General features: G+C 68.3%; 48 protein-coding genes (2 of these 48 only partly in view). 23 read left to right on the forward strand and 25 right to left on the reverse strand.

Going from position 1 to position 57,671, the window contains the following annotated elements:
• From ASE02_RS06150 to lptC, 5 genes are all read right to left on the reverse strand, one after another.
• A protein-coding gene (locus ASE02_RS06150; RefSeq protein WP_082601899.1) for an NAD(P)-dependent oxidoreductase crosses the window boundary here: on the reverse strand, positions 1-825 show its 5' portion. Its footprint begins 201 nt before the window's first position; only the first 825 of its 1,026 coding nucleotides appear in the window; it begins with the start codon at positions 823-825; its stop codon lies beyond the left edge, outside the window.
• A 2-nt stretch (positions 826-827) separates the two neighbouring features.
• The gene (locus ASE02_RS06155) at positions 828-2,537 is read right to left on the reverse strand and encodes a fatty acyl-AMP ligase (RefSeq protein WP_056732220.1); all 1,710 of its coding nucleotides are present in this window, start codon (positions 2,535-2,537) and stop codon (positions 828-830) included.
• Between the two features lie 42 nt (positions 2,538-2,579).
• Positions 2,580-3,908 (reverse strand): lipopolysaccharide biosynthesis protein, encoded by a 1,329-nt coding sequence (locus ASE02_RS06160; RefSeq protein WP_056732222.1) that lies wholly within the window; start codon positions 3,906-3,908, stop codon positions 2,580-2,582.
• Positions 3,905-5,053, reverse strand: a complete 1,149-nt coding sequence (locus tag ASE02_RS06165) for a hypothetical protein (RefSeq protein WP_056732224.1) — start codon at positions 5,051-5,053, stop codon at positions 3,905-3,907. Before ASE02_RS06165 ends, ASE02_RS06160 begins: the two co-directional genes overlap by 4 nt.
• Before the next feature lie 89 nt (positions 5,054-5,142).
• Complete coding sequence (lptC, locus tag ASE02_RS06170; RefSeq protein ID WP_056732226.1) at positions 5,143-5,751, reverse strand: LPS export ABC transporter periplasmic protein LptC; 609 nt, start codon at positions 5,749-5,751, stop codon at positions 5,143-5,145.
• A 370-nt stretch (positions 5,752-6,121) separates the two neighbouring features.
• Between lptC and ASE02_RS06175 the strand changes: the two genes are divergently transcribed.
• A complete protein-coding gene (locus ASE02_RS06175; RefSeq protein WP_056732228.1) occupies positions 6,122-6,943 on the forward strand; it encodes a class I SAM-dependent methyltransferase in 822 nt (273 codons plus the stop codon).
• 68 nt (positions 6,944-7,011) lie between these two features.
• Here ASE02_RS06175 and ASE02_RS06180 read toward each other — a convergent pair whose 3' ends face one another.
• From ASE02_RS06180 to ASE02_RS06190, 3 genes are all read right to left on the reverse strand, one after another.
• The gene (locus ASE02_RS06180; RefSeq protein WP_056732230.1) at positions 7,012-7,395 is read right to left on the reverse strand and encodes a DUF3597 family protein; all 384 of its coding nucleotides are present in this window, start codon (positions 7,393-7,395) and stop codon (positions 7,012-7,014) included.
• A gap of 83 nt (positions 7,396-7,478) precedes the next feature.
• Complete coding sequence (locus ASE02_RS06185; protein WP_056732236.1) at positions 7,479-10,196, reverse strand: TonB-dependent receptor; 2,718 nt, start codon at positions 10,194-10,196, stop codon at positions 7,479-7,481.
• Between the two features lie 176 nt (positions 10,197-10,372).
• A complete protein-coding gene (locus tag ASE02_RS06190) occupies positions 10,373-11,569 on the reverse strand; it encodes a Xaa-Pro peptidase family protein (protein ID WP_056732237.1) in 1,197 nt (398 codons plus the stop codon).
• A 67-nt stretch (positions 11,570-11,636) separates the two neighbouring features.
• Between ASE02_RS06190 and ASE02_RS06195 the strand changes: the two genes are divergently transcribed.
• The 7 genes from ASE02_RS06195 to ASE02_RS06225 all read left to right on the forward strand — a co-directional run bounded on the left by ASE02_RS06195 (position 11,637) and on the right by ASE02_RS06225 (position 19,341).
• A complete protein-coding gene (locus tag ASE02_RS06195) occupies positions 11,637-12,134 on the forward strand; it encodes a GAF domain-containing protein (RefSeq protein ID WP_056732239.1) in 498 nt (165 codons plus the stop codon).
• Positions 12,135-12,190: 56 nt separating this feature from the next.
• Positions 12,191-13,333 carry a GNAT family N-acetyltransferase gene (locus tag ASE02_RS06200; RefSeq protein WP_056732753.1) on the forward strand — a complete coding sequence of 381 codons (1,143 nt, stop codon included), beginning with the start codon at positions 12,191-12,193 and terminating at the stop codon, positions 13,331-13,333.
• 3 nt (positions 13,334-13,336) lie between these two features.
• Positions 13,337-14,269, forward strand: a complete 933-nt coding sequence (locus tag ASE02_RS06205) for a glycosyltransferase family 2 protein (RefSeq protein WP_056732240.1) — start codon at positions 13,337-13,339, stop codon at positions 14,267-14,269.
• The gene (locus tag ASE02_RS06210; RefSeq protein WP_056732241.1) at positions 14,266-15,177 is read left to right on the forward strand and encodes a hypothetical protein; all 912 of its coding nucleotides are present in this window, start codon (positions 14,266-14,268) and stop codon (positions 15,175-15,177) included. The genes ASE02_RS06205 and ASE02_RS06210 overlap by 4 nt, the downstream gene beginning before the upstream one ends.
• Before the next feature lie 140 nt (positions 15,178-15,317).
• Positions 15,318-16,490, forward strand: a complete 1,173-nt coding sequence (locus tag ASE02_RS06215; protein ID WP_056732243.1) for an acetyl-CoA C-acetyltransferase — start codon at positions 15,318-15,320, stop codon at positions 16,488-16,490.
• A gap of 13 nt (positions 16,491-16,503) precedes the next feature.
• A complete protein-coding gene (locus tag ASE02_RS06220; RefSeq protein ID WP_056732245.1) occupies positions 16,504-17,196 on the forward strand; it encodes an SDR family NAD(P)-dependent oxidoreductase in 693 nt (230 codons plus the stop codon).
• 117 nt (positions 17,197-17,313) lie between these two features.
• Entirely contained in the window at positions 17,314-19,341 is a 2,028-nt protein-coding gene (locus ASE02_RS06225) for a TonB-dependent siderophore receptor (protein WP_056732249.1), read from the forward strand.
• Between the two features lie 7 nt (positions 19,342-19,348).
• Here the strand turns inward: ASE02_RS06225 and ASE02_RS06230 are convergent, their stop codons facing one another.
• From ASE02_RS06230 to ASE02_RS06240, 3 genes are all read right to left on the reverse strand, one after another.
• A complete protein-coding gene (locus tag ASE02_RS06230; protein ID WP_056732251.1) occupies positions 19,349-20,650 on the reverse strand; it encodes a sorbosone dehydrogenase family protein in 1,302 nt (433 codons plus the stop codon).
• A gap of 59 nt (positions 20,651-20,709) precedes the next feature.
• Complete coding sequence (locus ASE02_RS06235; RefSeq protein ID WP_056732253.1) at positions 20,710-22,290, reverse strand: FAD-dependent oxidoreductase; 1,581 nt, start codon at positions 22,288-22,290, stop codon at positions 20,710-20,712.
• A gap of 217 nt (positions 22,291-22,507) precedes the next feature.
• Positions 22,508-23,434: a homoserine O-succinyltransferase gene (locus ASE02_RS06240; RefSeq protein ID WP_056732255.1), complete on the reverse strand. Its 927-nt coding sequence runs from the start codon at positions 23,432-23,434 to the stop codon at positions 22,508-22,510.
• A gap of 289 nt (positions 23,435-23,723) precedes the next feature.
• Between ASE02_RS06240 and ASE02_RS06245 the strand changes: the two genes are divergently transcribed.
• The 4 genes from ASE02_RS06245 (at position 23,724) to ASE02_RS06260 (ending at position 28,976) form a co-directional block, all read left to right on the forward strand.
• Positions 23,724-24,575 (forward strand): TauD/TfdA family dioxygenase, encoded by an 852-nt coding sequence (locus ASE02_RS06245; RefSeq protein WP_056732257.1) that lies wholly within the window; start codon positions 23,724-23,726, stop codon positions 24,573-24,575.
• Positions 24,576-24,705: 130 nt separating this feature from the next.
• Positions 24,706-27,240 carry a TonB-dependent siderophore receptor gene (locus tag ASE02_RS06250; RefSeq protein WP_056732259.1) on the forward strand — a complete coding sequence of 845 codons (2,535 nt, stop codon included), beginning with the start codon at positions 24,706-24,708 and terminating at the stop codon, positions 27,238-27,240.
• Positions 27,241-27,252: 12 nt separating this feature from the next.
• Positions 27,253-28,215, forward strand: a complete 963-nt coding sequence (locus ASE02_RS06255; RefSeq protein ID WP_056732261.1) for an ABC transporter substrate-binding protein — start codon at positions 27,253-27,255, stop codon at positions 28,213-28,215.
• A 92-nt stretch (positions 28,216-28,307) separates the two neighbouring features.
• Entirely contained in the window at positions 28,308-28,976 is a 669-nt protein-coding gene (locus tag ASE02_RS06260) for a peroxiredoxin-like family protein (protein WP_056732263.1), read from the forward strand.
• Between the two features lie 48 nt (positions 28,977-29,024).
• Here the strand turns inward: ASE02_RS06260 and ASE02_RS06265 are convergent, their stop codons facing one another.
• From ASE02_RS06265 to ASE02_RS06325, 13 genes are all read right to left on the reverse strand, one after another.
• A complete protein-coding gene (locus ASE02_RS06265; protein WP_056732265.1) occupies positions 29,025-29,567 on the reverse strand; it encodes a flavin reductase family protein in 543 nt (180 codons plus the stop codon).
• Positions 29,568-29,578: 11 nt separating this feature from the next.
• Entirely contained in the window at positions 29,579-30,673 is a 1,095-nt protein-coding gene (locus ASE02_RS06270) for an LLM class flavin-dependent oxidoreductase (protein WP_056732267.1), read from the reverse strand.
• Positions 30,674-30,777: 104 nt separating this feature from the next.
• Positions 30,778-31,428, reverse strand: coding sequence for a glutathione S-transferase family protein (locus ASE02_RS06275; protein ID WP_056732269.1), 651 nt, complete (start codon positions 31,426-31,428; stop codon positions 30,778-30,780).
• A 10-nt stretch (positions 31,429-31,438) separates the two neighbouring features.
• A complete protein-coding gene (locus ASE02_RS06280; protein ID WP_056732271.1) occupies positions 31,439-33,013 on the reverse strand; it encodes a rhodanese-like domain-containing protein in 1,575 nt (524 codons plus the stop codon).
• Complete coding sequence (locus ASE02_RS06285) at positions 33,010-33,606, reverse strand: cysteine dioxygenase (RefSeq protein ID WP_056732272.1); 597 nt, start codon at positions 33,604-33,606, stop codon at positions 33,010-33,012. The genes ASE02_RS06280 and ASE02_RS06285 overlap by 4 nt, the downstream gene beginning before the upstream one ends.
• Positions 33,603-35,741 (reverse strand): TonB-dependent receptor, encoded by a 2,139-nt coding sequence (locus ASE02_RS06290; protein ID WP_235536626.1) that lies wholly within the window; start codon positions 35,739-35,741, stop codon positions 33,603-33,605. Before ASE02_RS06290 ends, ASE02_RS06285 begins: the two co-directional genes overlap by 4 nt.
• Before the next feature lie 185 nt (positions 35,742-35,926).
• Positions 35,927-36,925 (reverse strand): ABC transporter substrate-binding protein, encoded by a 999-nt coding sequence (locus ASE02_RS06295; RefSeq protein WP_056732274.1) that lies wholly within the window; start codon positions 36,923-36,925, stop codon positions 35,927-35,929.
• Positions 36,925-37,767 (reverse strand): class II aldolase/adducin family protein, encoded by an 843-nt coding sequence (locus ASE02_RS06300; RefSeq protein ID WP_056732276.1) that lies wholly within the window; start codon positions 37,765-37,767, stop codon positions 36,925-36,927. Before ASE02_RS06300 ends, ASE02_RS06295 begins: the two co-directional genes overlap by 1 nt.
• 16 nt (positions 37,768-37,783) lie before the next feature.
• Complete coding sequence (locus tag ASE02_RS06305; RefSeq protein ID WP_056732279.1) at positions 37,784-38,734, reverse strand: D-isomer specific 2-hydroxyacid dehydrogenase family protein; 951 nt, start codon at positions 38,732-38,734, stop codon at positions 37,784-37,786.
• Between the two features lie 8 nt (positions 38,735-38,742).
• Entirely contained in the window at positions 38,743-39,846 is a 1,104-nt protein-coding gene (locus tag ASE02_RS06310) for an LLM class flavin-dependent oxidoreductase (RefSeq protein WP_056732281.1), read from the reverse strand.
• Between the two features lie 28 nt (positions 39,847-39,874).
• A complete protein-coding gene (locus tag ASE02_RS06315) occupies positions 39,875-41,038 on the reverse strand; it encodes an acyl-CoA dehydrogenase family protein (protein WP_056732283.1) in 1,164 nt (387 codons plus the stop codon).
• Positions 41,035-41,832, reverse strand: coding sequence for an ABC transporter ATP-binding protein (locus ASE02_RS06320; protein ID WP_056732285.1), 798 nt, complete (start codon positions 41,830-41,832; stop codon positions 41,035-41,037). Before ASE02_RS06320 ends, ASE02_RS06315 begins: the two co-directional genes overlap by 4 nt.
• 15 nt (positions 41,833-41,847) lie before the next feature.
• Positions 41,848-42,600, reverse strand: coding sequence for an ABC transporter permease (locus ASE02_RS06325; RefSeq protein ID WP_235536627.1), 753 nt, complete (start codon positions 42,598-42,600; stop codon positions 41,848-41,850).
• 193 nt (positions 42,601-42,793) lie between these two features.
• Here ASE02_RS06325 and ASE02_RS06330 point away from each other — a divergent pair, with 193 nt between their 5' ends.
• From ASE02_RS06330 to ASE02_RS06340, 3 genes are all read left to right on the forward strand, one after another.
• Positions 42,794-43,630: a LysR substrate-binding domain-containing protein gene (locus ASE02_RS06330; RefSeq protein ID WP_056732289.1), complete on the forward strand. Its 837-nt coding sequence runs from the start codon at positions 42,794-42,796 to the stop codon at positions 43,628-43,630.
• Positions 43,631-43,653: 23 nt separating this feature from the next.
• Positions 43,654-44,244, forward strand: coding sequence for a malonic semialdehyde reductase (locus tag ASE02_RS06335; protein WP_056732291.1), 591 nt, complete (start codon positions 43,654-43,656; stop codon positions 44,242-44,244).
• Between the two features lie 175 nt (positions 44,245-44,419).
• Positions 44,420-46,099 (forward strand): sulfatase-like hydrolase/transferase, encoded by a 1,680-nt coding sequence (locus tag ASE02_RS06340; RefSeq protein ID WP_056732293.1) that lies wholly within the window; start codon positions 44,420-44,422, stop codon positions 46,097-46,099.
• Positions 46,100-46,109: 10 nt separating this feature from the next.
• Here the strand turns inward: ASE02_RS06340 and ASE02_RS06345 are convergent, their stop codons facing one another.
• Entirely contained in the window at positions 46,110-47,012 is a 903-nt protein-coding gene (locus ASE02_RS06345; protein ID WP_056732295.1) for a haloalkane dehalogenase, read from the reverse strand.
• A gap of 136 nt (positions 47,013-47,148) precedes the next feature.
• Between ASE02_RS06345 and ASE02_RS06350 the strand changes: the two genes are divergently transcribed.
• The 8 genes from ASE02_RS06350 to ASE02_RS06385 all read left to right on the forward strand — a co-directional run.
• Positions 47,149-48,210 (forward strand): MBL fold metallo-hydrolase, encoded by a 1,062-nt coding sequence (locus tag ASE02_RS06350; RefSeq protein ID WP_235536628.1) that lies wholly within the window; start codon positions 47,149-47,151, stop codon positions 48,208-48,210.
• Between the two features lie 68 nt (positions 48,211-48,278).
• Complete coding sequence (locus ASE02_RS06355) at positions 48,279-48,887, forward strand: TetR/AcrR family transcriptional regulator (RefSeq protein ID WP_056732300.1); 609 nt, start codon at positions 48,279-48,281, stop codon at positions 48,885-48,887.
• A 119-nt stretch (positions 48,888-49,006) separates the two neighbouring features.
• The gene (locus ASE02_RS06360) at positions 49,007-49,396 is read left to right on the forward strand and encodes a cytochrome c family protein (protein ID WP_056732302.1); all 390 of its coding nucleotides are present in this window, start codon (positions 49,007-49,009) and stop codon (positions 49,394-49,396) included.
• A gap of 116 nt (positions 49,397-49,512) precedes the next feature.
• Entirely contained in the window at positions 49,513-49,968 is a 456-nt protein-coding gene (locus tag ASE02_RS06365) for a (2Fe-2S)-binding protein (RefSeq protein WP_056732304.1), read from the forward strand.
• Positions 49,969-49,977: 9 nt separating this feature from the next.
• Positions 49,978-52,116, forward strand: coding sequence for a xanthine dehydrogenase family protein molybdopterin-binding subunit (locus ASE02_RS06370; protein WP_056732306.1), 2,139 nt, complete (start codon positions 49,978-49,980; stop codon positions 52,114-52,116).
• A 334-nt stretch (positions 52,117-52,450) separates the two neighbouring features.
• Positions 52,451-54,832 (forward strand): TonB-dependent receptor, encoded by a 2,382-nt coding sequence (locus ASE02_RS06375; protein WP_162257140.1) that lies wholly within the window; start codon positions 52,451-52,453, stop codon positions 54,830-54,832.
• Between the two features lie 143 nt (positions 54,833-54,975).
• Positions 54,976-56,259, forward strand: coding sequence for a 4-aminobutyrate--2-oxoglutarate transaminase (gabT, locus tag ASE02_RS06380; protein ID WP_056732757.1), 1,284 nt, complete (start codon positions 54,976-54,978; stop codon positions 56,257-56,259).
• Positions 56,260-56,261: 2 nt separating this feature from the next.
• On the forward strand, positions 56,262-57,671 hold the 5' portion of the coding sequence (locus ASE02_RS06385) for an NAD-dependent succinate-semialdehyde dehydrogenase (protein WP_304438353.1). Its footprint extends 72 nt past the window's final position; only the first 1,410 of its 1,482 coding nucleotides appear in the window; its start codon is at positions 56,262-56,264; the stop codon falls past the right edge of the window.

A 57,671-nucleotide genomic window follows, 5' to 3' on the forward strand; every position in this document is an offset into this window, starting at 1 on the left:
CGGCCGCACCGACCAGTCGAGATGGCTGATTTCCCGCACCTTTCCGAAACTGATCATCGGCGCGGCCCCCGAACGTGGCGCGAGCAGGCCCGCCGCGGCGACGGCCCGCAGCGCAAACCCAGGAATCCTAAGGTAGGCCGGCGATGCGCCGAAGATCTCGGCCGCCGTCTGGAAGACCTCGCGCCAGCTGTAACCCTCAGGGCGTTGGTCGCAGAGCGCGACGTTGAAACCGCCGGGCGCCTTGGCGAGAGCGGCGATCTGCCGCGCCGCGTCGGCCACGTGCATCATGGCGATTCGCGCCCTGGGGTCGAGCAGGGGCAGAACCGGGCTCGATGCGGCGAGCTTGAACAGGGGCAGGGTCTCAGGATCGTCGGGACCATAGAGGGCCGGCGGTCGCACCACGCCGAGCCGTTCGCCCAGCACCGCGCGCGCAGCATCCTCGCCGCCGCGCTTGCTGGCGCCATAGTCCGAAATGCTGGGTTCGCGCGCGGTCAGGCTCGACACCAGCAGCATCCTGCCGCTCGTGCGCTCGGCGACCCGGCGCGCGCCCTCGACATTGACCGCGGCGAAGGCCGCCGCCGTTCGGGCCTTGGTCAGGCCCGCGGCGTGGACGACGAGGCCCGCGTCGCGGCAAAGCCGATCCAGAGCGCGCTCGTCGCCAAGATCGCCCAGGACGACCTCGACCTCCAGGTCCCGCCAGAATGGGTGGATGACATCTCGCCTGGCGAGAATGCGAACGCGATACCCGGCTGTGGCGAGTTCGCGAACGAGGTGACGCCCCAGGAAGCCCGTCGCCCCCGTGACCGCCACCAAGCCGGCGGCCATCCTTAGGCGGTTTCCCTCTCGCCCTGTTCGGCGAGGTAGGCGGCTTTCGCACGCGAGCGGCTGAGCTTGCCTGACGAGGTCTGCGGTAGGGCGTGGCCGCCGACCAGTTTCACCTGGGGTTCGACGCTATGGCGCAGGCGGAGCAGGTCGGTGACGTCCTGGGTCAGGCGCTGGCGGACTTCAGGATCGCTGCTGCGGCACTGCACCAGCACGATCACCGCCTCTTCGCCGTCCATCGGGACCGAGAAGGCCGCGACGTCGCCGCTACGCAGGCCGGGAATCTCGGCCTCGGCGGTCCATTCCAGGTCCTGCGGCCAGATGTTCCGGCCGTTCAGGATGATCAGGTCCTTGCTGCGTCCGGTCAGCACGATCTGGCCATCGGACAGGTAGCCGATGTCGCCGGTGTCGAGCCAGCCGTCGGCCGACAGGACGTGACCGGTCGCTTCGGGTTGTTCGAAATAGCCGACCATCAGGCTGGGGCCGCGGGCGAACACCCGGCCGACCTGCCGTTCGTCCAAGACTTCGCCGCGGTCCCCGCGGATCTGCAATTCGTGGCCGGGCAGCGGCGGGCCGTTGCGGGCGAAGTCACGGGTGCGGGCCGAGGCGTGGGCCGTGACGGCGAGGCCGTCGTTCTCCAGCCGCGCGACGTCGAGGGTTTCGGCGACCAGGCCCTCGCCCAGCGGGGCCATGGTCAGGGCCAGCGTCGCCTCGGCCATGCCGTAGCTGGCGACGAAGGCGTTGGGGGAGAAGCCGGCGCCGGCGAAGCGTTCGGCGAAATCCTTGAGCGGCTTGGTGCGGATCATGTCGCCGCCCAGGCCCGCGACGCGCCAGCGCGAGAGATCGAGATGATCCAGCGCCGCGTTCTCGCCGCGACGCGCGCAGAGTTCATAGCCGAAGGTCGGGCTGTAGGAGATCGTCGCGCCGTTGCGGCCGATCAGGTCGAGCCAGAGCAGCGGGCGGCGAACGAAGGCTCCGGTCGGCATCAGGTCGACCGACATCTGCGCCGCCAGCGGGCTCAGCAGGAAGCCCACCAGACCCATGTCGTGATAGAGCGGCAGCCAGGAAATGGCCCGGTCCCCCGGCTCCACCTTCAGACCGTCGCGGGTGATCGCCGTCGCATTGGCCATCAGCGCGCGGTGGGTGACCAGAACGCCGGTCGGGAACCGGGTGCTGCCCGACGAAAACTGGAGGTAGCAGGGGCTGTCCGGGCCGATCTGCGGCAGGGCGGCGCCCTGCGAGGCGGGAAGTTCGCCCAGCGCGCCGGCGAAGGTCAGGCCCTGGTCCTCGGAAATCTCCTTCAGCCAGGCGTCCATCGAGGCCGGTCCCAGCAGAGCGCCGGCCTTCGCGGCCTGCAGCATCCGGCGGATCTGCTCGACATAGAGCGCCCGTCCGCCCAGCGGCGCAGGCAGGGGCAGGGGCGCGGGCACAAGGCCCGCATACTGGCAGGCGAAGAAGGCGCGCACGAAGTCGCCGTCGGTCTCGGCGATCAGCCCGACCCGGTCGCCGGGCTTGAGGCCGGCGGCGAGCAGGCGTTCGGCGATGTCGCGGGCGGTGACGCGTAACGATTTATACGGCAGGGCCTCGGCTAGTTCGCCGCGCAGGCCATAGAGATTGACCCCGGTCTCGCCCAGGGCGGCGAAGTCCAACGCCTCCACGAGGGTGGGGAAGTCGGCCAGTCGGAGGGCGCGCTCAGGGGCGGTCGGCGTAATCATGACAGTCGGCTTTCGCCCGCTTCCATCTGGTAACGCAAGAGTTTACTGCGCACCGCGCGATGGGTCTTTCGGCCGCATGACGCGCGAAAGGCTCCAGAACATGCCCAGCGCCGTGGCCAGGGCGGCCCCGACCAGGGCCATGCCCGCGCCTTGCAAACCCTGGGCGTTCACGATCGGCGCCAGGGCCGTCAGGAACACCGCCGCGACGATCAGGCGAACCTTCAGCACCGCGCCTGGCCGTCCCATGGAGACCAGCATCGGTTCCAGCGGCAGGGCCCAGACGCCGATGACCGCGGCCCCGACCTGCCAGACCATGGTCTGCGACGCCGCGCCGAAGTCCTTGCCCATCACCAGAGTCAGCAGCGGCTCGCCGGCGAAGACGGCGACCAGCAGCAGCAGGGTCGCAAAGCCGCCGCCGATCAGGCCGACCCGAACGGCCAGGCTTTGCATGTGGGCTTCGCCGCCGGCGGCGCGCAGCTTGGCGAGTTCGGGGTACATGGCGGGGATGAGCAGCCGCGCAGGCTTGGCCAGGGCGTCGGCGATCTGGCGCGCGACGCGCCAGAGGCCAGCTTCCGTCGGCCCGAGCAAGGCGCCGACCGCCAGGGTGGCGACGTGGGTGAAGGCGACTTCGACGCTGGCGCTGGCGTTGGTGGCGATGGCGAACCGCCAGGCGCCCGGCATTCCGGCGGTGAGCGGACCGGACCAGGAGAAGCTCTCCAGCAGCCCCCGGCGGCGAAGCTCGCGATAGGCGATCACGCTGACATAGATGAACCCGGCCAGCGTGCCCGCGCCCCAGACGATCAGGAAGAAGGAGACCGGCGCGCCGATGACGAAACCGACGCCCCCGCCGACCAGCCTGACCATCGAACTGATCGCAGCCTGGGCCGACAGCAGGCCGAAGCGGTCGAACAGGCGCAGCAGCCCGATCTGGGTCGCCGGAACCATGAAGGCGATGGTCAGGCCATAGAGGGCGGCCGGTCCGGCCATGTCCTGGGGCATGCCCAGCAGGGGCCCGAACAGCATGGCGCCGGCCGCTCCGATCGCGACGCCGGCCACGGCGCTGACAGCGTCGAGGATCAGGCCGAAGCGCACGACGCGCTGGAAGTCGGCGCGGCGGTTCTCGGCCAGCGGCCCTGGGCCGAACTGCAGGATGGTCTGCCAGGACTGGAACCGGGCCACGTCGCCGATGAACTGGGCGAAGGTGTTGATCAGGACCAGGACGCCGAAATTGGCGACACCCAGCGTCCGCGCGGCCAGGGCCATGTAGCCGAGGCTGATCAGCGCGTTGAGGGTGCGCCCGCCCAGCAGCATGCCGGCGTTGGCCAGCACTCGGCGCAGGAGACCGTCCTTAGCCTGCCCCCCGGCGGTCATGGCGCAGGCTGTCCGCCCAGCCGCACGGCGATCGCCTCGGCCGCCCGCAGGGAGGAGGAGCGCGCCTGCAGGTCGAAGCTGGAGGCGAAGCCGGCCTGCTGTTCGGCCAGATAGTCGCCGTGGCTGGCGAAGGCGGCGGCGGCCGCGTCGGGCAGGGCCGCGATTTGGTCGAGAACCGGGCCGTAGCGCCAATGGCGATAACTTTCATCGCCTTCCCAGGCGACGCCGTGGGCGTTGAGGAAGAGGGCGGGCTTGGGCGTGCGCAGGAACTCGTAGATCTGACTGCTGGCGTCGCCCAGATAGAGGTCGGCCAACCGGGTGTAGGTCATGTCGATCGCAGCTGGGCCGCCGAGATCGATGTGGATGCGCGGATGATCGCGGAACGGCTGGAGCAGCCCCACGTCCGGGGCGCCGGCCTGATCGAACAGCCGCACATGCGGCGCAAAGATCAGGTTGTAGCGATCGTCCGCGGCGAACTGCTCCAGCACCTGGACGCCCCAGGCCGGCCAGGAACTCAGGCGCGGGTCGAAGTGGGGGTTGTAGAGGACGACGGGACGCTTGTCGGCGAACGGGCTTTGCGGCGACGGCGCCAGGGCCTCGACGATGTCGAACTTCGGATAGCCGACCATGGCGCAGTTTTCAGGCGCGACCAGGCCGCTCTCGACCATGCGATCGCGCTGTTTTGGCCCGGCCGCCATCACCAGGTCGAACAGACCCAGCCGTGGCTCGAACGGACCGCCGCGGTCGCCGGCGCCGTGCTGGGTGTAGATGAGCTTTGGTCGCCGGACGCCCAGGCGGCGGATCAGCGCCGTCGTCCGCTCCGGGGTCACAACGGCGTCGTAGCCGGCGAAGGTTCCGAGATTGGCCACCAGCATGGCGGCCTTGGGCGGGGTCGAAGCCGCGCCGGGCCGAATGTTCCGCAGCCATTTGGGGCCGAGCAACCGGCTGGTCAGGGCCGCGCCGCCCAGGCGGCTCAGGGCCGCGTCGATATAGTCCAGGTGGGCCTGCGAGGTGGCGGCGAGCTCGACCTCGAACTGGGGCCAGTTGCGGGCCAGCTCAATGGCGATCGGCAGGCTGTGCAGGATCTGGTGCGTCTGCGCGATGTAGAGAAAGCAGATCTTTCGAGGGGGCGCGGGCGCGGTCATGGCGTCTGCGCATTGGCGCAGTCTTCGAGCGACCGCAACGGATCTTTCTGTTCGGGCGTCACGATGGCTCCAAACGCCGCGGCCGCCGGCTATCGTTCCGGCGTCAGGCGTCCGCGCACGCCGCCCTTGAGGATCAGGCGGTCGCCCTTGTCCTCGACCTGATAGTCGCCGGATTCCACCTGGCTGCCGGCGCGGTCGATTCGCAGGCCGGTTTGACCGCTGACGGCGCCGGTCTTGGTGTCGACGAGCGCCTCCTGTGAGGCGAACTGCGTGCCCGAACCATTATCCATCCGCACGTCTCCGGTCAGGACCAGGGAGTGGCGGGCCTCGTCATAGACGCCTGATTTAGCGGTTGCCCGCCGGGTCGCGCCGGATTCGGTCTTAAGGGTCAGGACCGGATCGGCGATCACGATACGTCCGCTGTCCTTGTCGTCGCGGACGCCCTCCCGTCCGGTGATGCTGAAGGCGCGGCCATCGGGGTTCGTCCCGGAAAAATGAGGCTTTAGCATCTTGGAGACCCGAACAGGCTCGGCCTGCTGGCTGGAGGCGCTCAAGGCTCCGAGGCCGACCTGAACGGCGCAGACGATCACCAGGACCGCCGCCGCCGCCGGCAGGGCCCAGCGCAGGAGACGCACGTTCGCCAGGCGTCGTTCGCGACGGTGAGCGTCAATCGGCATGCCGACGGATCGAAGCGGCATAGAACTGAATCTCCAAACCAGGCTTGGCCTGCTTGCGGCAGGNNNNTCACCACTATCTCACAAGCTCCATTGGGCACTAGGACAGATCGAGGAGGTTATTCACGCGATGACGACTTCACCTCCTCGAACGCCGTCGCACCGGCGGGAGCGGCCTGGATGCTGAACTACGTTCTCGCCCCGCTTGGGATCTTGCTGATCGGCCTCGGCGCCGCGGGCCTGTTCCTGGCGTTTCGGCCGTCGCGGCGCGCAAAAGGGCCTCAGCACGACGATCAGCAGGCCATCGGTTCCGAAGACTCCGACTGACGGACCATGTCGCCGCCCCGGCTGTCGTGTGCAAAGCTGCGCCGTAAGAGAGCCCTGGGAGGGGACGATGCCGGCCGAAACCGCGAGCATCTGGAATGACCGGGAGTATCTGCGCGAAGAGCAGTACCGCGACTCATCGAAGCTGGCGGCGCGGGCCAATCTTCACGGGAAGTACGGCCGGGGCGACTGGTTCGCCTGGGTCGCCGCGCAGCCGACCTGGCCCGTAGAGGGGCGGGTGCTGGAGCTAGGTTGCGGCGCCGGGTGGTTCTGGGCCAGCGCCGCGCCCCATGCGCCGGCCGGCCTTGAGCTCACCCTTACCGACCTCTCACCCGGCATGGTGGACGAAGCCGTCCGGCGTACGCGCGGGCTGTCCCGATGGCCGGTGGAGGAGAGCAGGGCGGTCGACGCCTCGGCCTTGCCGTTCGCCGACGCCAGCTTCGACGTCGTCCAGGCGCTGCACATGCTCTACCACCTGCCGAGCCCGGCCAAGGGCGTGGACGAGATCCTCCGCGTCCTGCGTCCCGGCGGCCTGGCGGTGATCGCCACAAACGGGCGCGACACCATGGCCGAGCTGTTCGCCCTGAACGCGGCGGTGTTCGGCGGCGCGGCGCGGGACGAGACGATCGACGCCTTCAGCCTCGAGAGCGCCGAGCCGATCCTGCGCGAGCGGTTCGCGCAGGTGGAGCTGCGCGCCTATCCGGACACCCTGCGGATCACCGACCCGGCGGACGTCTACGGCTATCACGCCTCAAGTCCGCCGGGAGACGCCGCGACGCCGGACCAGGCGGCGGCCCTGCGCCGAGTGATCGACGAGGCGTTCGCGAGAGGCGGCGGGACCTTGACGGTGACCAAGTCGGTGGGCGTGTTCCTGTGCCGCAAGGCCGGCTGACCGCCCAATAGAAAGCGCGCCGGCCTTGCGACCGGCGCGCCATAATGTTTGCGCCTGAGCGCGGTCTGCTAGTCGCGCAGGCTGGCCGGCACGACGCCGCCGTTCTTGGCCAGCGCCGCCCAGACGGCCTTTTGCAGGGCGATGTTCTGTTCGGCGCTGCCGTGCGCGCCGGCGGCGACGTCGAGTTCAGCGGCGAGTTCCTTGCGGGCGTCGAGGCTGGAATCCAGGTCCAGCATCTTCAGCAGATCGACGATCGAGGTCCGCCAATTGCCGCCGCCGCCCTTCTGGGCCGCCAATTCCACCAGCACCACTTCCACATCCACCGGTTCGGGCGGCGGCGGGGGAGCGGCGGCAGGAGCCGCTGCAGCCGGCGCGGCGGCCGGGGCTGCTGGCGCAGCCGCCGGCTTCTTGCGGTGAAGAACTTTATCCATGATCGAGCTGAAAATGCCCATGCGCCCGGCTCCCTTGTTTGCTGGTCTAGCTATAAAGCTCGACCCTGCGACCGGTTCCAAGGCTGAACCCTTGGTTGTTCAAATCAGAAACCTTTGGTGATCGAAACTCCATAGAGGCGCGGGTCCAGGAGGAAGACGCTACGCGTCGCGCCAAGATTCTCGTCGTTGATGTCGAAACCCACGATGGTGTTGTCATCCATCAGGTTCTTCACGAACACCTGCACGTTCAGATCAAGATCGGGATTGGCGAAGATCAGGCTGGCGTTGACGTTCTCCCAGGACTCGATGCGGTCGAAGAAGGCGTTGTTGTAGCGCATGAAGCTCTCGGCCTGACGGTAGTAGTCGCCGCGGATCGTGGCGTTCCAGCCGTTTGGAAGCTCCCACTTGTACTGAGCGCCCAGCGAGAGCGTCCATTCCGGGGCGTTGGGCAGTTCGTTGCCCGACAGATTCTGGACGATGCCTTCGCCGGCCCCGCTGGCGAAGCGCGAGACGTTGGTCCCGTAGCTGTAGACCCCGCCCACCAGGGCGTCGGCCGTCGCCGCTGGAACCCCCGCGGCGAGCAGTCGGCCGCGGATGGTCGAGGTTCCCGATCCCGTCCCGGCGCAGGCGAAGTTCGCCAGCAGGGTGGAGCCGCCAGGCACGCGCAGCAGATTGGCCACGCCGGCGGAGTTCAGGATGCAGCCGCCGTTGGTGGAGTTGGCGTAGATGTAGGCTGGGTCGCCCTGGGTGCGGTTGAAGGTGTCGACCACCAGGCCTTTTTCGATCTCGGTCTTCAGGTAGCCGATGTTGGCGTTGAGCCGCAGGTTGTCGATCGGCTCCCAGATCGATTCCAGTTCCGCGCCATAGATCTTGGCGTCGATGTTCTCATTGTAGACCGAGCGGTTCACGCTGCGGCCGATCTGGTAGCCCTGATATTTGTAATAGAACCCGGTGAGGTTCAGCAGCAGACGCCCGTCAGCCAGGGTGTTCTTCGTACCCACTTCGTAGGCGTTGACGAATTCCGGCTCGTAGGAGGGGTTCAGGCCCAGCGCCACGACGCCAGGCGGGTTGAAGCCGCCGCCCTTGTAGCCCTTCGAATAGGACGCATAGACCAGGGTTTGATCGGTGAAGCTGAGGTCCGGCGACCAGTCGACGTTCAGCCGGCCGGTGGTTTCCTGGAACTGGACTTCCTGTTCGGCTGTGAAGGTCGGGCCGCGGCCGGGCGTGAACAGGGTGGCGCCGCTGCCGCGGGTCCACTTCTTGTCGTCAGTGTAGCGCAGGCCCAGCGTGACCTTCAGGTCCTCGGTCGCTCGCCAGTAGACCTCGCCGAACGCCGCCTTGGACTTCAGCTTGTACTCGCTCAGGCTGACGAAATAGTTGTGCCCGGTATAGTCCGGCTCGCGCAGCGGATCGATGTAGGCGGCGGGCTGGATGAGCCGCACGGCGGCGGTGGCCGCGTTGGTCGCCACATAGGTGATGCTGCGAGCCTTGTAGTCGAGATAGATCCCGCCGACGTTGAAGTTGATCGGCCCGTCGAAATTCGACTGCAGCCGCAGTTCCTGAGTCCACTGTTCATTGTGGCCGATCCCGCCGGACTCGCTCATCAGCCGGTCGGTGATCCCGAACTGCGGGTCGTTCAGCGTTCCGGTCGGGGTGAACGGCGTGACGCCGAACGGCACCGAGGAGTAGCCGCCGGTCGAGTCGCCGCGCGCGTAGTTTTCGTTCTCATTGTAGCTGGTCAGCGAGGTCGCGGTCAGGGCCGGCGTGACGTCCCATTCCAGGTTCAGTTCGTAGAGATCGGTCCGCGGCCGATAGATCGGGCGGCCATAGACCTCGATCTCCCGCTGATCGCGCGAGATGGTCTTGCCCGCGAAGGCGTCGGTGGTCTGCAGTCCGATCTGCCGGGCGATGATGCCGGTGAAGGTCGAGAGCTGGTTGGTGGTTCCGTAGACGTCCGATCCGTAGACCGAGGCCGGCAGGCACCCTTGCGTGAAGGCGGCCTGGGCCGCCCCGGTCGGCACGCCGCCGACGCTGGTCAGGCCGATATCCTTGGCGCAGAGCTGCTTGCGCGCGCCGCGGGTGTCGTCTTCGGAGAAGTTGTCCCACAGCAGGAAGCCGCGGAAATTCTCGGCCGGATCGAACGACAGGGTCACCCGGGCCGCCCAGATCTGGCGGTCGTCGATATCCTGTCCGTTCAAGGTGTTCTTGGTGTAGCCGTCGCGCTGCAGCGCGAAGCCGGCGGCGCGCAGGGCGAACATCTCGCCCAGCGGCACATTGATGAAGCCCTGGTATTTCTTGCTGTTGAAGTTGCCGAACTCCGCCGTGATCGAGGCGTCGAAGGTGTCTGTCGGCTTGTTGGTGATGACGTTGACGACGCCGCCGGTGGCATTGCGTCCGTAGAGGGTGCCCTGCGGACCACGCAGCACCTCGACCCGTTCGACATCGTAGAATTCGGCGTCGGCCAGGCGGTTGGCGGTGAGCGGGGCGTTGTTGTGGTGAACGCCCACCCCGTCGTCGCCGCCGGTGGACACCAGCTGCGCCCCGACCCCCCGGATCTGGAAGTTGGTGCGCAGGGAGCGCCGGGTGAAGGTGAGGTTCGGCACCGACTGAACCAGGTTGCCGGCGGTGTCGATGCCCCGGGTCTTCAGCGCCTGTTCGCTGAAGGCGGAGACAGCAATGGGAACGTCTTGAACCGACTCTTCCCGCTTCTGGGCGGTGACGATCAGTTCTTCGATAAATGATCCACCGGACGACTGCGCCCAGACCGGCGTAGACCAGACAAGCGCGAGCGCAGACGCAGAAGCCAACCAGGCTTTGGTCATTTTTCCCTCCCTAACCCCAGTCATTCGCCGGGGGTTTCTTGTCGACAGCTCTCGTCTAGCGGAGCCGTTCAGAAGGAAAGCTAAGGTCGTATCTTACGCGACGTCAAACGACCCCTGATTACATTGACGCATCCAGGGGTTGCGGTTTGGGCGGTCCGGAATACCAATCCGAGCGGTCAGCCGAACGGTTTTTCCAAGCTGGGCTGCGGTTGCGTGAACCAAGCCGCCCCCTCGGCGGTGACATGGAAGTGGTCTTCCAATCGGATACCAAAGGTATCGGGAATTACGATCATCGGCTCGTTTGAGAAACACATACCGGACGCCAGAGGCGTCTTGTCGCCCCGGACCAGATAAGGGGCCTCGTGAATCGACAGGCCGATGCCGTGGCCTGTGCGATGCGGCAAGCCCGGCAGGTCGTAGTCGGGACTGAAACCGGCGGCGGCCAGGACCCGGCGTGCGACGGCGTCGATCTCCTCGCAGGGAACGCCGGGCTTCACGGCGGCGAAGGCGGCGGCCTGGGCCTGCTTTTCGACGTTCCAGACACGCTTCTGCTCGGGCGAGGCGTCGCCGAACACATAGGTGCGGGTGATGTCGGAGTTATAGCCCTGAACCCGGCAGCCGGTGTCGATCAGCACGACCTGACCGTCTTCCAGCGCCTGCTCGCCGGGCAGGCCGTGGGGATAGGCGCTGGCGACCCCGAACTGCACCGCGCAGAACGAAGACCCGTCGTCGGCCCCGAGCGCGCGGTGCGCCTGGTCGATGAAGCGGCGGACCTCGGCGGTGGTGATCCCGGCCTTGAGGATCTTCGCCGCCCGCCGGTGAACCTCCAGGGTCATCGCCTTGGCCTGGGACATCAGGGCCAGTTCGGCCGGCGATTTGATCATCCGGCAGCCGTCGACGACCGGCGCGCCGTCCAGCAGCTTCAGATCCGGCGCGGCCTTGGCGACGCCGTTGAAGACGAAGAAGGGCAGGGCGGGATCGATGGCCAGGGAACGGGCCTCGCCCAGGCCGCGCGCGGTCAGCGCATAGGGGCTCTCATCTTCTTCCCAGAGCAGGATCTCGGCGTCGACGCCCAGCGAGGCCTCCAGCGAGCCCAGCTCGAAGCGTGGGCAGATCATCCGCGGCGCGCCTTCGCGCGGCAGGATCATCGCCACCAGGCGTTCGGTGGCGCCCCAGCCGACCCCGGTGAAGTAGCGCAGGCTGGCGCCCGCGCCGATGATCAGCGCGTCGGCGCCGATCTGCGCCATCAGTTCCTGGGCCCGCGTCATCCGGGCCTGATGTTCCGGCCTGCTGATCGGCGGCGCGCGATCGGCCCAGGGCTTCAGATCCGCCAACTCGGCCTGCGCCGTGGAACCGCCGATGCCGCTGGTCATGATAGTCTCCGGGTAAAGGGCCGCCGCACGCTGGCGGCCGAACAGTCGCGCCCGTATATAGCCGGGCATGGCCGAAGCCTTCAACGAACTGACCCTGCCCGCCGCCAAGGCGGAGCGTTATGCCACAGTCGCCGAGGAGATCGCCTCGGTGCTCGACGGCGAACCCAATCTCACCGCTCGGATGGCGACGGTCGCCTCGATGCTGGCGGCCAGCTTCGACACCTTCTTCTGGACCGGGTTCTACGTCGTCGATCCGGACAAGGACCGCGAACTGGTGGTCGGCCCCTATCAGGGGACGCTCGGCTGCCTGCGGATCGCTTACGGACGGGGCGTTTGCGGCGCGGCCGCCGAGACCGGCCAGATCCAGCTGGTGCCCGACGTCCATGCTTTCCCTGGCCACATCGCCTGCGACGGTCGCTCGGCCAGCGAGGTCGTCGTGCCGGTGTTTGATGGCCAAGGACGGCTCATCGCGGTGTTCGACGTCGACTCCACCGAGCCCGCCGCCTTCGATGAAATCGACGCCAAGTGGCTGGAACTGATCCTGAAGGCGACGTTCTCGGCCTGAGATTTGCAGCATGCGGTCCATCTTTCCCTAACCGGGAGGAGGTAGACGTGTTCGACATGCTGCGATCAGAGACCCTGCACCCGGACGACCTGACCGACGCCGACATCGGCGCCTGGCGTGCTCTGTGCGCGACACGGCCCGAATTCCAAGGCCCGCTGCTGGGACCCGATTTCGCCCGCGCGGTGGGGGCCGTCCGCCCCGACGCCCGGGTCGGTGTCTGGCGGCAGGACGAGGAGCCGGTCGGCTTCCTGGCCTATCATCAGCGGCCCGGCGGCCTGGCGCGGCCCATCGGCGCGCCGCTTTCCGACTATCATGGCGTGGTCGCCCGCGAAGGGCTCGACCTGCGCCAGGGCATTGCCGATCTTGGCCTGTCCGGCTTCCGGTTTACGGGTCTGATCGACCCGTTGAGAATGGCCGAGCCCTCGATTTCCGCCGAGCACGAGGCGTTCCTGATCGAACTGACCAGCTCGGCCGAGGACTATCTGGAGGCCCTGCGGGCCGCGAGCCCCAAGCGGTTCAAGAACTACCGCCGGCTGGACAACAAGCTCGACCGCGAGGTCGGCGCGATCACCCTGCGCGCGCCGGACCATGATCCGGCCGCCTTGGCGCAACTGCTGACCTGGAAGCGCGAGCAACTGGCCCGCACCGGCGTGCATGACTACCTCGCGCCGGCCTGGACGCAGCGGCTGATAGAGGACCTGTTCGCCAGGCAAGATGGCCCGTTCCAGGGTCTGATGATCAATCTCTATGTGGGCGACCAACTGGTGGCGGGCCATTTCGGCGTGCGGCTGGGCGACGTCTACCACCCGTGGATCGCCTCGACCGATCCGACGCTGAGCGCCTGGTCGCCGGGACAGCTGTTCCTGCTGCGGGCCATCGCCGCCATGCCGGACCTCGGCCTCACCACCTACGACCTTGGTCCCGGACACGAGCACTACAAACGGCCCTACGCGCTGTCCTCCCGCATGATCGGCGAGGGGATGTTGGTCGCCTCGGGTCCGCGTGGCCGCTCGGTCGACGCATCTGAACGGGTCTGGGCCCTGGCCGAGGCCCGCAGCCCGCACATGGTCGGACGATTGCGCCGGCGGCTGGACGCCATCGCCACCACCGAACTGTCGTTCGCCGGCCGCGCCCGCGGCCTGGCCCACGCCATCGCGACCCGGACCTTCCGGCCGGGCGCCGCCTCGGAGGCGGCCTGACGCATGGCCTCGCCACGTATCAGCCTGGTGATCCCGACCCAGCGCCGGCCTGACGGCCTGTCGGTCGCGGCGCGCTCGACCTTCCGCCAGACCGGCGTCGCGCCGGGCCTGCTGGAACTGGTCGTGGTCGATAACGATCAAACCCCATCGGCCCAGGCGACGGTCGAGGCTCTGGCGGCCGAGGCGCCGTTTCCCGTCACCTATGTCCACGAGCCCAACCCCGGCGTCGCCAATGCGCGCAACGCCGCGCTGGAACAGGCCAAGGGCGAGTTCATCGCCTTCCTCGACGACGACGAAGAGGCGCCGCCCGGATGGCTCGCCGCCCTGATCGCGGCCCAGAAACGGTTCGAGGCCGACGTCGTCTTTGGGCCCGTGCGAGGCCGCGCCCCGGCGCGCGTCACGCGGCATCGCAACTATCTGGAGCGGTTCTTCTCGCGCGAAGGACCGGCCAAGGCCGAGGTGCTGGATCACTATTACGGCTGCGGCGACAGCCTGATCCGCCGGGCCGCCCTGCCAGACCCCAACCGGCCGTTCTCCGCCATCCGCAACTATATCGGCGGCGAGGACGACCTGCTGTTCGCCCAGATGAAGGACGCCGGCGCGGTGTTCGCCTGGGAGCCGGCAGCCTGGGTCTGGGAAGATCCTGTCCCGGCGCGCCTGTCGCTTCGTTACACGATCCCGCGCGCCTTCGCCTATGGCCAGGGGCCATCGGCGGCCTGCGCCGCCGCCAGTCCGCCCGACCGTCTGGGCGTCGCCTTCTGGATGGCCCAGGGCCTGGCCCAGGCCGGAGTGTTCGGCGCTCTGGCTGGTCTGAAATGGCTGATCCGCGCGCCGGACTTCGCATTCACCCTGGACCGCGCCGCGCGCGGCCTGGGCAAGACCCTCTGGTGGGGGCCTTTCAAGATCCACTTCTACGGCTTGAGGGCAGGGGCATGAGCATTGTCCGCGACTGGACCCCGGCCAAGGCCGCGGCGTTCACCAAATCCAACCTGACCTTCGAACACGGCCTGCACGAACGCCCGATGTTCGGCGACGCCGGGCTTGAGGAGCTTCTCGACCGCTATCCGCGCGAGAAGCTGGGCGTCTTCACCATGGGCGAGGACCCGGTCGCCTGGACCACCTGGCGCAAGGGCTCGGCCGGGACGATGACCGGATCCAAGCTGCTGGAGGCCGCGCAGGCCGGGCGCATCTGGCTCAATCTGCGTGAGACCAATCGCTATCTCGACGCCTACGCCGCGCTCGACGCCGAGATCTTCGCCGAGAAGCAGGCCCGCAGCGGCGTGAAGGCCTTCAAGCGCGATCTCGGCATGCTGATCTCCTCGGCCGACGCCCAGGTGTTCTACCATCTCGACGTGCCGCTGGTGTCGCTGTGGCAGCTGCGCGGCCAGAAGCGCGTCTGGGTCTATCCGGTGGCCGACCCCTATGTGGGGCAGGAGGTCCTGGAGCGGATCGTGCTCAAGGAGACCGCCGAGCAGTTCACCTTCGACCCCGCTTGGGACGCCGGCGCCGAGGTCCACGACCTGACGCCGGGCAAGATGGTGACCTGGAAACAGAACGCGCCGCACCGGATCGAGAACGGCCCGATGCTAAATGTCTCGCTATCCATCGAGTTCATGACCCCCCAGGCGCTGATGCGGGCCAATGTGATCTACGCCAACGGCGTGCTGCGTCGCCGGCTGGGCGCTCGGCCTCGGGTTCAGAACGGCTTCACGCCGACTGTGCTCGGCAAGGTGGCCGTGGCGCGCGCCGCCAAGGCCCTGAAGCTGCAGGCGACCCATGAGCGGGTCCTGCCGGTGAGCTTCCGGCTGGACAACCAGCGGCCGGGCTTGCTGCTGCCGGCCTAGGTTGCGGAGACAGGTCGGACGCCGGCCAGCCGTGGAGGGGTGGCCCTTCACGTGCGCGTAAACCCATTGGCTTACGCCGCGTCGCGCTCCTAAATGACTCCCCGACGCGCGGCGGACGCGCAAAACTCGGGAGCGGAACCATGGGCGAAGCCTATATCGTCGCAGCGACGCGTACGGCCGGCGGCCGCAAGGGCGGCAAGCTGAAGGATTGGCATCCGGTCGATCTGGGCGCGGCAGTGCTCAACGACCTGATGGACCGGACGGGCGCCGACCCGGCCCTGGTCGAGGACGTGGTCATGGGCTGCGTCGGCCAGGTGGGCGAACAGGCGATCAATGTCGCGCGCAACGCGGTGCTGGCTTCGCGCCTGCCCGAAAGCGTGCCCGGCACCAGCGTCGACCGTCAGTGCGGCTCCTCTCAGCAAGCCCTGCACTTCGCCGCCCAGGCCGTGATGAGCGGCACCATGGACGTGGTGATCGCCGCCGGCGTCGAGAGCATGACCCGCGTGCCGATGGGCCTTTCAGCGGCGCTGCCGGCCCAGAACGGCTTTGGCTCCTATATGAGCCCGGGCATCCAGAAGCAGTACCCGAACATCCAGTTCAGCCAGTTCATGGGCGCCGAAATGGTCGCCGAGAAGTACGGCCTGACCAAGGACGAGATCGACGAATACAGCTTCCAATCCCACCAGCGCGCGATCGCCGCCACGCAGGCCGGCGCCTTCAAGAACGAGATCGTCGGCCTCGAGATCACCGACGCTGAAGGCAACGTCACGATCCACACCATCGACGAAGGCATCCGCTTCGACGCCAGCCTCGACGGTATCAAGGCCGTGAAGCTGCTGCGTGAAGGCGGCCGCCTGACCGCCGCCTCGTCCAGCCAGATCTGCGACGGCGCCTCGGGCGTGATGGTGGTGTCGGAAAAGGGTCTGAAGGACCTGGGCGTCAAGCCGCTGGCCCGTATCCACCACCTGTCGCTGCTGGGCCACGACCCGGTGATCATGCTGGAGGCCCCGATCCCGGCCACCGAGCGCGCCTTGAAGAAGGCCGGCATGAGCGTGAACGACATCGACCTGTTCGAAGTCAACGAGGCCTTCGGTTCGGTCCCCGTCGCCTTCATCAAGAAGCTGGGCGCTGATCCAGCGCGCGTGAACGCCAATGGCGGCGCCATCGCGCTCGGCCACCCGCTCGGCGCCTCGGGCGCCAAGCTGATGGCGACCTTGCTCAACGGTCTGGAACAACGTGGCGGCCGCTACGGCTTGCAGACGATGTGCGAGGGCGGTGGTATGGCGAACGTCACCATCGTCGAACGACTCTAAGACAGGATCTGCCATGACCGGACGCATCTTCGCTATCACAGGTGCGTCCGGAATTCTGGGTTCGGCGGTGGCCAAGGCCGCCGCCGAACGCGGGGCGCGCGTCGCCCTCATCGACTTCGCTCAGCAGGCCGACGTGCTTGAGGCCTGTGGCCCCGACGCCCTGATGCTGGGCGGGGTCGACCTCACCGACGCGGTCGCCGCCAGCGCGGCCATCGACGCGGTCGCTGACAGGTTCGGCGGCCTGGACGCCCTGATCAATGTGGCCGGCGGCTTCCGCTGGGAAACGCTGGAAGAAGGCTCCTGGGAGACCTGGCACACCATGTTTCGCATGAATGTGCTGACCGCGACCAACGCCTCGCGCGCCGCGATCCCGCACCTGAAGCGCAGCGCCTCTGGCCGGATCGTCAATATCGGCGCTAATGGTGCGGTGAAGGCCGCCGCCGGCATGGGCGCCTATGCCGCGTCCAAGGCCGGGGTGCATAAGCTGACCGAGAGCCTGGCCGAAGAGCTGAAGCCCGACGGCGTGACCGTGAACGCCGTCCTGCCCTCGATCATCGACACCCCCACCAACCGGGCCGATATGCCCAAGGCCGACTTCGCGTCCTGGGTATCCCCGGGCGAGCTCGCCGCCGCGATCCTGTTCCTGGCCTCCGAGGAAGCCAGCGCCGTGACCGGGGCCCTGCTGCCGGTGACCGGCCGGACCTAGGCCGCTGTAGCGCCGGCGCCGCATCGCCTGTTCATTTTCGACCGGCCACGAAGCTTTCTCGCTTTCGGTATGCGATCTCGCCTAACCTTGGCCTCAAGGGGAGGGGAGCCCTGAGTGATGAAGATGGCCTTTGCCGCCGCGCTTGCGGCGACCTTCGGATCAAGCTGGGCCATCGCGCAGGAGCCGCCCGCCGCGGCCGCGGGCGGCGTGATCGCCTATCCGCCCGCCTTCTTCGCCGAGATGGGGCCGTCGACCGCTCTCGATATGGTCCAACGTCTGCCGGGCTTTTCGTTCGACAAGGGCGCGGTGGTGCGGGGCCTGGCCGGGGCCAGCGGCAATGTGCTGATCGACGGCGAGCCGCCGGTCGCCAAGAACGACACCCTGGAAGAGATCCTCAAGCGCATTCCGTACGGATCGGTCGCGCGGATCGACGTCATCCGGGGCGGGGCGCCCGGCGTCGACATGCAGGGCCGCACGGTGATCGCCAACGTGGTGCGCCGCCAGGGTGCGGGCGCCCGCGGGGCCGTGAGCTTCTCCACCCAGCCGATCTATGACGGCCGGGTGCTCAACGCCTTGCGGGCCGAGGGCCAGTGGCGGTGGGACGGCAAGCTGCTTGAGCTGTCGATGGTCAATGGCAAGGGACCTGACGACGCCCTGGGCGATGGGCCGCGTGTCCGCTACGGCCCGACCGGCGTGCCGCTGATTGTCTCGGAGGTCGACGCCGACGGTCAGGGCTTGCGCGAATGGGTGACCGGCGCCTTCGAGACGCCGGTGGCGCGGGGCCGGCTGCGGCTCAACGGCGCCTATATGAAAACCACCTCCACCTCGGAGATCTATGATCGGCTGAGCGTGCCGGGCGCGGCGCGAGAGTATGAGTACGTCACGCCCCACCGTCTCCAGGCCGAGCTTGGCGGACGGTTCGTGCGGGCGTTCGGCGCGACGTCCCTGGAGGCGCTGGCCTTCCAGCAGTGGAACAACCTCGACACCAAGGCGCGGTTCGAATCCGCCGCGGTCGACCGTCTGTTCCACAGCGACAAGAAGGTGACCGAAAGCGTCGGGCGGCTGAATCTGCGCCGGCGGATGTCGGACAGTCTCTCGCTGGAGGCCGGTGTCGAAGGCGCGTTCAACGCGCTGGACAGCAAGACGACCCTGATGGTCAACGGCCTGCGGGTCGTGGTTCCGGCCGCCGATGTGAGGGTCGAGGAGGCGCGGGCCGAGCCTTATGTCGTCGGGACTTGGCGGCCGACTTCCACGCTGACGTTCGAGGGCGCGCTGCGGCAGGAGGTGTCGAAGATCACCTCCACTGGCGACGTCAATCTCGAGAAGTCGCTCAGCTTCACTAAGCCGAGGCTCGCCGTGACCTGGGCGCCTGGCGCCGCGAACCAATGGCGGGGGCGTCTGGAGCGCGAGGTCAGCCAGCTCAACTTCGATGATTTCGTGGCCACGTCCTCGGTGGCGAGCACCGGCGTGCTGATCGCCGGCAACCCCGATCTCTCGCCCCAGCAGGCCTGGGTGATCGAGGGCGCCTATGAGCGCCGGTTCTGGACCTCGGGCGCGGCGGTGCTGACGGTGCGCCACTACGAGCTCAGCGACGTGATCGACCGCGCGCCGATCCGCGTGGGCGCGGTGGTCGCCGACGGCCCGGCCAATATCGGCGATGGAACCAAGGACGAGGCGGCGGTCAGCCTCTCGGCGCCGCTCGACCGGGTCTGGCTGAAGCGGGCGACCATCAAGGGGCAGGCGACCTGGCGGCGCTCGCAGGTCGTTGACCCGACCACTGGCGATGACCGCGAGATCTCCGGCCTGCATCCGGTCGACTGGGAGGTTCACTTCACCCAGGACCTGCCGGGCCTGAAGGCCAATTGGGGCGTCGACGTCTTTGGCGGCTTCCGCGAGAGCAACTATCGCCTCACCGAAATCGAGACCAAGAAATACGAGACCTTCGCCACCGTGTTCGCCGAGGTGAAGCCCAGGCCGGACCTGATCCTGCGCGTGGAGATCCAGAACGTGACGGGGCGCGACGTCCAGCGCATCCGCGAGGTCTATGCCGGGCCGCGCGACCGCGCCGCGCTGGCCTATACCGACGTGCGGAACCTGGAGTGGGGGCGGTGCTTGTTCGTGCGACTGCGCAAGACCTTCGGCTGACGAGGGCTTAGCGGGCCGGCGCCACCCGCCAGACCGCCTTGCCGACGTCGTCGGCCACCAGCAGCGCGCCGGTCTTGTCGACCGCCACCCCAACGGGCCGGCCTTGGGCCTCGTCCTTGGCGTTCAGGAAACCGGTCAGGAACGCCTCGGGCTGGCCGCTTGGCTTACCCCCAGCGAACGGCACGAAGACCACGCGATAGCCGCTGGGCGGACGGCGGTTCCACGATCCGTGCTGGCCGATGAAGACGCCGCCCTTGTAGCGCGCCGGGAACAGGTCGGCCTTGTAGAAGGCCAGGCCCAGCGAGGCGGTGTGGGGCCCGAGCGCGTAGTCCGGCGCGATCGCCTTAGCCACCAGATCGGGGCGCGGCGGCTTCACGCGGCTGTCCACGTGCTGGCCGTAATAGCTGTAGGGCCAGCCATAGAAGCCGCCGTCGCGGACGCTGGTCATGTAGTCGGGGACCAGGTCGTCGCCCAGCATGTCGCGCTCGTTGACGGCGGTCCACAGCGCGCCGGTCGTCGGTTCGAAGTCCAGGCCGTTGGGATTGCGCAGGCCCGAGGCGAAGATCCGCGCTGGGCCGGAGGGCAGGGGATATTCCACGATCGCCGCGCGGCCGGTCTCGGCCTCGATCCCGTTCTCGCCGACGTTCGAGTTGGAGCCGACGGTGGCGTAGAGCTTCGAACCGTCCGGGCTGGCGACGACGTTCTTGGTCCAGTGATGATTGATCGGCCCGCCCGGCAGGTCGAACACCTTCGCGCCGGTTCCGGTCACCGAGGCCTGGCCGTCGGCATAGGGGAAGCTGACGACGCCGTTGTCGTTGGCGACATAGAGCGTGCCGCCGCTCAGGGTCATGCCGAACGGGCGCTGAAGGTTCTGGGCGAACGCGGCCTTGGTCTCGGCCACGCCGTCGCCGTCGACGTCGCGCAGCAGGGTGATGCGGTTGGGGCTTTTCTGGGCGGCGCCGGCCTTCTTCTGCAGCAGGTTGGCCACGAAACCCTCGATCCCGCCGCCGGAGCTTTCCTCCGATGAGGCCTCGGAGACCAGCACGTCGCCATTCGGCAGGACCAGCAGCCAGCGGGGATGGGCCAGGTCGCCCGCGAACCGCGTCACCACGAAGCCGTCGGGCGCCTTGGGCTGCGCGCCCTGCGGCCAGCCGACCGCCTGACGGGCGTTGAGGGTGGGGATCGGGCTGGTCTTCGGCGCGGGCAGCGCGGGCTTTTCGCCAAAGCCGGCGAAGGGCGCGGACGAGCCCTGGCTGCAGGCCGCGAGGCCGAGCGAGCCGAAAGCGCAGAGCATGAGGCCAAGGCGCATGGTCGATCTCCCGCGCGCCGATGATCTGGCGTCAATCGCGCCGCGCAGGCCACCCTACCTCAACCTTGGCTGGAACGTCTCAGGTCGAACTCTCGGGTCTGTTCAGCGATGAGGCCGACCGTTCGGTGCGCGGAGGCGACCGCGCCCTCTTGCCAGCTGGGCAGATGGCTCAGATGGGCGCCGGTCAGGTGGATGCGTCCCTGCGGCTGGTTGAGCAGCCGGTAGGCGGCTGGGTCGTTGCCGTCGCTCTCCCAATGCAGCCAAGGGCCGCGATTGAAGGGAACCTTGTTCCAGTCGACCACGATCGGGCGGATCAGGTCGCCGCCGTGGCCGGGATGCAGGCGCTCGACCGCGGCCCGCGCCGCCGCGATCTGACCGGCCAGCGGCTTGGCCTGGAACGCCTGCGCCGGCGCTCCGGCGACATAGGCCCCGACCAACACGCCACGCGGGGTGTGGACGCCGTCGCTGGGATACCAGACCGCGCCGGTACCGCCGCCCGGAAAGGAGAGGCCCCCATAGATCTGCTCGGCCTCCCAGAACCTCGGAGCCTCGAACGCCACCTTGGCCGAGCGGTCATAGACGGCGCCGGCGATGGCCGTCTTGAACGGCGCGTCGAAACCGGTGTCGAGCCCGGCCAGCAGGTTGAGCGGCAGGGTGACGACCAGATAGTCGGAGGTGATCTCGTGCTCGGTCCCAGTGCGCCGGTCGCGCCAGACCACGCGGGCCGACGAGGCCGACTGGCTGATCTTCAGCACCTCGGCGTTTAGCCGGAGCGGGCCGCGCAGGGTCTTGGCCAGGGCGACGGGAATGCGGTCCATGCCGCCCACCGGCTGGAACATGGTCGCCTGCATGAGGATGTTGTCTTCAAACAGGATGTTGGGCGTGGTCTCGCCCTTCAGCAGTTCGCTCAGCGCGAGCGGCGTGCGCTTGATCCCGGCCTGCTCGGCGGCCCCCGGCGGCGTCAGATAGCCGGAGCGTTCCGAACCGCCATAGCTCAGGTCGGGGCCAAGATCGCCATAGGGGCGGAGGAATGCGATCAGCCGCTCGCGGTCCTCGGCGTTCAGTTCGGCGTCGAGCGCGCCGCGCCTCGTGGCCTTGGCGAGCAGTTCGGAGATTTGACCGCGGATGTCGTTGACCGCCTGACGCTGCTGGATCGGCCGGCCCTGGAACGCGGCGTCCGACTGGAGCAGGGCGCTGCGGCTGGAATTGACCTCGATCTCCAGCGGCACGCCGAGGGCCTTGCAGTAGCCGAGCACGCCCTGGTGATGGCTCGGAATACGGGCTGGGCCGGCGTTGAAATAGAGCCCCTCGGAGAGCCGCGCCGTCTGGTCGACCTCGCCGACGAGTTCGATCCTGGCGCCGTCGCGGATCGTCCAATTGCGGCCGCCGACCCTGTCGCGGGCCTCGATGACGCTCACTCGGAAGCCGGCCTGCTCCAGGCGATAGGCGCTGACCAGCCCGGCGATCCCGGCTCCGAGGACCGTGACGCTTCGGCCCCGGCCGAGCGAGGGCGGCAGATCGTCGGCCGCCTGGGCCGGCGTCGCCGAGAGCAACCCGAGGGCCTGCATGCCGCTGAAGGCTGCGCCGTATCCGCCGCCGGCGGCGAGGCGCGAGATGAGTTGACGACGGCTGAGACCCAAGACACGCCCCTTGTTGCAAGGGCCTTGGGATGGGGCGCGAGGCGCGCGGCAAGTATCGAGAATTTCTACGCCGACAGGTCGCTTTGCTGGGGCGTTCGCGCGCCGCCAGGGTTGGATGCGAGGCTAACCCTTGCCTGACAAGGAAGCGGAAACGCCAGGCGCCATCGCCAGCGGGGCGATCTGAAGGCCTATGACATTTTCTAATGGGTAGCTTGAGTCAGGACGCCGCCGGCGTTCCGACCGCAGCGAGGTTGTAGGGCACGTCCTCGTACATCCGGTAGATCCAATTGTAGAACAGCAGGTAGCCGCCCGGACGCCAGGAATTGGCGGCGCCGTTCGCGGCATCGCCTTGCTTGAAATAGTTCTCCGGCAGGGGCGTCTCCAGGCTCTTGGCCGCGTCCCGCACATACTCGTCCTTGAGGGTGTCGGTGTCGTATTCGTAGTGGTCCAGGACAAACAGCTCCTTGTCGCTGGACTCGATGATGCTGGCGCCGGTGATCGGCGAGGCGGCCAGCACCCGCAGGTCGGGATGGCGGGCGCAGGCCGCTTCGGAGATCATCGCGTAGCGCGAGACCGGGGCGTTGAACTGGTCGGGGAAGCCGCGCAGGACGCTGGTGTTTGGGGTTCTGACGCTCTGTTCGTAGACGCCGAACAGCTTGTGGTCGTGGAGGTCACGCTCGACGCCGTACTTGTGCCAGAGCGCCGCCTGGGCCCCCCAGCAGATGTACATCTGGCGGAACGACAGACTCTTGGCCGCGTCCATGAAGTCGCGCAGCTCGTTCCAGTAGGCGACCTCGGTGAAGGGGATGTGCTCCACCGGCGCGCCGGTGACGATCAGCCCGTCGAACTTCTCCCGCAAGACCGCGTCCGGCGTCTTGTAGAACTCGCGGAGATATTCCGGCGAGGTGTTCTTCGAGCTGTGGCTGGCGGGGCTGAGCAGGGTCAGCTCGACCTGCAGCGGCGTGCTGCTGAGCAGCCGGGCCAGCTGGATCTCGGTGTTGACCTTGTTGGGCATCAGGTTGAGCAGGGCGATGCGCAGCGGGCGGATGTCCTGACGCACGGCGACCGCGTGCTCGATGATGTCCACGCCCTCGGTCGCCAACTGCTGGGCGGCGGGGGAGTTCAAGGCCAGTTTGATCGGCATCCAGGCGTCTCACAAAAGGGTGCGTCGCAGCCGCGTCGCACCGAACAGCTCGAGCAATATCAAGTCCGGGGGCGGCAGGTCGAGCCGGGAGCGTCGCTCAGAGATTTGGCGTCCGCCCTATTCGTTCCGATGATGATATCGATTTGAGGATGAAATATATCTGGCGCTTATCGTCCGTATTCGCGGTCCGGATATAGTAAAATCTCGGCCATTTCCTAGAAATAGTTGATCGCGCTGCTCGTCGTCTCGCTGCTTCTCTCTGGCGGTGTTCATGACGAAGGAGAGCCCGATGAGCTCTGTCGCACTTAAGACCCGCGAGACCGAAAGCCCGCTCACCGTCGAGCGACTCAATCCGACCATCGGCGCCGAAGTTGGCGGCGTCGACCTGACCCGCCCGCTGACCAGCGAACTGCGCGAGGCGCTGAAGGCGCTGCTGCTGAAGCACAAGGTGCTGTTCTTCCGCGACCAGGACATCACCCGCGACCAGCAGGTGGCCTTCGCGCTGAACTTCGGCGAGCTCTACGCCCACCCGACCGGCGGTGTGGAAACCCACCGCGTCGTCCAGCCGATCGCCGCGGAGAACTTCAAGAAGTACGCCGCGGCCGGCGAGAGCCACTGGCACACCGACACCAGCTGGCGGATCGATCCGTCGTTCGGGGCGGTGTTGAAGGCCGTGACCATTCCCGACGTCGGCGGCGACACGATCTGGGCCGACGGCGCGGCGATCTATCGGGGCCTGCCCGAGGACCTGAAGGCCAGGATCGAGGACCTCTATGTGGTCCATGACTACCAGGACGCCTTGCAGCGCTCGGGCGTCACTTATCCGTTGGTCTCCCACCCGATCGTGCGGACCCATCCGGAAACCGGCGAGGATATCTTCTGGGTCAATTTCGGCCTGAAGCCGCGGATCGTCGACCTGGACAAGGCCGAGAGCGACGCCCTGCTGGCGCGTCTCTACGAACAGGTGAAGCGGCCCGAACATCACGCCCGCTTCCGCTGGCGGAAGAACTCGGTGGCCTTCTGGGATAACCGCGCGGGCCTGCACTACGCTGTCCGCGACTACGGCGATTTCCCGCGGGTGATGGAGCGGGTGCTGATCGCCAGCGACGACATCCCGCACCGGGTCAGACGCCCGGCCTAAGGCCGTTTCCGACTGCGATCCACGCCGCATGCGGCGGCGGATCGCAGGAGGGGGCGCGGTCCCCCTGCGTCCCCTCCGACTTCCTCCCCAAGACGCAACAAGACGGCCGGACAAGGTCGTCGGAGATCTCATGTCCCTTCGATACTTGAGGGCGGGGCTGCTCGCCTCCGCCGCACTTTTCTCGACGCCTGCTCTCGCCCAGACGCAGGTCGCCGCCAGCGCCGCCGATGCGGCGCTGGACGCTGACGACAGCGCCGTGGCCGAACTGGTGGTGACCGGCCTGCGCGGCCAGGCCCGCACCGTCATCGACAGTCCCGCGCCGGTCGACGTGATCTCCGCCGAACAGCTCTCCGACACCGGCAAGGCCGGTCTGAAGGAGGTGCTGAACACCCTGCTGCCGTCCTTCAACCTGCCGGGCATCAATGGCGGCGGCACCTCTTGGACCGTGCGGGCGGTTACGCTTCGGGGGCTCAACGGCGACCAGGCGCTGTTCCTGGTGAACGGCAAGCGGCGCCACACCACGGCGCTGATCAACAACCTAGCCCGGGTTGGACGCGGCGGCGTGCCGGTCGACCTGGACCTGATCCCCTCGGCCTCCATCGCCCGGATCGAGGTGCTGCGTGACGGGGCGGCCGCGCAGTACGGCTCGGACGCCATCGCAGGGGTCGTCAACATTATCCTGCGCGGCGACCGCGAAGGCGGCTCCATCGGCGCCAATGTCGGTCGCAATTATCTGGGCGACGGCGAGACGGTGTCGGCCTCGGCCACCTACGCCAGGCCGTTGGGCGAAGACGGCTTCATCGACTTCGGACTGAACTGGAAGAACAGCAGCCCGGCCTCGCGCGCCATTCCCTCCCAGGCGAAGTTCATCTTCCAGCCCTTGCCGGGGAACGTTCCCGATCCGCGCGACGCCGGCGTGGACCGCTACTATTGGGGCCAGAGCTATGGCCCCGGCGAGGACGACGTCCTGGCGTCCTCGGTCAACGCCGAACTGCCGCTGTCCGACGACCTGACGCTCTACGCCTTCGGCACCTTGAGTCATCGCAGTTCGAAGAAGAATACCGGCAGCTTCCTGCCCAACAACACCACCCGGCCCAACACCACCACGGCCCTGCCGGAGGTCTATCCGCTGGGCTTCAACGCCCTGCGGCGGATTTTCGAGCTGGACGCCCAGGCGGCCTTCGGCGCCCGTGGCGTGCGCGGAGACTGGCGTTGGGATCTCTCGACCACGGTCGCGCGCGACAACGCCCAGCTCGACGGCCAGAACACCATCAACGCCACGTTGGGGCCGGCCAGCCCGACTTATTTCCACCTCTCGACCCACGTCTTCGACCAGGTGACGACGAACCTGGACGTGGCGCGCGAGTACAATGTCGGCCTGGCCGGGCCGCTCACCTTCGCGCTGGGCGCCGAGCATCGGTTCGAGCGGTTCGAAATCCAGGCCGGGGACGAGGCGTCCTACATCATCGGCCCCTATGCGATCCCGGCAGGTCAGCCGTTCGCGGGACGCCCGCCGGCGCCGGGGCTGTCGTCCTACGCCGGGACCACGCCCGAAGACGCCGGCAAGATCCATCGCAACAGCTACGCGGCCTATGTCGATGTCGGCGCCGACGTGGCCGAGAACTGGTACGTCGGGGCGGCGGGGCGGGCCGAGTACTACACCGGCGGCGTCGGTTCGACGGTCAGCGGCAAGCTCTCCACCCGTTGGGAGTTCGCCCCCGGCTACGCCGTGCGCGCCACCGTCTCGAACGGTTTCCGCGCGCCGTCCCTGGCCCAGACGATCTTCGCGTCCTCGACCTTCAGCAGCATCCAGTGCCCGCCGCCGGCCGGGGTGGTCGCCAACTGCCTGCCGGGCATGCCCTACGTCTCCTCGCCGACCAAGGTGCTGCCGACCTTCAGCCCCGCTGCGATCGCGCTGGGCGCGCAGACCCTGAAGCCGGAGACCTCGGTCAACTACAGCATCGGCCTGACCGCCGAGCCGGCGCCGCGCCTGCGCTTCACGCTCGACGCCTATCAGATCGAGATCGAGGACCGCATCGTCGACACCGGCGTGATCCGCGGGCCGGTGGTTGGCGCGATCCTGGCCGCCAACGGTCTCCAGAGCGACCTGTCGGTCTCGTACTACACCAACGCCGTCGACACGAAGACGCGCGGCGTCGACGCGGTCGCCGAGTACAGCTTTGGCCTGGGCGACTACGGCGACCTGCGCCTCTCGGCCGCCTACGCCTGGAACAAGACCGAGATCACCAAGATCAAGCCGACGCCGGCCGTCCTGGCCAATCTCGGCTACGCCCTGTTCGACCGCCAGAAGCAGGCCGACCTGACCATCGGCACGCCGCGCGACAAGGTGGTGCTGTCGGGCGTCTGGACCTGGAACCGTTGGAAGGCCAGCCTGCGGGAGACCCGCTACGGCGAGTACACCGAGGCCGGCGCCCAGCCGGTCAACGACCGGACCTATGGCGCCAAGTGGATCGCCGACCTCGACGTCGCCTTCGATGTCGCTGAACAGACCACGGTCGGGATCGGCGCCAACAACCTCTTCGACGCGCACCCCGACAAGATCGGGCTGCTGAACCCCGACACCGGGACCGGACAGTTCGGGGGCTTCTCGCCGTTCGGCATCACGGGCGGCTACTATTACGCCCGTGTCGAGCGGCGGTTCTGAGGGAACGCCGCCATGAACCGCAGACATCTCCTACGCCTGACCGCCGCGCTGGCCCTGGGATCGGGGCTGGCGGCGTGCGGCCGCGAGGCCTCCGGCGCCTCGGTGCTGAAGGTCGGCAGCCAGAAGGGCGGGACCAAGGCGTTGGTCCTGGCCTCCGGCGTGCTGGACGGCGCGCCCTACCGGGTCGAGTGGAGCGAGTTCCCCGCCGCGCAACACCTGCTGGAGGCGCTGGGCGCCGGCGCCGTCGATCTGGGGGCGGTGGGCGACGCCCCGTTCCTGTTCGCCTTCGCGGGCGGCGCGAAGATCAAGGCGGTGCAGGCCGCCCGCGCGTCCGGCGGCGGCTCGTCCACCGCGATCCTGGTTCGAGGCGACTCGCAGCTCCGCGCAGCCGCTGACCTGAAGGGCAAGCGGGTGGCGACGGGGCGCGGCTCCATCGGCCATTTCCTGCTGCTGAAGGTGCTGGAGCGGGAAGGGTTGAAGCCCGCCGACGTCGAGCTGGTCTTCCTGTCGCCCGGCGACGCCAAGGCCGCGTTCTCGTCGGGCGCGATCGACGCCTGGGTGACCTGGGGCTCCTACGTGGCGCTGGCCCAGCAGCATGACCGGGCGCGGGTCCTGGCCGACGGCAAGGGCCTGCTGAGCGGCTACGGCTTCGACATCGCCAGCGAGCGCGCCATCGCAGGCAAACGCGCCGAGCTCGAGGATTTCCTGAAGCGCCTGGCCGCCGCCAAGCGCTGGGTCGGCGACCACCGGGACGAATACGCCAAGGTCCTGGCCAAGGAGACCGGGCTCGACCTGGCGATCGCGACCTACACGGTGGCGAACACGCGTGGCGAGCCGGTCCCCATCGATCAGACCGTGATCGACGAGGAACGCAGGGTGCTGGAGGTCTTCCAGGCTGCCGGCGCCATCACCGGCAAGCCGGACCTGGCGAACGCCTTCGACCCCTCGTTCAACGCCGCGGTGACGCCCGCATGAGCGAGCCGCTGGTCCTCCAGGCCGACCCGAGCGCCCGCGACCTGGCGCCTCCCGTTCCACCGAAGAAGACGCTCACCTGAAAGGAGCAAGCCATGCCTGACACCCTAGGCCAACGCCTGGCCGATCTGCACGCTGAACGCCTGCGCACCTGGGAGCCCGCCGCGCTCCAGACCAATATCGACCAGCGACGGCGACTGGTGGAACAGGCCACCCCTGATCGCTGGATCGAGGTCGGCGACCGCGTAGAGCCCTTCACCCTGCAAGAAGTCGACGGCGGGACCCTGACCCTCGATGGTCTGCTGGCCGATGGCCCGGCCGTGCTGGTCTTCTTCCGGTTCGCCGGATGCCCGGCCTGCAACATCGCGCTGCCCTATTATCAGGAGCGCCTAGCGCCGGGGCTGAAGGCGCTGGGCGCGAGGCTGGTGGCGGTCAGTCCGCAGGTCCCTGAACGTCTGGTGGAGATCAAGCGCCGCCACGGTCTGGACTTCGAGGTCGCCTCCGACGGCAATGATCTCGGCCGGCGCTTCGGGATTCTCTACGAGCCGGACGAGGCCTCGAAGGCGGCGTCCAAGGCCAAGGGGAGCTTCATCGGCGACACCACGGGCCTGGGAACCTGGGAACTGCCCCAGCCGGCGGTTGTCGTGATCGGCCAGGACCGGATTGTCCGCTTCGCCGAGGTCAGCCCCGACTGGCTGGCGCGGACCGAGGCCGAGCCGGTGCTGGAGGCGGTGCGCGAGTTGCAGAGCGTCGCGGCGCAATAGACCCGAAAAAGTCCGGCCTCTCCCTTGCTGAGGGAGGGGCCGGAAGGGTCACGCCAGATTTCGGAAGCCGCGCTCGAAATAGACGAGGGGGTCGCCCTGACGGGCGCGGGCGCCGCTGACGTCCAGGATGAAGATGGTGTGGGTCGCCGCATCGATGCGGCAGCAGACCGGGCCCGAGAGCGACACCAGCGCCTCGCGATAGTCGGGCGGCGACAGCGGCTCCAGCGTCCAGCTCTCCGGCCCGAAGCGTTCAGGCGCCAGATCAGAGCGGGAGAAGCGCTCGGCCTCCAATCCATCGCCATCGGCCAGGATCGACAGGCTCACTGCCTCGGCCGCCAGCAGCGCGCCGTGGGCGGCGGCGGCCTTGCGCACGCAGAACAGGATGCGCGGCGGATCGCTGGAAAGCCCGGTCACCGAGCTGACCAGCAGCCCGCGCGGGCCGTCCGGCGTCCAGCAGGCGACCACCGCGACGCCCGAGGCGAGTTTCGCCAGGCCGTCGCGAAAGGCGATCTCGTCCACGGGCGGCCAAAGGCGGACGACCTCGCAGGCGTCGCCCGGAAGCTCACTCGCCGCTGCGGTTCCGTCAGCCATGGCCGGGCTCCTCAGCCTGCCGCCGCGACGGGCCGGGCGTCACGCTCGGCGACCAGCTTGCGGACCAGGGGGATCAGGTCGCGGCCATAGGCGACGGCGTCCTCCAGAGGATCGAAGCCGCGGATCAGGAAGGTCGAGACGCCCAGGTCGTAATAGTCCAGCAGCCCTTCGGCGACCTGTTCCGGTGTTCCCACCAACCCAGTGGAGTTTCCCGAGGCGCCGGTGACGGCGGCGACGCCGGTCCACAGGCGCTTGTCGACCCGGTGACCCTCGGCGGCGGCCTGCAGCAGGCGCTGGGCGCCGACGTTCGGCGGAGCGTGACCCTCGGTTTGCAGCCCTGCGGCCTTCCGCAGTTCGATGGTGCGGGCGACGATGTCGTCGGCGCGCTTCCAGGCGGCTTCCTCGGTGTCGGCGATCACCGGCCGCAGGGAGAGCGAGAACTGGACCTGGCGGCCGTGTTTGGCGGCGGCGGCGCGCACCCGGGCGATGGTTTCGCGGACCTGGGCCTGGGTCTCGCCCCATAGGGCGAAGATGTCGGCGTGCTTGCCGGCGACGGGGATCGCCTGGTCGGACGAACCGCCGAAATAGATCGGGATCTGCGGCTTCTGCAGCGGCTTCACCGCGCCGAACGCCTGCACGACGTTGTAGTAGTCGCCTTCGTAGTCGAACGGCTTATCGCTGCTCCACTCCTGGCGGACGATGTCGAGATATTCGCTGGTTCGGGCGTAGCGCTCGGCCTTGGTCAGGTGGTCGCCGTCCTTCTTCATCTCGTCGTCGGAGCCGCCGGTGATGATGTGCACCGCCACCCGGCCCTTGCTGAAATGATCGAGGGTGGCGAGCTGGCGCGCGGCGATGGTCGGGGCGGTGAAGCCCGGCCGGTGGGCGATCATGAAGCCCAGTTTTTCGGTCACGCTGGCCGCGTGCTGGACGATCAGGATGCTCTCGGGGGAGGTCGAGCCGAAGGCGACCAGGGCCCGGTCGAAACCACCGGCGTCATGCGCCTTGGCGATCTTCTCCACATAGTCCGTGTCGAGCACCGGCCCCTTCGGAGGATGGATTTCCGACGAGTGGTTGGCGCCGATATAGCCGATGAATTCGACGGGCATTCCTGTCTCCAGATCAAGCGATTGGCTTCAATTCCAAGTCTACGACTAGGAATTATGAAATCAGGAACGAATAGTTCTCATCGGCCCTATCAGCGCTGCTGATGTCAGGCGTTGACGACCAGCCGCTGCGGCGAGGATTCGCGCGTTACGGCGCGGCCGACCGCGGGGCGGGCCAGCACCCGCTGGGCGTGGGCCGTGAAGGCGGGGTAGGCCGAGACGTCGATCTCCAGCCGCGGCGCCCAGCGGTGGAACACCAGGGCGTAAGGATCGACCAGGCTGAACGCCTCGCCGAGCAGCCAGGGGCCGCCGCCTTGCAGGCGTTGCTCGATCTCGGCGAAGGCGGCCAGGACGTTCTCGCGGCCCCCCGCCCGGATGGCCGGCCAGGCGCTCTCATCGCGGCTGAAGCGTTCGGGGCGGAAGACCTGGGCGAACGAGACATGCACGCCGCTGGAGAACCAACCGATCAGTTCATAGGCCCGGCCGAGCAGGACCTCGTCGCCGAACGGCAACAGTTTCGCCTGCGGAAAGCGGTTGGCGATCGCCGTCAGGACGGCGACGTTCTCGCCCACGGTCTGGCCGTCCAGGGCCAGGACCGGCACCCGGCCGCGCGGGTTGATCGCCAGATATTCCGGCGTGCGCTGGTCGCCGTCGGCCAGCACCAGCCGCACGGCCTCGAACTGCGCGCCGGCTTCTTCCAGTCCGACCAGGGCGGGGAGCGAACAGGAGCCGCCGGCGAAGTAGAGCGTGAGCGACATTGTCGTCTCCTCAGATCACGTAGAAGCCGTGCGCGCCGTCGCGGGCGAGCTGGTCGACCAGGCCGTATTCCCAGTCGAGATAGGCCTGCATGGCGGCGGTGGCGTTGTCGGTGCCCTCATAGGGGCGGCGATAGACGTCGTCCGGCTCGCTGGCCGCGCGGATCAGGCCGGTCTCCAGTGCATGGCCGGCCGCGATCCAGGCCGCCGTGCCGCCTTCGAGCACCAGCGGCGCACGGCCGGTCAGGGCTTCCAGATCGCTCGCCGCGAACTGGGCGAGCGCGCCGTCCGGCGAGGTGAGGACGAAATCGCGCCCCTCCGGAAGTTGGGCCAGGGCGGCCGCCAACCGGCTGCGCACCACGAACCAGGCGCCGGTGATGTGGCCGCGCCGATGGACGGGGCTGGCCGCGAGGTCGAGGACCACTACTTCATCGCGACCAAGTCGTTCGGCCAGTTGAGCGGGCGAGATCGTCGGCGCGTCCGGCTTTTCCGGCAGGCTCGGCGCCCAGGCGCCCTTGGCCAGAGCTGCATCGAAGCCGCCGTCGAGGACGTAGACCTCCCATCCCATCTGGGCGAGCCAGGAGGCGCTCATATCGGCTCGCGCGCCGCGGTCGTCGGCTAGCACGATGCGGGCGCCGCGCGCCGGCGCGAAGACGTCGGTTTCCTGCACCAGTTGACCGCCCGGAGCGCTGCGGAAACCGGGGATGTGGCCGGCGGCGTATTCTTCCGGCGTGCGGACGTCGAAGCGGTAGAGCGTGCGGGTGGTCTCGCGGGCCAGTATCCCCAGGCCGCGCACGTCGATGTGCTTCACCCCGGCGCGATAGGAGACGGCGCGGGCGGCGGCGCGGGCCTCGTCCTCGCGGTTCGTGGCGACCTCGGGGAAGCGGCCGTCCTGGCCATGATCCAGGGTCTGGCCGGCCAGGGTCCAGCCGATCGTGCCGTTGCGCAGGGCGAAGACCTTGTTGGGCAGGCCGGCGTTGATCAGCGACTGCGCGCCGATGATGCTGCGGGTGCGGCCCGCGCAGTTGACGATGATGGTGGTGGCCGGATCAGGCGCGATCTCGCGGGCCCGCAGGACCAGTTCCGCTCCAGGCACGCTGACCCCGCGCGGGATGCTCATGGTCTGGTATTCCTCGAAGCGGCGGGCGTCGAGCACGACCAGGTTTGTCTCCTGCTCGATCAGGGCCTTGGCTTCCGGCGCGGGCAGGGACGGGGTGTGGCGACGGCTCTCCACCAGTTCGCCGAACGCCTTGCTGGCCGAGTTGACGTCCTGGAACAGCTCATAGCCGCCGCGCCGCCAGCCCTCGAGCCCGCCGGCCAGGGCGGTGACGTCGGTGTAGCCGAGCGCGTGCAGCCGCTGCGCCGCTGTCGGAACCAGGCCCTCGCCGTCGTCATAGAGCACGATCTTGGTCGCCTTGCGCGGCACGCGGTCGAGGATCTCGACCTCCAGCCTGCTGAGCGGCAGCTGGGCGGCGAACAGCGGGTGGTCCTTGGCGAAGGGGTCTTCCTCACGCAGGTCGATGAGGGCGATCTCCCGGCGGGCGATCCACTCCAGACGGACGTCGGCGGGCGCGGTCTGCGTAATCATGAGGTCAAGCTCTTGGAAGCGTCCCAGAGGTTCGGGAGCAGCGTGTTGGAGTAGCCGGAGATGAAGGGCTTGGGCCGGCCAGCCTCGTCATAGGTGGCCCGACGAACCGCGCCGATATTGGCGCCGTAGACGTGGATGCTGATCGAGGTGCGGTCGTCGAAGGCGTTGGAGACCTTATGAATGTCACCGATGGTCGGCGACACCGCCTCGACCTCGCCGGCTTCGAGCCGATGTTCGGACCCGTGGGGCGCAAAGCTCGATCCTTCGCGCCGATAGGCTTGGGAGCGCTCGGCGCCGCGCAGCACCCCGACCAGGCCCCAGACCGTGTGGTCGTGCACCGGGGTCGACTGCCCAGGACCCCAGACGAAACTCACCACGGAGAACCGTTGCAGGCTGTCGCAATGCAGCAGGTACTGGGTGTAGCGCTCAGGGTTCGGCTGGGCGAAGGCGTCGGGCAGCCAGTCGTCGTGGGCGGTCAGCTGGGCCAGCAGGTTCCCCCCCGTCTCCAGGATCAACGCCTCGTCCGCGGTGGCGTCCAGGAGGGTTGCGATGTCGGCGATGAAGTTCCGAAGGCGGGGGAGATTGGTCGTCACAGGGCGTACCTCAGAGTGACCAGTACGGTCCGGGGATCGGGGAAGTTCTGATAATAGACCCCCGTGCTCGGGGTGTAGGTCGAGCTCACCAGCTTGCCTGAGTCCAGCAGATTGCGGGCCGACAGCACCACCGACCAGTGCGGGTCCGGCGAGGTCCAGGTGGCGACGGCGTTCAGGAAGCCCTGGGCCGGAATCTCGTGCTGGCCGCCCGGTGACGGGATGGCGTTGGAATAGGTCTTGGTCTGGTACTGGGCGTTGACGCCGACCCGCAGGGCGCCGGGGATCTGCACCGGAACGTCCCAGGTCGCGCCGCCTGACAGGCTCCAGCGCGGTGAGTTGGTCAGGCGATTGCCGTCGGCGTTGACGCCCGCGCCGCCCGCGCCTCGATACTCATCATAGACGGCGAACAGATAGCCGGCCGAGAACTGGGCGGAGAGCGCGTCGGTGATCCGCGCCTCGGTCTCCAGCTCCACCCCGTAGCTGTGCGCCTGGCCGGCGTTGCCGCGGCGGCTGCCGATATAGGCCGGGTCGTAGAACGCGACCTGGAGGTTCTGATAGTCGTTGTAGAACACCGCCAGGTTGGCCCGCAGCCGGTGGTCCAGCAGCTCGCTCTTCAGGCCGGTCTCGTAGGTGATCACGTCTTCCGGGGCGAAGGGCAGGGTGGCGAGGTCCAGGCGGGTGGCGCGGTTGTCGAAGCCGCCAGACTTGAAGCCCTTCGAATAGGTCACGTACTGCAGGATGTCGGGCGTCCAGGCGTACTGGACCGACAGCTTGGGCGTGATCGCCGACCAGATCTTGTCGGACTGGCCCTTGATCGACGGTGCGACCACCTGGCCGGCCAGGTTGAGCACGGCGTTGTCGAAGGTGAAGGTCTTCTCTTCGTTGGTCCACCGCAGGCCCGCCGTGATCTTCAGCCGGTCGGTGGCGCTCCAGGTCGCTTCGCCGAACACCGCATAGGCGTCGGTGTTGGTGACGTTGTGGGCGCGCAGGAAGTTGTAGTTGCCCGGCGTGGTGACCGGGTTGGTGTTCTGGGCGTTGCGGCGGCTGTAGCCGTCGCGTTCCACGTAGAACCGCTCATGCAGGTAGAAGAGGCCGGTGGTGAACTTGATCCGGCCGTAGTCGCCGTTCAGCTGAAGTTCCTGGGTGTAGTACTGGTCGTTGTAGTGGATCAGGTTCTTCTGGATGAGAGCCGCTTCCCCGTCGTTATCGTAGTTGACGGGGTTCAGGTTGAAGCCGCCATAGGCGGTGATCGACTTCAGCTGCAGGGCGTCGCTTAGGTCATAGGCGATGCGCAGCGAGCCGGAGATCTGGTTCAGGTCCTGCTTGGGTTCGACTTCGGAGAACGACAGGCCCTTGTCGAACCCGCCGCCCGGCTGGCGGACGGGGATGTAGGAGCGGCTGTCGCTGCGGTCGCGCAGGGCGTTCAGGGTCAGCAGCACGTCGAGGTCGTCGTTCGGCGTCCAGCGCAGCTTGCCGCGATAGGCGTCGAGGTCGATGCGGTTGACGTCGTGGCCCAGGGTCGGGTTGTCGGTGACCCCGTCGCGGCTGTGGTGGATGTAGGACAGGCTGCCCGACAGGGTGTCGCTGATCGGCCCTTCGACCAGGGCGCGCACGTCGACCGCGCCGTAGTTTCCCAGTCCCACCTCGCCCTTCAGTCGCAGCTCGCGGCCAGGATCGCGGGTGATGACCCGCAGGGCGCCGGCGCTGGAATTGCGGCCGTAGAGCGTGCCTTGCGGACCGCGCAGGACCTCGATCCGCTCAAGGTCGTTGAACTCGATCATCGAGCCGATCTGGCGCGGGATATAGACGTCGTCGACATAGACGGCGAGCACCGGTTCCTGGATTGGATCGCTCTCGCCGACGCCGCGCAGGGAATAGGTCTGGGTGGTGTGGCTGATGGTGACGCGGCTGACCGACAGGTTCGGAACCTGGCCGGCCAAGTCGCGGATGCTGTCGATCTTGCGATCAGCCAGCGCCTGGGCGCTGAAGGCCGAGATGGCGATGGGGGTGTCCTGAAGATTGGTCGCCCGGCGCTCGGCGGTGACGATCAGTTCCTCAACGGTGCTGGCGTCGGTGGCCGCGGCCTCGACGCCCTGGGCGGCGGCTGAACCTGACCAGGCGGCGATGCTCGCCACCAAGGTCGCTGAGCCAAGCAGCGCGCGGCGGCGAGAAGTGTTGTTCGAAGTAGATTTCATTTTGACGCCCCGTTTTGTGACAAAGGCGTTCAACAGTCTCTCGAAATTTCCGGCAACGAACATTAGCTAAGATCTTAGATAGTATTTCTATTATCGAGATGGCTCATAGATGAGATTTCCACCGATCATAATTTGGGCGGAATATTTGCGTTGGCGATCTCGCTGTTTAGTTCGTCTGTCCAAAGTGGGCGAACATCCACCCTGGCTGGGATCGCGCCGATCTGGGCGAAGGTGTCGGCCACGGTCTGCTGCGAGGCGATCGCCAGCGCGTTCACCGGCGCGATCTCGGTGCGGGCGCTGCGCTCCTGGTGCTGCTGCCGATAGATCTCGATCGGAACGCCGGTGGCCTTGGACTGCGCCGCCGCCCAGATCTCGGGATTGGCCTCGGCCCAGGCGTAGGCCTGCCTGGCGCGGGCCAGGTGGTCGACGATCGCCGCGCGTCGGGGTGGGTCCTTCAGCGCCTCGGCGAGGGCCGCGTGGAGATAGTTTCCCGAGAGCCTGCCAAGTCCCGTGGTCAGGACTCGCGCGCCCAGCCGCGCCCGGGCTAGGTTGCCTTGGACGCCATAGATCACCCAGGCGTCCAGCGAGCCCTGGCTGAAGGCCGATAGGCCGTCCTGCGGCGACAGGGCCACCGGCTCGATGTCGGCGAGGGTCAGGCCCTGTTCGGCCAGCAGCCGGACCAGGAAATACTGCGCGGTCGTGGCGCGGACGAAGCCGACGCGCTTGCCTTTCAGGTCCGCCGCCGAGGCGATCGGCGAAGACTTGGGGATCAGCGTCACCTGCGAATTGACGTCGCCCTTCTGCACCGCGACCAGCCGGAGCAGGGTCGGGCGACCGGCCACGAACACCGGCGGGATCTCGCTCATCGAGCCCAGATCGATGGCGCGGGCGTCGATGGCCTCGGTGATCAGGTTGCCGCCGACGAACTCGGCGTACTGCACCTTGTAGGGTGTCTGATCGAGACCCGCCGCGCGCAGCAGGTTCTGGACGCCGCCCTTGAAGGTGGCGACCCGCAGGGTGGCGCCGCCGGCGTCACCGACGGGCGGCTTGGCGGGCCCGCAGGCCGAGAGGGCCGCTGCGCCCGTAAGGACGGAGCGGCGCGACAGATCGAGGAGCGAGGTCATCAGTCGAAGAGGTCCGGCTCTTCTTCGCTGACGATGTCCCAGTAGGGCTGGAAGGCGTAGACCCCGCCGATCTCCGACCCGATCTGGCTGGCCGTGTGGCGCGCCACCTCCGGCGGCATCGGACGGGTCTGGCCCGCGGCCTCGGCCAGCAGTTGGACCTGGCAGGCGTTCTCCAGGGCCAGGTAGCGCCAGACCGCCGCCTCGACGGTCTGGCCGACGGTGAGGATGCCGTGGTTCTGGAGGATCACCGCCTTACGGGGGCCGAGCGCCTCGGCGATCTTCTCGCCCTCGCTGGTATCGAGCACGACGCCCGAGAACTCGGTGAACAGCGAGTGGTCGTCATAGAAGGCCGCCGCGTCCTGGGTCAGGGGATCGAGCAGGCGGCCGAGCGCCGACCAGGCCTTGCCGTAGAGCGAATGGGAGTGGGCCGCCGCGATCACGTCGGGCCGCGCCTTGTGCAACTCCGAATGGATGGCGAAGGCCGCGCGGTTCAGGCGCGGCTTGGCGCGGGCCGGCGGCTGGACGATCTCGCCCTCGTGGCTGACCAGCATCAGGTCCGACACCGTGATCCGGCTGAAATGGACGCCCGCCGGATTGACCCAGAAGTGGTCGGGAAACTCCGGGTCGCGGGCGGTGATGTGTCCGGCCCCGCCCATGTCGAAGCCGTTGCGCGCGAACAGCCGGTAGCCGGCGGCCAGCCGCTGCTTGCGATAGAGCCGCTCGGCTTCCAGCGTCGGCTGCTGCGGCACGGCGCCGGGGGCGCCGAAGCTACGCTCGGGCAGCACGGTCTCGATCTTGGTCGGGTGGACGCCCTCCAGGGGGCGTTGCACGGGGAGGTTCATGGTCGGCTCCTGGCTCTCAATAGCCGCGCACGGTGTCGACCAGGTCTTCCAGCGGCGTTCCTTGGCGGAAGCGCGCGAGGTTCTGGGCGAACTGGGCGGCGAGGTTCTGGCGGGTGTCGGGGGTGTGGACCGAGGTGTGCGGCGACAGCCTCACCTTGGGGTGCCCGTAGTAGCGGTGGTTGAAGGGCAGGGGTTCGGGGTGGGTGACGTCGAGGCTGGCCAGCGCCACGCGGCCGTCGTCGAGCGCCTCCAGCAGGGCGTCGTCGTCGATCAGGGCGCCGCGCGCCACATTGATCAGGTGCAGGCCAGGCTTGGCGAGGGCCAGCACCTTGCGCCCGATCAACCGCGTGGTCTCAGGCGTCGCCGGGGCGGCCAGGACCACATAGTCCGAGCGGGCGAACAGCTCGCCCAGATCGTCCAACTGCTCGACGCCGGGTTCGGCGATCGGTTCACGCGAGCGCCGGACCGCGACGACGTTCAGGCCCAGGGCGCGGGCGCGCGGGGCCAGCGCCTGGCCGATGGAGCCGAAGCCCACCAGGCCTAGGGTCTTGCCGGCCACCAGGGTGATGGGCGTCGGCGCCCATTGTTCGAAGCGGTCGATCCAGATCTCCGGCAGCCGCTTGGCCTGGGCGAAGATGGCGGCGAGCGCGAACTCGGCCAAGGCGACGGCGGAGGAGCCTCGCGCCGAGGTCACGGCCGGCCCCTGGAACAGCCAGTCGGGGTAGAAGTCGATCCCGACCGAGACCAGCTGCACCCACTTTACGTTGAACGGCCAACCCGGCGGCGGGCTGGGCGGCAGAGAACCGCCCGCCTTGCGGAAGGGGGCGGCGATCAGCACCTCCGTCCCTCTGGGCAGGGCGGCCGGCGGCCCGACCGGGACGCCGACGATATCCACATCGGGCAGGGCCTCTGCGAAGGCGGTGTTGAACGCGGCGTTCAACTGGCTGGCGACGACAAGCCGGCTCATGACGGCGGCTACTCCGCGGCCAGGATCTTGGGCGCGCCGCGTTCGGCGACGGCGGCGCGAAGCTGCGGCAGCAGTTCGCGGCCGTAGTCGATCGTGTCCTCCAGCGGGTCGAAGCCGCGGAACAGGAACTTGGTGATCCCGAGGTCGTAATAGTCGAGCAGGGAGTCCACGACCTGTTCGGGCGTCCCCACCAGCGAGGTGGAGTTGCCCTGCGCGCCGGTCAGGGCGGCGATCTCGGTCCACAGCCGCTTGTCGCGGACCGCGCCGCCGGCCGCGGCCTCCAGTAACCGCTGACCGCCGCGCGCGGTGGCGTAACGGGTCGGGCGGCCCTGGCCGCCGGCCTTCAGGGCCTTGGCCTCTTCCAGGATGTGTTCGGCCCGCGCCCAGGCGGCTTCCTCGGTCCGGCCGAGGATCGGGCGCAGCGAGAGCGAGAACTGGATCGTCCGGCCATGCTTGGCGGCGGAGGCCCGCACGCGGCCGACGATCTCGCGGACCTGGTCCAGGGTTTCGCCGAACAGGGCGTAGACGTCGGCCTGCCGCCCGGCGATCTCGACCGCCTCATCGGAGGCACCGCCGAAGAAGACCGGGACGTGCGGCTGTTGCAGCGGCCTGACCGCCGCCGGCGCGCCGATCACCCGGTAGTGCGAGCCGTCGTGATCGAAGGGGCCCTCGCTGGTCCAGGCTTTCTTGAGGACGGTGATGTAGTCGTCGGTGCGAGCGTAGCGCTGTTCCTTGGTCAGGAAGTCGCCGTCGCGCTGCTGCTCCTCGTCCGAGCCGCCGGTGATGACGTGCACCGCCAGCCGCCCGTCGCTGAGATGATCCAGGGTGGCGAGTTGCCGGGCCGCCAGGGTCGGCGAGGTGAAGCCTGGCCGGTGAGCCAGCAGGAACTTCAGCTTTTCGGTCTGTTGCGCGGCGTAGGCGGCGACCTGGAAGCCGTCCGGCGCGGCCGAGTTGTAGCCGATCAGCACCCGGTCGAAGCCGGCGTATTCGTGGGCCTTGGCGTGGGCGGCCAGGTAGGTCTTGTCGATTAGGCCGCTCTGCGCCGCATGGGTCTCTGACGCATACTGGGTGGAGATCAGGCCGAGGATTTCAAGGTCGGGGGCGTTGGACATGTTCAGGCTCCGGGGAGGGAGAAGAGGGTCAATTGGAAGCGAGGCTGGCGAAGGCGGCCTTGCCGGCGCCGGTCAGGACGATGTCGGCCTGGGGCGTGTGGACGCGGCCGCAGAGGACGTCGCGGTAGTGGCGTTGCAGGGGGTTGGCGCGTGACAGGCCCGGATTGCCGGTGGCGGCGATCGCCTTCTCGACGGCGGCGATGGCGTTCTCGGTGACCAGGTGCTTGACCAGCCCGCCATGGGCCGCGCCGAGCCGGCCCTCGGCGGCGGACTCCAGCAGGACGCGGTTCTGCAACAGCAGGCCGTCGATCTGCCCGACCAGTTCCTGGAACCGGGGCAGGGTCGCAAGCGACTCCCCGAGGTTGGCCGGTTTGCGATCCAGCAGGAACTGTACGAACCAGTCCCGCGCCGAGCGCGCCACGGCGTCGTAGATCGCCGCCGTCAGCACCGGCGACCAGACGGCCATGGCCGGGTCGGGCGGCTGCGGCGCGCTGGGCAGGCGCGGCGCCAGGGCGTGGTGCTCGGGGATCGGCGTGTTCTCGAAGATCACGTCGTGGCTGCCGCTGGCGCGCAGGCCGGTGTGGTCCCAGGTCTCCTCGATCCGGCGGCCCGGCGCGTCGCGATGCACCAGGAAGCCGCCAACCCGCGGCGTGTCTTCGTCGGTGCGGGCCCAGACGATCATCCAGGTCAGGGCCGGCGAGCCGGTGGAGTAGATCTTGCGGCCCGACAGGCTCCAGCCGTCGGCGGTGCGCCGGGCGATAGTCGCCGGCAGGCCGCCCCGTGCGGGCGTGCCCAGTTCCGGTTCGACCCGCAGGGCGTTGATCAGGGCGCCATGCTCGACGGCGTCGCGGACCACGCGGGCCTTCAGGTCGTCGGTGAAGCCGCCGCGCCCGTCCAATGAGGCGTGGAACAGGTACTGCATGGTCAGCACCAGGGCCGTGGCCGGTTCGCCCCGCGCCACGGCCTGGACCACCTTCAGCGTCGTGGGCAGGTCGGCCCCGCCGCCGCCCAGGCGCGGCGGCGCGGTCAGGGCCAGCAGGCCATGGCGATGCAGCGCGGCGAAATTCTCGAACGGGAAGCTGGAGTCGCGGTCATGTTCGGCCGCGGTCGCGGCGAAGGCGGCGGTGAGGTCCGGCAGCAGGGCGTCCAGGTCGACAGCCGCGCCGGGCGCTTCGGCGAGGAGTGCGCTCACGCCACGATCTCCCCGCTGGGGAAGGCGATCAGCGCGCCCTCGACCGGGGCGGCGCGCGGCGCTTCGACCCCGAGGTGGCCGAGCAGCCGATTGCGGATGGCACGGAACTCGGCGTTCGATTCCCGAGGTCTCGGCAGGGTGATCTTCTCTTCGGCGGCGATGGCGCCGGCGTCGAGCACCAGCACGCGGTCGGCCAGAGAGATGGCTTCGTCCACGTCATGGGTGACCAGCAGCACGGCCGGCGCGTGCTTGCGCCAGAGCGACAGCACCAGGTCGTGCATGCGGATGCGGGTCAGGGCGTCCAGCGCCGCGAACGGTTCGTCCAGCAGCAGCAGGCCAGGTTCGCGGACCAGGGCGCGGGCCAGGGAAGCCCGCTGGCTCTCGCCGCCCGACAGGGTGGAGGGCCAGACCTCGAGGCGATGTCCCAGGCCAACCTCTTCCAGCGCGGCCTCGGCCCGAGCGCGGGCGTCGGCGCCGCTCAGGCCCAGCGCCACGTTGCGCCAGACCCGTTTCCACGGCAGCAGGCGGGCGTCCTGGAAGACCACGGCGCGGGTCGCCGGCGTCGTCACGTCCTGGCCGCCGGCGGAGTCGAGACCCGCCAGGGTGCGGAGCAGGGTGGTCTTGCCCGAGCCGCTGCGGCCGAGCAGGGCGACGAATTCGCCCCGGCCGATGTCGATGTTCAGGTCGTTCAGGACGACGGTCTGGCCAAAGCGGCGGGTGAAGTTGCGGACCCGGACGGCGGGAGCGTCACGGTCGGCCGTCTCGGGGATGGGGCGGGCGAGGGATGGCGGCACGGTCGGGCCTTTCGCTCAGGACTTGATGAAGGACGGACGCCAGGCCAGCGCGTGCTGTTCCAGCGAGCGGACGATGAGGTCGGCGGCCAGGCCAAGCGCGGCGTAGACCAGCAGGCAGACGACGATGATGTCGGTGCGCATGAAGTCGCGGGCGTTGTTGATCAGGTGGCCAAGACCGGCCGAGGCGTTGATCTGCTCGGCCACCACCAGGACCAGCAGGGCCACGCCCATGGCGTAGCGCAGGCCGACCAGGAACGAGGGCAGGGCGCCGGGCAGGATGACGTGGATGATCTGCTGGACCTGGCTCAGTCCGAAGCTGCGGGCGGCTTCGATCAGGCGGACGTCCACGGCGCGGATGCCCGAGAACAGATTGAGATAGATCGGGAACACCGTCGCCACCGCGATCAGGGTGATCTTCGGCGCCTCGCCAATCCCGAACCAGACGATGAACAGCGGGGTGAGCGCCAGGCTGGGGATCGTCCGCTTGATCTGCATCAGCGGGTCGACCGCCGTCTCGCCCACCTTGGAGAGGCCGGCGACCAGGGCCAGGACCGTTCCAACCACCAGGCCGATGCCGAGGCCGGCGGCGGCCCGCGCCAGCGAGACCACGAGGTTGGCCGGCAGCTCGCCGCTGGCGGTCAGTTCCCAGAGGGCGCCCAGCACGGTCGACGGCGCGGCCAGGATGCGCGGCGGAATGACCCCCGAACGCGAGCCCAGCTCCCAGAGCAGGAGCAGCAGAACCGGCGACAACCAACGAGCATTGCTCAAGGCAAATCTCGGCAGGCGCAGTTCGATAGGTTTTCTATCGGCCGTCGTTAGAGACACTGGAAGGGCTCCGGGCTTTGCGGCGCAAGGGAAAAATCCGCTTGGCGTTTCCCGAGAAAGCCCGTTAATTCCTACCAACTCAATAGACTTATCCTCAACCCAACTATCAGGGAATCTCATAAGTGGACGCACCCCGATGGCCGTGAATTTGCCCACCGAACTGCTGCGGAGTTTCGCCGCGATCGTGGACTCCGGCTCGATGCTGCGGGCGACCGAGCGGGTGTTCGTCACCCAGTCGGCGCTCAGCCTGCAGATGAAGCGGCTGGAGGAGACGGTGCAGGCGCCGCTGTTCCACCGCGACGGCCGCAGGCTGGTGCTGACCCCGATGGGCCAGAGCCTGCTCACCTTCGCGCGCGAGATGCTGGCGACCAACGACCGGGCGGTGGCGGCCCTGACCGGCGACGCCCTGGCCGGGCCTGCGCGGGTCGGCCTGGTGCAGGACTTCGCCGAAACCCTGCTCTCAGGCGTCCTGTCGCAGTTCGTGCAGCTCAATCCCGACGTCCAATTGCAGGTGCGGGTCGGCGGCTCGCAGGAGCTGCTGGAGCTGCTGAAATCGGACCGCCTCGACGTCGTGCTCTGCATGGGGGCGGGCGATGACGCCGCCGCCATCCGGGTCGCGCCGACCGTCTGGCTGGGCGACGAGGCGCTGCTGGACGACGACGTGCTGCCGCTCGCCATTCTGGAGGAGCCCTGCCGTTTCCGCGACGCCGCCCTGGCGGCGTTGAAGGCGGCCGGGCGCCCCTATCGCGTGGTGCTGGAGACGCCCAGCCTTTCGGTGCTGCGCGCGGCGGTCAACGCCGGGCTTGGCGTCAGCTGCAGGACGCAGATGTTTTCGGGTCGCCTGATCGCCGGCGCGGAGACCTCGCTGCCGGCCCTGCCGAGCGTCGCCTATGTCAGCCACACCCGCGCCAACCCGCACTCGACCATCACCCACCTCGCCGACCTCATGCACGCGGCGGTGCTGGACCAATGAACGACCAAGCCGGAGCCCCAGTCATGACCGCGCCGCTGCCGGACCACGCCCTCGACCAGCTGTTCCGAGCCGCGCGGACCGCCAACGCATGGACGCCCAGGCCGGTGTCACAGGCGGTGCTGCGCGACCTCTACGAGCTGGCCAAGTGGGGACCGACCTCGGCCAATGTCTGCCCAGCGCGGTTCGTGTTCCTGACCACACCGCAGGCCAAGGCGCGGCTGTCGCCGCACCTCTCCAGCGCCAATCGCGCCAAGACCCTGGATGCGCCGGTCACCGCGATCATCGCCTACGACCTGGACTTCGCCGAGCGGACGCCCGAGCTCTTCCCGCACAATCCCGGCGCCAAGGCCTGGTTCGCCGATCCGGAGGTGGCGGCGGTCACTGCGATCCGTAACGGCACCCTCCAGGGCGCCTATCTGATGCTGGCGGCTCGGGCGCTGGGCCTGGATTGCGGGCCGATGTCGGGCTTCGATCACGCCGCCGTCGACGCCGAATTCTTCGCGGGCCGGCGCCTTGCGACAAACTTCATCTGCAATCTGGGCTACGCCTCGCAGGCCGACCTGTTTCCGAGGCTGCCGCGTCTCGCCTTCGACGACGCCTGCGAGCTGCTCTGACGGGCGGCCTGTTCCGTCGACGAGGGAAACCGCCGCCGCTGCTCCCGGGCGACATTGGCGTGAGAAGGAAGCCCTAGGCGGCTGATCTGGTGTGACCGATACGTGATCACGCCGGGGCTTGGCGTCTGGGCGATATAATGACACGAATAGTGTCAATATAAGTCGGGAGGCGACGATGAGGCGATGGGCAGGGGTGGGCGCTGTTGTGCTCGTATCGGCGGCCGCCTTGAGTCTGGCGGCCGCGAACAAGACCACCGTCCTGTCGCTGATCGCCAGGGCCCGCATGCCGCATGTAGAGCCGAACCGGCCGGTGACCTGGGCCCAGGGACCGCAGGCGGCCCCGGCCGGTGCGCGGCCGCCCAACGTGGTGTTCATCCTGGCCGACGACCTTGGCTACAACGACATCACCTTCAACGGCGGCGGGGTGGCGAACGGCGCCGTGCCGACCCCGAACATCGATTCCATCGGCAAGACCGGGGTGGCCTTCGCCAACGGCTATGCGGGCAACGCGACCTGCGCGCCCTCGCGCGCGGCGATCATGACCGGTCGCTACGCCACGCGCTTTGGTTTTGAGTTCACCCCCGCGCCGGTGGCGTTCGCGCGGATGGTGGGGACCGAGGCCGAGCCCGGCGCGCTGGTCAAACCGAAGTTCTTCCCCGACCGGGTCAAGGACATGCCGGCCGGCAGCGCGACGCGCTCGCCCTCGGCGGTCAACGAGCTGAGCGTCCCAGCCAGCGAGATCACCATCGCCGAGGTCCTCAAGACTCGCGGCTACCACACCATCCATCTCGGCAAGTGGCACCTGGGCGGCAAGGCCGGTTCGCGGCCGGAGGACCAGGGTTTCGACGAGAGCCTGGGCTTCATCGCCGGCGGCTCGATGTACCTGCCGGCCAAGGACCCGGGCGTCGTCAACTCCAAGCAGTCCTGGGACGCGATCGACCGCTTCCTGTGGCCGAACCTGCCCTATGCGGTGCAGTACAACGGCGCGGCGCTGTTCAAGCCGAAAGGCTACATGACCGACTATCTGGCTGACGAGGCGGTCAAGGCGATCAAGGCCAACAAGAGCCGTCCGTTCTTCCTCTATTTCGCCCCGAACGCGATCCACACGCCGTTGCAGGCCAAGCGGGAGGACTACGACGCCCTGCCGCAGATCAAGGATCACCGCCTGCGGGTCTATGGCGCCATGGCCCGCAACCTCGATCACAATGTGGGGCGCATCCTTCAAGCGCTGAAGGACGAGGGGCTGGACGACAACACCCTGGTGATCTTCACCAGCGACAACGGCGGCGCCGGCTATGTCGGTCTGCCCGACGTGAACAAGCCCTATCGCGGCTTCAAGTCGACCTTCTTCGAAGGCGGCATCCACTCGCCGTTCTTCATGCGCTGGCCCGGCGTGATCCCGGCGGGATCGAGTTACGCCTATCCGGTCGGCCACATCGACATCTTCGCGACCGCGGCCGCGGCCGCGGGGGCGCCGATGCCGACCGACCGCACGATCGACGGGGTCGACCTGTTGCCGCACCTGCAAGGCAAACTCGCCGGGCGGCCTCACCAGACGCTGTTCTGGCGCTCGGGTCAGTACAAGGCGGTGCTGGACGGCGACTGGAAGCTGCAGGTGAGCGGCGCGCGCGACAAGGTCTGGCTCTACGACCTGGCCAATGATCCGAATGAGCAACGCGACCTGTCGCTCGCCCAGCCTCAGAAGGTGAAGGCCATGATGGCGCTGATCGCCGCCCAGGACGCACAAAGCGCCAAGCCGATCTGGCCCTCGCTGCTGCAAGGCGCCGTCCTGATCGACAAGCCCGGCGGCGTTCCCCAGAAGGCCGGCGACGAATACATCCTCTGGGACAACTAAGGCGCGCGCCTCAAGGGCGGCGGCTGATGAGGCCGTCGATGACGGCGACGATGTCGTCGGGGCAGTCTTCCTGCAGGAAATGGCCGCCCTTCAGGGTGACGTGCGGCTGGCCCTTGGCGCCGGGCATCCGCGCCTGGAACATCGCATCGCCCCCGTGGGTCACCGGGTCGGCGTCGCTGAAGGCGGTGACGACCGGCCGCTCGAAGCGCTCCAGCACCTTCCAGGCCTCCAGGTTCTGCGCCACCGAGGCGTGCTCGGGGGTGACCGGCACCAGGGCGGGGAACTGCCGCGCGCCTTCCTTGTAGGTCTCGTCGGGGAAGGGCGCGTCATAGGCGGCGACCTCCTCGGGCGTGAGGTTCCGCGCCGCGCCGCCGTTGACGATCATGCCGATCGGCATCAGCGGGACGGCCTGGCTGAAGGTCAGCCAGGCCTTGAAGCCCTCGGTCATGCCCGAGCCGGCGGGCAGGCCGGTGTTGGCGACGACGATCCCGGCGAAGCGCTCAGGGAAGGCGGCGACCAGGCGAAGGCCGATCAGCCCGCCCCAGTCCTGGCAGAACAGCGTCAGGCCCGAGAGGTCGAGGGCGGTCAGCCACCGGCTCATCCAGGCGACGTGCCGCTCATAGGTGTAGTCGGCCCGGCTGGCGGGCTTGTCGGAGCGTCCAAAGCCGATGAGGTCGGGACCGATCACCCGGCGGCCCTTGGCGACCAGGCCGGCGATCACGTTCCGGTAGAGATAGGCCCAGGACGGCTCGCCGTGCATCAGCAGCACCGGGGCGCCGTCGCGCGGCCCTTCGTCGACATAGTGCAGCCGCAGGGGCGGGCCGTCCGGGTTCTCTATCTCCAGATAATGCGGGGCGTAGGGCCAGCCCTCCAAGCCCGAGAAGCGGTCGTCCGGAGTCCTCAGAACCTGCATCGCATCTCCTCGCGCGCACTCGGCGCTGGCGAACCTTCGAAACTAATGACATTATGCGTGTCACTATATTCCGAGCCGGTCAAGCCGGCCATGGGGGAGCGCTATGTCTCGAGGGTGGAAAGCCGGACTTGTGGTCGTGGCGGTGCTCGCGCTGGTCTCGGCCGCGGTGTGGACGATGCGTGGGGCTGTCGCGATGGCGGCGATGGAGAAGATCTATGCGCGGGCGATGGCGCCTGACCCGTTCAGCGATCTGCCGGACGGCCTGCATGTCGGCCTGTGCGGATCAGGCTCGCCTATGCCTGACCCGGCCCGGGCCGGTCCTTGCACGGTGGTGCTGGCGGGACGGCAGCTGTTCGTGGTCGACGCCGGCGCCGGCGGGACCAAGAATCTCAGCCTGATGAACCTGCCGCCGGGCAAGGTGGATGCGATCTTCCTGACCCATCTGCACTCCGACCATATCGACGGTCTGGGCGAACTGATGCTGCAGCGTTGGGCTGGGGGCGGCCGCGCCTCGCCGGTGCCGGTCTACGGGCCGACCGGGGTCGAGACGGTGGTGGCCGGCTTCCAGGACGCCTATCGCCTCGATCGCGGATACCGCGTCGCCCACCACGGCGAGAAGGTCACCCCGCCCAGCGGTTTCGGCGGCCTGCCGCGTTCGTTCAACCCGCCGAGAAACGCCCCTGACGTGGTGCTGATCGATACGCCGGACCTGAAGGTCACGTCCTTCCCGGTGCATCATTCGCCGGTCGAACCGGCGGTCGGCTACAAGTTTGTCTACAAGGGGCGCAGCGCGGTGATCAGCGGCGACACCACCGCCTCCGAGCGCGTCGAGGCGGCGTCCAAGGGCGTCGATCTGCTGGTGCACGAAGGCCAGTCGACGGCGCTGGTGGCGATGCAGCACAAGGCCGCGATGGCCGCTGGCCGCCAGAACCTGGTGGCGATCACTCACGACATCCTCTCCTATCACACGCCGCCCGAGGACGCGGCGCGGTTGGCGGAGCGGGCCGGCGCGCGCTACCTGCTGTTCACCCACATCATTCCGCCCCTGCCGATGCGGGCGCTGGAGGGGCCGTTCCTGGGCGACGCGCGGGCGCTGTTCTCCGGCGAGATCCGGGTCGGTCATGATGGCGACCTGATCAGCCTGCCGGCTGGCGGCAAGGAAATCCGCCGTATCGATCGTCTCGCTATCTTCCAGTGACGGCGCGGCTGGAGCTTGAACGCGCCAGGCCCTAAGTCATGGACCAGACCTAGGGTAGGCGAGGTGGCGTGAGCCGGGCGATCCAACCGAACGAAGCGGCGGGCGAGGCTGGGCCAGGACAGGACGGCCGTCGCCGGCGGGGCCAGGACAACCGCGCCCGTATCGTCGCGGCCATGCTCGAGATCATCCATGGCGGCGAGCTCTCGCCCGGCGCCGAGCAGGTGGCCCAGCGCGCCGACGTGGCGCTGCGCACCGTGTTCCGGCACTTCAGCGACATGGACAGCCTCTATCGGGAGATGTCCGAGGTCATCGAGGCCGAGATGCGCACGATGATGGAGCAGCCGTTCAAGGCGTCGGACTGGCGGGGGCGGGTGATCGAACTGGTCGCGCGGCGCGGGGCGGTGTTCGAGAAGATCGGCCCCTACAAACGGGCCTCCGACGCCCTGCAGCACCGCTCGCGGTTCCTGCAGACCGACAATGCGCGGCTGGTCGTCATCCTGCGCGAGATCCTCAAACGCGAATTGCCGCCGCAGGTGGCCGGCGACCCGTTGCGGCTCGAAAGCCTCGACCTGCTGCTGAGCTGGGAGAGCTGGGCGCGGCTTCGGCGGGAGCAGGGCCTGGCTCCAGACCAGGCGCGCGAGGTGCTCGAAGCAGCGGTGGAGCGGCTGCTGGCCTGAACGGCGCGGTGCTCCCCGAACACCGGGCGGGTGCGTCCTTGGCACATTCCGCCCAGGCCGCTGCGATAGTAGCGGTGGGCTCACGAACCGACGACGGTCCGAGGCCTTGGGTAGGTGGAATGAAGCTTGAATACGCAGACGTCGCCAAGGGCGCGGCGATCGTGGCCCTGTTGGCTGGGGCGGCTCTCTCCAGTCCGGCGATGGCCCAGAGCGCCACGGGTGAAGCCCTCTACAAGCAGCGGTGCATGATGTGTCACACCCACACGCCCGATGGGCGCAACGGCGTGGGGCCAGGGCTCTACGGCGTGAGCGGCCGAGCCGCGGCGTCGACGCCGGGGTTTTCCTATTCGCCGGCGCTCAAGGCCTCGAAGCTGGTCTGGACGCCGCAGACGCTCGATCAGTTTCTCATCGCCCCAAGCAAGATGGTTCCAGGGACGCGAATGGTCATCTCGGTCCCTGACGCCAAGCAACGGCAAGAGATCGTCGGCTACCTGGCGAGCAGCAAGTAGATCTCCCGGGGGCTCGGCCCTGAGATCGGTGCTCCCCAGGCACCGGGGCCGACGGTGATGGCATCTCCCGACCACTTGGCGCCCGTGCCACCGTCGGTGGAGTCTGAGGGGAAGCCATGGCCTATCGCATTCATGTCAACGGCGTGGCCCGGTCGGTGGAGGCTCCGGCCGACATGCCGGTCCTGTGGGTCTTGCGAGACCTGATGGACCTCACCGGCACGAAGTTCGGGTGCGGAGTCGCCCAATGCGGGGCGTGCACCGTGCTGCTGGATGGAGAGCCGATCAGGTCTTGCGTCACGCCGATCGGATCGGTCGGCGCGGGCAAGATCACCACCATCGAGGCGATTGATAAGAACCCGGTCGGCGCCAAGGTTCAGGCCGCGTGGCTCGACATTGACGTCGTCCAGTGCGGCTACTGCCAGAGCGGGCAGGTGCTGGCCGCCACCGCGCTGCTGACCGCCAACAAACACCCCACCGACGCCGATATCGATGAGGCCATGAGCGGCAACATCTGTCGCTGCGGAACCTATCCCCGTATCCGCGCCGCGATCCACAAGGCTGCGGGCAGCTAGGAGCCGACGATGGTCGCGACAACATCCCCAAGCCGGCGCACGTTCCTCACCGCGAGCCTCGCGGCCGGGGGCGGGCTGCTGGTCGGTTTCCAGGTCCTGCCGAAGCCCGCGCGGGCGGCGGCGGCGGCCTCCACCGCGTTCTCACCCAACGCGTTCGTGCGCATCGGCGCCGACGGCAAGGTGACGGTGGTCCTGCCCAAGACCGAGATGGGGCAGGGGGTCTACACCGCCATCCCCATGATGCTGGCCGAAGAGCTTGAGGTGGATCTGGCGACGGTCACCATCGAGATTCCGCCGGGAGAGCCGGGCCGGTTCGGCAAGCTGGGGCAGGAGACCGGCGGCTCGACATCGGTGCGGGAAACCTGGGAGCCGGTTCGAAACGCCGGCGCCGCGGCGCGGATGATGCTGATCGCCGCGGCCGCCCAGAAGTGGGGCGTCGCGGTGGAGAGCTGTTCGGCGCAGGCCGGCCAGGTGGTCCACGGGACGAGCGGACGCAAGGCCGCCTACGGGACGTTGGTCGCGGCGGCGGCGCTGCTGCCCGTGCCGGCGAAACCGCAGCTCAAGGACGCGGCGACCTACCGCCTGATCGGCAAGCCGACGCGCCGCCTTGATGCGTCGGCCAAGGTCAATGGTTCTGCAGTCTACGGCATCGACGTGAAGATGCCTGGACTGAAGATCGCCACGCTCGCCGCCTCGCCGGTCCCCGGCGGCAAGCTGCGCGCCGTCAACGAAGCCGCCGCCCTGGCCGTGCCCGGCGTAAGGCAGGTGGTCAGGTTGCCTGACGCCGTGGCCGTAGTCGCCGATCACACCTGGGCCGCCAAGCAGGGTCTGGCGGCCGCCGATCCGCAGTGGGACGACGGAGCCAATGCGAACCTCAACCAGGCCGGCATAGTCGCCGAGCTGCTGGCGGCCTCTCAGCGCGAGGGTGCGGAAGCCGGCAAGCAGGGCGACGTTGAGACCGCGATGCGCGGCGCGGCGCGGAAGGTGGAGGCGGTCTACGAACAGCCCTATCTGGCCCACGCGACGATGGAGCCCACCAACTGCACCGTGCACGTGCGCGCAGATAGCTGTGAGGTCTGGCTGGGAAGCCAGGTGCCCGACACCGCCAAGGGCGCCGCCGCCAAGGCCGCAGGCCTGCCGCCGGAGAAGGTGACGATCCATAACTTCCTGATGGGCGGGGGCTTTGGTCGGCGGCTGGAAGTCGACATGGTCGAGCGGGCCATCGCCATCGGCAAGTCGGTCAACGGCCCGGTCAAGGTGATCTGGTCGCGCGAGGAGGACATCCAGCATGACCTCTTCCGGCCCTACTATGTCGACAGGATCGCAGCCGGCTTGGACCCTGCGGGGCAGCCCGTCGCCTGGACCCATCGGATCGCCGGATCGTCGATCATGGCCCGGCTTTATCCGAAATATTACAAGGGCGTAGACGCCGATGCTGTCGAGTCGGCGGTGACCACGCCCTATCGACTGCCGAACAATTTGGTGCAGTTCGTCCGCCAGGAAAGCCCGGTCACCACCAGCTGGTGGCGAGGTGTTGGTCCGCTGCGCAGCGTCTTCGTCGTCGAAAGCTTCATCGACGAACTGGCGGCGGCGGCCAAGGCCGATCCGGTGGCCTATCGTCTTGGCCTGGCGCAGGATGATCGAGCCAAGGCGGTGCTGTCGCTGGCGGCCGAAAAGGCCGGCTGGGCCCAGCCCCCGAAACCCGGGCGCTCGCGCGGCGTCTCGTTGCTCCACGCCTGGGACACCTACATGGCGCAGGTCATGGAGATCGAGATCGATCCGGACGGGCTGCCGGTGGTTCGCCGCGTGACCGTGGCGCTCGACTGCGGCCAGGTGATCAACCCGGACGGGGTGCGTGCGCAGGTGGAGGGCGGGGTGATTTTCGGGATCTCCGGCGCCCTGCACGGCGAAATCACCTTCGCCAACGGGCGTGTCGAGCAGTCGAACTTTCACGACTATCGCGTTCTGCGCATGTCCGAGGCCCCGCAGATTGAAACGCATATCATTCAGAGCACCGCCGCGCCTGGCGGGATGGGCGAACCCCCGACCGCCGGGGCCGGACCGGCCTTGGCCAACGCCGTCTTTGCGGCGACGGGCGTTCGGGTCCGCAAGCTGCCGATAGCTAAGGCTTTGAAGGTAAAGGCCTAGTCGTCGGCCTCGGCCGCAATCTCACCTGCCTGAATGACGCCGCGCCGCGGGCCTTGGTCTGCGGCGCGCGCGTGCGTGTATTGCACTCTTGAAAGCAACTCGGCCTATTACGGTGCTCTCACGTCACCGGAGGCTGGTTGCTTTGTCATCTATACGTCATCAGCCCCAGATGAGAATTGTTGGACGGGGGAGCACAGCGCGATAGTCAACTTGATGGCGTAGAAACAACTTGGCGCCGATCGCGCCGTCTATGCTCCGCGCGTGACTTCTCATTGCATCGCTCCGGTCAGGCTGCTTTCGGCGGTCGGCCAGGGGCATGATCGAAGGTGATGAGATGACGCCATCCAAGACGTCCTTGAAGTCCATCCTGTTCCTGTCGAGCGCATTGCTCAGCTCGGCCGGGATGGCCCACGCGCAGACCGCTAAATCGGTGGAGGTGGAGGAGATCGTCGTCACAGCCACACGCCAGGCCCAGGTGCTGTCACGCGTGCCGCTCAGCGTTAGCGCCTATACTCAGGAGACGATGGACAAGAAGGGCGTGAAGTCCTTTGAGGACGTCGCCCGCTTCACGCCTGGTGTGCGCTTCGACTCCGGCGACAACTCCATCAGCATCCGCGGCATCTCGTCGGGCGCGGGCTCAGGCACCACCGGTGTCTATATCGACGACACCCCGATTCAGATGCGCTCCTTGGGCTTCAGCGCCGACGACTCGCTGCCGGCGATCTTCGACCTCGAACGAGTCGAGGTGTTGCGCGGACCCCAGGGCACGCTGTTCGGCGCCGGGTCGCAGGGCGGCACCGTGCGCTACATCACCCCGCAGCCAAGTCTGACGCAGTACAGCGGCTTTGGCCGCGCCGAGGTCTCGAAGACCCGATACGGCGGCACGAGCTACGAGGGCGGCGCGGCGTTCGGCGGGCCTCTGATCGAGGACAAGATCGGCGTCCGCTTCAGCGCCTGGCAACGCCAGGACGCCGGCTGGATCGACCGGGTCGACAACGCCTCGATCAGCGCGGCCAACCCGCGCGGGATCGTCAACGACAAGAACGCCAACTCCGGCCGGGTTTCGGTGTTGCGCGGCGCGCTGGCCTTCCAGCCGATCGACGGGCTGCTGGTCACCCCGTCCGTCCAGTATCAGAAGCGCACCACCCGCGATAACGACACGTTCTTCGAGGGGATCTCGGACCGCGGGGACGGCGTCTTCCGCAAGAGCAGCCCGGAATATCGCGGCAGCCGCGACAGCTTCTACATGCCGGCCCTGAACATTCAGTACGATGTCGGGGCGGTGAGGATCGTCTCGAACACCAGCTATTTCCACCGCAACAACACGACCGGCTACGACGGGACGATCTACAACCTGTCCTACTATCAGAGCCTCTATCTGGACGAGGTCGGTGAAGGGGCTCCGCTCTATCCGTTCCTGACGTCGACCGGCATCAACCAGGCGCTGCCCCGGTATCTCAGCCCGGCGGTGGTGACGAACACGCAACGGAACTTCACGCAGGAGGTCCGCATCCAGTCCGCCGACCCCGAGGCGCGGCTGACCTGGGTGGCGGGCGTCTTCTATCAGCGTAACCGTCAGTCCAGCACCGAGGAGCTGGTCGAGCCTGCGGTCGAAGCCCTGTTCCCGTTCGCCTTCGGGCAGACGCTGGAAGAGTACTTCGAGTACCCGATGTTCGGGCAGGACAGCTACATCAACCAGACCCGGGCGACGGAGACTCAGATCGCCGCCTTCGCCGATCTGACCTATGCGCTCACCGACCAGTTGAAGGTCACGGCCGGCGCGCGCTACGCAAAGGCCAAGTTCGCCTTCACGAACTTCGCCGACGGTTCGCAGAACTATGGCCGCACCGAGGGCGAGGGGAACAGCTCTGAGAAGCCGTTCACGCCAAAGCTCGGCCTGGCGTTCCAGGCTGACCCCAACAACCTGTTCTATGCGACCTGGTCCAAGGGCTTCCGGGTCGGGGGCGCCAATCCGCCCGTGCCGGTCGACGCCTGCCGGGTGAGCCTGAACGCCTTTGGCCTGACCGGCGCGCCGTCGTCCTACAGCTCCGACACCGTGGCCAGCTGGGAATTGGGGACCAAGAACCGCCTGTTCGACCGCAAGCTCCAGGTCGCCGCCAGCGTTTATCACATCGAGTGGACCGGAATTCAGCAGGGCGTGAACCTGCCGAGCTGCGCCATCCAGTTCACGGACAACCTGGGGAACGCGCGAAGCCGAGGCTTCGACGTGCAGGCGACGTTGACGCCGATCGAAGGTCTGAGCATCGATGCGGCGGTCGGCTACACCGACGCCGAATACACCAGCACCACCCAGTTCGCCGCGAACCGGATCATCGTCAGCAAGGGCAACTCTCTGGGCAGCCCGCCGTGGACCGTCGCGCTGGGGGCCCAGTACGACTTCCCGCTGTTCGACCACTCTGGATACGTTCGCGCCGACTATCAGTACACCAGCAAGCGGGACGGCCTGGTGCCCAGCGAGGACCCGCGCAATCGCGGTTACGATCCGGAAAACGTCAAGCCTGACGCCACCAACATGGTGAACCTGCGGGCCGGGGCGATCATCGGTGGGAACGCCAATGTGTCGTTGTTCGTCGACAACCTGCTCGACGCCTCGCCGCTGCGGTCACGCGGACATAGCGACACCGAGACCCTGTTGTTCACCCAGTCGACCTTCCGCCCGCGGACGGTCGGGGTGACCGTCACCTACCGGCGCTAGTCGCCATAGTGAGGCCCGCCCGACTTTCGGGCGGGATGCGGAGGCGGTGGCCAGTCGTCACCGCCTCTATGCCGGAGGCGTTCGCCGGCCCGCCTTCCCATCGGGATTATCGCCGGCGCCGTATCAAACCATGAGTGATCGCCTTGTCCCTGAACGCTGACCTCCACAGCCGCCGGTTCGCCGCCGTTCCGCGCGGCGTCGGCAACGCCACCGGAACCTACGCCGCGCGCGCCGAGAACGCCGAGATCTGGGACGTCGAGGGGCGTCGCTATATCGACTTCGCCGGCGGGATCGCCGTGCTGAACGTCGGCCATCGGCATCCGCGGGTGATCGAGGCGGTTCAGAAGCAGCTCGGGCTCTACACCCATACCGCCTTCCAGGTGCTGCCCTACGAGCCCTACATCCTGCTGGCCGAGCGGCTCAACGCGGTGGCGCCGTTCAGCGGGCCGGCCAAGACCATCTTCTTCACCACCGGCGCCGAGGCGGTCGAGAACACCATCAAGATCGCCCGGGCGGCCACCGGCCGTTCGGCGGTGATCGCCTTCGCCGGCGGATTCCATGGCCGCACGATGCTGACCATGGGCCTGACCGGCAAGGTCGCGCCCTACAAGCAGAACTTCGGCCCCGGCCCGGCCGAGATCTATCACCTGCCGTTCCCCGACGCCCGACGCGGCGTCACGGTCGAGGACGCGATGCGCTCGCTCGACCTGGTGTTCGCCGCCGACGTGGCGCCCGACCGTGTCGCGGCGATCATCATCGAGCCGGTGCAGGGGGAGGGCGGTTTCAACCCGGCCCCGGTCGAGTTGATGGTGGCGCTCCGGCAGATCTGCGACAAGTTCGGCATCCTGCTGATCGCCGACGAGGTCCAGACCGGCTTCGCCCGCACCGGCAAGATGTTCGGGATCGAGCACTATCCGGTCGAGCCCGACATGGTGGCGGTCGCCAAGTCGCTGGCCGGCGGTTTCCCCCTGTCGGGGGTGATCGGCCGCGCCGCGATCATGGACACTGTCGAGCCGGGCGGACTGGGCGGCACCTATGGCGGGTCGCCGGTGGCCTGCGCCGCGGCCCTGGCTGTGCTCGACGTCATCGAGGAAGAAGGCCTGCTCGGGCGGGCCGACGCGATCGGGGAGATGATCAAGGCCCGCGTGCGGGGCTTCGCCCTGCGCAACGACCTAGCCCGCGTCTCCGAACCGCGGGGCCCTGGCGCGATGGTCGCGTTCGATATCGTCACCGGAAGCGGGGCTCCCGATGGCGCGGGAGCCAAGGCGGTGGCGGCCAGCGCGTTGGAGCATGGACTGGTCCTCCTGACCTGCGGAAAGTACGGCGAGACCCTGCGGGTTCTGGTCCCGCTCACCGCGTCGGACGAGATCGTCGAAGAGGGGCTTGGCCTGCTGGAACAAGCCCTGGGCGCGGTCGGGGCGCAGTGACCGTGCTGACGGTTTCGAGCGAGATCGAGCGCATCGGCCTGTCGCGTCCCGACCTCGTGCGGGAGCAGGCCTTCATCGGCGGGCGATGGGTCAGCCACGAAGACCAGATCGCGGTGATCAACCCCGCCAATGGTCGGACCTTGGGCGCCGTGCCGCGCCTGGGCGCGCAGGCCGCCGAGCAGGCGGTCGCCGCCGCCCATGCCGCCTTTCCCGCCTGGCGCGGACTGAGCGGCAAGCAGCGCTCGGTGATCCTGAAGCGTTGGCACGGATTGATCCTCGATCACGCCGAGGATCTGGCCCGGCTGATGACCGCCGAGCAGGGCAAACCCTTGACCGAGTCCCGGGGCGAGGTGGCCTACGCCGCCTCGTTCATCGAGTGGTTCGCCGAGGAGGCCAAGCGCGCCTATGGCGTGACCATCCCAGGGCACCTTGCCGACAAGCGCCTGCTGGCGTTGCAGGAACCGGTGGGCGTGGTGGGCGCGGTGACGCCGTGGAACTTCCCGGCCGCGATGATCACCCGCAAGGTCGGACCGGCACTGGCCGTCGGCTGCACGGTGGTGCTGAAGCCTTCGGAACTGACCCCGTTCTCGGCCTTGGCGCTCGCCGTGTTGGCGCAGGAGGCTGGGGTCCCGGACGGGGTCTTCAATGTGGTCACCGGCGACGCCGCGCCGATCGGAGAGGTGCTGACCACCGATCCGCGGGTGCGCAAGTTCACCTTCACCGGATCGACCCCGGTCGGAAAGATGCTGGCGGCCCGGTGCGCGAGCACCGTCAAGCGGGTCTCCCTGGAGCTTGGCGGCAACGCCCCATTCATCGTCTTCGACGACGCCGATCTGGAAAAGGCGGTCCAGGGGGCGATGGCCTCGAAATTCCGCAACGCCGGCCAGACCTGCGTCTGCGCCAATCGGATCTATGTGCAGGCGCAGATCTACGACGCCTTCGCTGAGCGGCTCACGGCCGCCGCCAAGGCCCTGGTGATCGGCGATGGTCTTAGCGACGACATCGGCCTTGGTCCGCTGATCGATGAGCGGGCGATCGCCAAGGTCCAGGCCCATGTGCGCGATGCGCTGGATCGCGGCGCGCAGCTGAGGACCGGAGGAGAGGCGCTTGATCTCGGCGGCTCGTTCTTTGGTCCCACGGTGCTGACCGAGGTGCCGGCGGACGCCCTGCTGTGCCGGGAGGAAACCTTCGGGCCCTTGGCCGGACTGGTGCGCTTCACCACCGAAGCCGAGGTGATCGCCATGGCCAACGCCACCACCGCCGGGCTGGCGGCCTATGTCTACACCCGCGATTCCAGCAGGTCGTGGCGGGTCACCGAGGCGTTGGAATACGGGATGGTCGGGGTCAACACCGGCCTGATCTCCAGCGAGGTGGCGCCGTTCGGCGGGGTCAAGGAGTCGGGGCTCGGCCGG

Source organism: Phenylobacterium sp. Root700 (assembly GCF_001429025.1).
Classification (GTDB): Bacteria; Pseudomonadota; Alphaproteobacteria; order Caulobacterales; family Caulobacteraceae; genus Phenylobacterium.

Coding starts and splice junctions, on each gene's coding strand:
- ASE02_RS06345 (WP_056732295.1), bottom strand. CDS start 47,012: ATGCAGGTTCTGAGGACTCCGGACGACCGCTTCTCGGGCTTGGAGGGC.
- ASE02_RS06240 (WP_056732255.1), bottom strand. CDS start 23,434: ATGCCGATCAAACTGGCCTTGAACTCCCCCGCCGCCCAGCAGTTGGCG.
- ASE02_RS06155 (WP_056732220.1), bottom strand. CDS start 2,537: ATGATTACGCCGACCGCCCCTGAGCGCGCCCTCCGACTGGCCGACTTC.
- ASE02_RS06255 (WP_056732261.1), top strand. CDS start 27,253: ATGAACCGCAGACATCTCCTACGCCTGACCGCCGCGCTGGCCCTGGGA.
- ASE02_RS06185 (WP_056732236.1), bottom strand. CDS start 10,196: ATGACCAAAGCCTGGTTGGCTTCTGCGTCTGCGCTCGCGCTTGTCTGG.
- ASE02_RS06270 (WP_056732267.1), bottom strand. CDS start 30,673: ATGCCCGTCGAATTCATCGGCTATATCGGCGCCAACCACTCGTCGGAA.
- ASE02_RS06245 (WP_056732257.1), top strand. CDS start 23,724: ATGAGCTCTGTCGCACTTAAGACCCGCGAGACCGAAAGCCCGCTCACC.
- ASE02_RS06215 (WP_056732243.1), top strand. CDS start 15,318: ATGGGCGAAGCCTATATCGTCGCAGCGACGCGTACGGCCGGCGGCCGC.
- ASE02_RS06225 (WP_056732249.1), top strand. CDS start 17,314: ATGAAGATGGCCTTTGCCGCCGCGCTTGCGGCGACCTTCGGATCAAGC.
- ASE02_RS06210 (WP_056732241.1), top strand. CDS start 14,266: ATGAGCATTGTCCGCGACTGGACCCCGGCCAAGGCCGCGGCGTTCACC.
- ASE02_RS06220 (WP_056732245.1), top strand. CDS start 16,504: ATGACCGGACGCATCTTCGCTATCACAGGTGCGTCCGGAATTCTGGGT.
- ASE02_RS06200 (WP_056732753.1), top strand. CDS start 12,191: ATGCTGCGATCAGAGACCCTGCACCCGGACGACCTGACCGACGCCGAC.
- ASE02_RS06300 (WP_056732276.1), bottom strand. CDS start 37,767: ATGAACCTCCCCGTGCAACGCCCCCTGGAGGGCGTCCACCCGACCAAG.
- ASE02_RS06180 (WP_056732230.1), bottom strand. CDS start 7,395: ATGGGCATTTTCAGCTCGATCATGGATAAAGTTCTTCACCGCAAGAAG.
- ASE02_RS06360 (WP_056732302.1), top strand. CDS start 49,007: ATGAAGCTTGAATACGCAGACGTCGCCAAGGGCGCGGCGATCGTGGCC.
- ASE02_RS06165 (WP_056732224.1), bottom strand. CDS start 5,053: ATGACCGCGCCCGCGCCCCCTCGAAAGATCTGCTTTCTCTACATCGCG.
- ASE02_RS06190 (WP_056732237.1), bottom strand. CDS start 11,569: ATGACCAGCGGCATCGGCGGTTCCACGGCGCAGGCCGAGTTGGCGGAT.
- ASE02_RS06280 (WP_056732271.1), bottom strand. CDS start 33,013: ATGATTACGCAGACCGCGCCCGCCGACGTCCGTCTGGAGTGGATCGCC.
- ASE02_RS06370 (WP_056732306.1), top strand. CDS start 49,978: ATGGTCGCGACAACATCCCCAAGCCGGCGCACGTTCCTCACCGCGAGC.
- ASE02_RS06230 (WP_056732251.1), bottom strand. CDS start 20,650: ATGCGCCTTGGCCTCATGCTCTGCGCTTTCGGCTCGCTCGGCCTCGCG.
- ASE02_RS06195 (WP_056732239.1), top strand. CDS start 11,637: ATGGCCGAAGCCTTCAACGAACTGACCCTGCCCGCCGCCAAGGCGGAG.
- ASE02_RS06310 (WP_056732281.1), bottom strand. CDS start 39,846: ATGTCCAACGCCCCCGACCTTGAAATCCTCGGCCTGATCTCCACCCAG.
- ASE02_RS06365 (WP_056732304.1), top strand. CDS start 49,513: ATGGCCTATCGCATTCATGTCAACGGCGTGGCCCGGTCGGTGGAGGCT.
- lptC (WP_056732226.1), bottom strand. CDS start 5,751: ATGCCGCTTCGATCCGTCGGCATGCCGATTGACGCTCACCGTCGCGAA.
- ASE02_RS06305 (WP_056732279.1), bottom strand. CDS start 38,734: ATGAGCCGGCTTGTCGTCGCCAGCCAGTTGAACGCCGCGTTCAACACC.
- ASE02_RS06275 (WP_056732269.1), bottom strand. CDS start 31,428: ATGTCGCTCACGCTCTACTTCGCCGGCGGCTCCTGTTCGCTCCCCGCC.
- ASE02_RS06295 (WP_056732274.1), bottom strand. CDS start 36,925: ATGACCTCGCTCCTCGATCTGTCGCGCCGCTCCGTCCTTACGGGCGCA.
- ASE02_RS06265 (WP_056732265.1), bottom strand. CDS start 29,567: ATGGCTGACGGAACCGCAGCGGCGAGTGAGCTTCCGGGCGACGCCTGC.
- ASE02_RS06330 (WP_056732289.1), top strand. CDS start 42,794: ATGGCCGTGAATTTGCCCACCGAACTGCTGCGGAGTTTCGCCGCGATC.
- ASE02_RS06340 (WP_056732293.1), top strand. CDS start 44,420: ATGAGGCGATGGGCAGGGGTGGGCGCTGTTGTGCTCGTATCGGCGGCC.
- ASE02_RS06205 (WP_056732240.1), top strand. CDS start 13,337: ATGGCCTCGCCACGTATCAGCCTGGTGATCCCGACCCAGCGCCGGCCT.
- ASE02_RS06250 (WP_056732259.1), top strand. CDS start 24,706: ATGTCCCTTCGATACTTGAGGGCGGGGCTGCTCGCCTCCGCCGCACTT.
- ASE02_RS06175 (WP_056732228.1), top strand. CDS start 6,122: ATGCCGGCCGAAACCGCGAGCATCTGGAATGACCGGGAGTATCTGCGC.
- ASE02_RS06375 (WP_162257140.1), top strand. CDS start 52,451: ATGACGCCATCCAAGACGTCCTTGAAGTCCATCCTGTTCCTGTCGAGC.
- ASE02_RS06160 (WP_056732222.1), bottom strand. CDS start 3,908: ATGACCGCCGGGGGGCAGGCTAAGGACGGTCTCCTGCGCCGAGTGCTG.
- ASE02_RS06260 (WP_056732263.1), top strand. CDS start 28,308: ATGCCTGACACCCTAGGCCAACGCCTGGCCGATCTGCACGCTGAACGC.
- ASE02_RS06335 (WP_056732291.1), top strand. CDS start 43,654: ATGACCGCGCCGCTGCCGGACCACGCCCTCGACCAGCTGTTCCGAGCC.